Source organism: Escherichia sp. MOD1-EC6475 (assembly GCF_003046645.1).
Lineage (GTDB): Bacteria > Pseudomonadota > Gammaproteobacteria > Enterobacterales > Enterobacteriaceae > Escherichia > Escherichia ruysiae.
Map to the genome: position 1 here is coordinate 57672 of NZ_PZKQ01000023.1, position 49370 is coordinate 107041.

A 49370-nucleotide genomic window follows, 5' to 3' on the forward strand; every position below is an offset into this window, starting at 1 on the left:
AAAAGCACGTAAGCTGAAAATCAAAGACGCCATGAAGCTGCTGATTGAAGAAGAAGCGGCGAAACTGGTTAACCCGGAAGAACTGAAGCAAGACGCTATCGACGCCGTTGAACAGCACGGGATCGTGTTTATCGACGAAATCGACAAAATCTGTAAGCGCGGCGAGTCTTCTGGTCCGGATGTTTCTCGTGAAGGCGTTCAGCGTGACCTGCTGCCGCTGGTAGAAGGTTGCACCGTTTCTACCAAACACGGGATGGTCAAAACTGACCACATTCTGTTTATCGCTTCTGGTGCATTCCAGGTAGCGAAACCGTCTGACCTGATCCCGGAACTGCAAGGTCGTCTGCCGATCCGCGTCGAACTCCAGGCGCTGACCACCAGCGACTTCGAGCGCATTCTGACCGAGCCGAATGCCTCTATCACCGTGCAATACAAAGCACTGATGGCGACTGAAGGCGTGAATATCGAATTTACGGATTCCGGTATTAAGCGTATCGCGGAAGCGGCATGGCAGGTGAACGAATCTACCGAAAACATCGGTGCACGTCGTTTACATACCGTTCTGGAGCGTTTGATGGAAGAGATTTCCTACGACGCCAGCGATTTAAGCGGTCAAACTATCACCATTGACGCAGATTATGTGAGCAAACATCTGGATGCGTTGGTGGCAGATGAAGATCTGAGCCGTTTTATCCTATAATCGCGTTCAATCATTTTCATCATTGTTTGATGGGGCTGAAAGGCCCCATTTTTATTGGCGCGTATTATGACTGAACAACAAATTAGCCGAACTCAGGCGTGGCTGGAAAGTTTACGACCTAAAACCCTCCCCCTCGCCTTTGCTGCAATTATCGTCGGGACAGCACTGGCATGGTGGCAAGGTCACTTCGATCCGCTGGTCGCCCTGCTGGCACTGATTACCGCCGGACTGCTTCAAATTCTCTCTAACCTCGCCAATGATTACGGCGATGCCGTCAAAGGCAGCGACAAACCTGACCGTATCGGGCCGCTACGTGGTATGCAAAAAGGGGTTATTACTCAGCAAGAGATGAAACGGGCGCTCATCATTACCGTCGTGCTCATCTGTCTCTCCGGACTGGCGCTGGTCGCAGTGGCGTGCCATACGCTGGCCGATTTTGTCGGCTTCCTGATTCTGGGCGGGTTGTCGATCATCGCCGCTATCACCTACACCGTGGGCAATCGCCCTTATGGTTATATCGGTCTGGGTGATATTTCCGTACTGGTTTTCTTTGGCTGGTTGAGCGTCATGGGGAGCTGGTATTTGCAGGCGCATACGTTGATTCCGGCGCTGATCCTTCCGGCGACCGCCTGTGGCCTGCTGGCAACAGCGGTTCTAAACATTAACAACCTGCGTGATATCAATAGTGACCGCGAGAATGGCAAAAACACGCTGGTGGTGCGCTTAGGTGCAGTAAACGCTCGTCGTTACCATGCCTGCCTGCTGATGGGCTCACTGGTGTGCCTGGCGCTGTTTAATCTCTTTTCGCTGCACAGCCTGTGGGGCTGGTTGTTCCTGCTGGCAACGCCATTATTGGTGAAACAGGCTCGTTATGTGATGCGTGAAATGGATCCGGTAGCGATGCGACCAATGCTGGAACGCACTGTCAAGGGCGCATTACTGACTAACTTGCTGTTTGTTTTAGGGATATTCCTAAGCCAGTGGGCAGCATAACTGACAAATATCAATTAACAATTGATGATTTTGCCAACAACCCACATAGCGCGATATACTGAAAATTCTCGCAGCAACTGAATGTTAAGCCTATGAAATACGATACTTCCGAGCTTTGTGACATCTATCAAGAAGATGTCAACGTCGTGGAACCGCTGTTCTCCAACTTTGGTGGACGGGCGTCGTTTGGCGGACAAATCATCACGGTAAAATGTTTCGAGGACAACGGGTTGCTGTATGATCTGCTCGAACAGAATGGTCGTGGTCGTGTTCTTGTCGTCGATGGCGGTGGTTCTGTTCGTCGCGCACTGGTCGATGCTGAACTGGCGCGTCTGGCAGTACAAAATGAATGGGAAGGCCTGGTCATTTACGGCGCGGTGCGTCAGGTAGATGACCTGGAAGAGCTGGATATCGGCATCCAGGCGATGGCGGCAATTCCGGTCGGTGCTGCTGGCGAAGGCATTGGCGAAAGCGACGTCCGCGTCAACTTTGGCGGCGTCACCTTCTTCTCCGGCGACCATCTCTACGCCGACAATACCGGGATTATTCTTTCTGAAGATCCGCTGGATATCGAGTGATAAAAAAGGCACCGTAAGGTGCCTTTTTTCTGCGTTACCTGTTGGCCTACACAGTAAATCAATTACGCGAAAGATGAAGCGTAATCAGACCTCTTCCATGCGACCCAGCAGAGCCTGCAGACGTTCCTGCCAGCCGTTCTGCTGTTCTTTCAGATGGTTGTTCTCACGCTCCAGCTCTTCACGCTGATGCTGGGCATTCTGAACTTCCTGCGACAGTGAGTTGTTTTTTTCTTTCAGCTCTTCGATTTCCATCTGCAACAAAGTGATGGTATCAATCGCCTGCTGTACTTTTGCTTCCAGTTTCTCAAACACTTCTAATGACATTGTCATACCTCTCCTGAATTGCAAGGCGTTGATGGATATAAATCCTCGTCCCGATTATCGGTGACGCCTTAATAAATACGTGCGCGTTTTCGTTAGCTCCGATTGTATGAAGCCGCGCCATCTCTGTCCAGCAGCACGCCTTGCAGATTCCAGTTTGCCACACTTTTCATCCTTCTCCTGGTGACATAATCCACACGAATCGAAAATGTTAAAAAATTTGTTGCAAGAATGATTTAACAAACGTGCATCATGTAAGAAAATATGAAAGAAATGGCGCGATAACGCTCATTTTATGACGCGGCACACACATTTTGATTTCGATATTTCTCGTTTTTGCTCGTTAACGATAAATTCACAGGATGCCTACAAGCATCGTGAACGTCAGTGACTTTCACGCTTACAACAAACATTAACTCTTCAGGATCCGATTATGAGTCAAACATCAACCTTGAAAGGCCAGTGCATTGCTGAATTCCTAGGGACCGGGTTGTTGATTTTTTTCGGTGTGGGTTGCGTTGCAGCACTTAAAGTCGCTGGTGCGTCTTTTGGTCAGTGGGAAATCAGTGTCATTTGGGGACTAGGGGTGGCAATGGCCATCTACCTGACTGCAGGGGTTTCCGGCGCGCATCTTAATCCCGCTGTCACTATTGCGTTGTGGCTGTTTGCCTGTTTCGACAAGCGAAAAGTTATTCCTTTTATCGTTTCACAAGTTGCCGGTGCTTTCTGCGCTGCGGCATTAGTTTACGGGCTTTACTACAATTTATTCCTCGACTTCGAACAGACCCATCATATTGTTCGCGGCAGCGTCGAAAGTGTTGATCTGGCGGGCACATTCTCTACTTACCCTAACCCTCATATCAATTTTGTGCAGGCTTTCGCAGTTGAAATGGTGATTACCGCTATTCTGATGGGGCTGATCCTGGCGCTCACGGACGATGGTAACGGTGTACCGCGTGGGCCATTGGCACCGTTGTTGATTGGTCTACTGATTGCGGTCATCGGCGCATCTATGGGTCCATTGACAGGCTTTGCCATGAACCCAGCGCGTGACTTCGGTCCGAAAGTCTTTGCCTGGCTGGCGGGCTGGGGCAAGGTCGCCTTTACCGGCGGCAGAGACATTCCTTACTTCCTTGTGCCGCTTTTTGGCCCTATCGTTGGCGCGATTGTAGGTGCATTTGCCTACCGCAAACTGATTGGCCGCCATTTGCCTTGCGATATCTGTGTTGTGGAAGAAAAGGAGATCACAACTCCTTCAGAACAAAAAGCTTCACTGTAATGTGACTACGGGACAATTAAACATGACTGAAAAAAAATATATCGTTGCGCTCGACCAGGGCACCACCAGCTCCCGCGCAGTCGTGATGGATCACGATGCCAATATCATTAGCGTGTCACAGCGCGAATTTGAGCAAATCTACCCAAAACCAGGCTGGGTAGAACACGACCCAATGGAAATCTGGGCTACCCAAAGCTCTACGCTGGTAGAAGTGCTGGCGAAAGCCGATATCAGTTCCGATCAAATTGCAGCTATTGGGATTACTAACCAGCGAGAAACCACTATCGTCTGGGAAAAAGAAACCGGCAAGCCTATCTATAACGCCATTGTCTGGCAGTGCCGTCGTACCGCTGAGATCTGCGAGCATCTCAAACGCGATGGCATGGAAGAGTACATTCGTAATAACACCGGTCTGGTCATTGACCCGTACTTCTCTGGCACCAAAGTGAAGTGGATCCTCGACCATGTGGAAGGCTCCCGCGAGCGTGCGCGTCGTGGTGAACTGCTGTTTGGTACGGTTGATACCTGGCTTATCTGGAAAATGACTCAAGGTCGCGTTCACGTGACCGATTACACCAACGCGTCTCGCACCATGTTGTTCAACATCCATACTCTGGACTGGGACGACAAAATGCTCGACGCACTGGATATCCCGCGCGAGATGCTGCCAGAAGTGCGTCGCTCTTCGGAAGTATACGGTCAGACCAACATCGGCGGTAAAGGAGGCACGCGTATTCCGATCGCCGGGATCGCGGGTGATCAGCAGGCGGCGCTATTCGGTCAGTTGTGCGTTAAAGAAGGGATGGCGAAGAATACCTATGGTACAGGCTGCTTTATGTTGATGAATACCGGTGAGAAAGCGGTGACATCAGAAAACGGCCTGCTTACGACCATCGCCTGTGGCCCGACTGGCGAAGTGAACTATGCGCTGGAAGGCGCGGTATTTATGGCGGGCGCATCGATTCAGTGGTTGCGCGATGAGATGAAGCTGATTAGCGACGCCGACGATTCCGAATACTTTGCCACCAAAGTGCAAAATACCAACGGCGTATATGTCGTTCCGGCCTTTACCGGTCTGGGCGCGCCGTACTGGGATCCGTATGCGCGCGGGGCGATTTTCGGTCTGACTCGTGGGGTGAATGCTAACCACATCATCCGCGCGACGCTGGAGTCTATTGCTTATCAGACGCGTGACGTACTGGAAGCAATGCAGGCCGACTCCGGTATTCGTCTGCACGCACTGCGCGTGGATGGCGGCGCGGTGGCGAACAATTTCCTGATGCAGTTCCAGTCTGACATCCTCGGCACTCGCGTTGAGCGCCCGGAAGTGCGCGAAGTGACCGCATTGGGTGCAGCGTATCTTGCTGGTCTGGCGGTTGGCTTCTGGCAGAACCTTGACGAGCTGCAAGAGAAAGCGGTGATTGAACGCGAGTTCCGCCCTGGCATCGAAACCACCGAGCGTAATTACCGTTACGCTGGCTGGAAAAAAGCGGTTAAACGCGCGATGGCGTGGGAAGAACACGAGGAGTGATGCCAGACATCTGAACGATTGTCTGATGCTGATCGCCTGATGCGACGCTGACGCGTCTTATCAGGCCTACGAGGCGGATACATATCCGGCATCATGCAGACTCTGAAACCGTGCGGGGGCAACCCCGCACACATCAATAATCCCGCCCTTCCCCTGTGCTACACTTCGCGCCATTCCTTACTGCTTAGAGTTTGCTATGAGACGAGAACTTGCCATCGAATTTTCCCGCGTCACCGAATCTGCGGCGCTGGCTGGCTACAAATGGTTAGGACGCGGCGATAAAAACACCGCTGACGGCGCGGCGGTAAACGCCATGCGTATTATGCTCAACCAGGTCAACATTGACGGCACCATCGTCATTGGTGAAGGCGAAATCGACGAAGCACCGATGCTCTACATTGGTGAAAAAGTCGGTACTGGTCGCGGCGATGCGGTAGATATTGCTGTTGACCCGATTGAAGGCACGCGCATGACGGCGATGGGTCAGGCTAACGCGCTGGCGGTGCTGGCTGTCGGCGATAAGGGCTGCTTCCTTAATGCGCCGGATATGTATATGGAAAAGCTGATCGTCGGACCGGGAGCTAAGGGCACCATTGACCTGAATCTGCCGCTGGCGGATAACCTACGCAATGTTGCAGCGGCACTCGGCAAACCGTTAAGCGAACTGACGGTCACTATTCTGGCGAAACCGCGCCACGACGCAATTATCGCAGAAATGCAGCAACTCGGCGTGCGCGTGTTTGCCATTCCTGATGGCGATGTCGCAGCCTCGATTCTTACCTGTATGCCAGACAGTGAAGTTGACGTGCTGTACGGTATTGGCGGCGCCCCAGAAGGCGTGGTTTCAGCGGCGGTGATCCGCGCATTAGATGGCGATATGAATGGTCGTCTGCTGGCTCGTCATGACGTCAAAGGCGACAACGAAGAGAATCGTCGCATTGGCGAGCAGGAGCTGGCACGCTGCAAAGCGATGGGCATCGAAGCGGGTAAAGTGCTGCGTCTGGGCGATATGGCGCGTAGCGATAACGTCATCTTCTCTGCCACCGGTATCACCAAAGGCGATCTGCTGGAAGGGATTAGCCGCAAAGGCAATATCGCCACCACCGAAACGCTGCTAATCCGTGGCAAATCCCGCACTATTCGCCGTATTCAGTCCATCCATTATCTGGATCGTAAAGACCCAGAAATGCAGGAGCACATTCTCTGATTGATTTGATCGATTGAGCCTTCCAGTCCTTCGGGACTGGAATTTTTTTGTCCGGAGAACGAAGATAAGGCAAGTCAATCAAAACAGGAGAGAAACATGGCTGATTGGGTAACAGGCAAAGTCACTAAAGTGCAGAACTGGACCGACGCCCTGTTTAGTCTCACCGTTCACGCTCCGGTACTTCCATTTACCGCCGGGCAATTCACCAAACTTGGCCTTGAAATTGACGGCGAACGCGTCCAGCGCGCCTACTCTTACGTTAATTCTCCCGACAATCCCGACCTGGAGTTTTACCTGGTCACCGTCCCTGATGGCAAATTAAGCCCGCGACTGGCGGCGCTAAAACCGGGTGACGAAGTGCAGGTGGTTAGCGAAGCGGCTGGCTTTTTTGTACTGGATGAAGTACCAGATTGTGAAACGCTATGGATGCTGGCAACCGGTACAGCGATTGGCCCTTATTTGTCGATTCTGCAATTAGGCAAAGATTTAGATCGCTTCAAAAATCTGGTACTGGTTCACGCCGCGCGTTACGCCGCCGACTTAAGCTATTTGCCACTGATGCAGGAACTGGAAAAACACTACGAAGGAAAACTGCGCATTCAGACGGTTGTCAGTCGGGAAACGGCAGAGTGCTCACTCACCGGGAGAATACCGGCGTTAATTGAAAGCGGTGAACTGGAAAACGCGGTTGGACTGCCAATGAATAAAGAAACCAGCCATGTGATGCTGTGTGGTAATCCGCAGATGGTACGTGATACGCAACAACTGCTGAAAGAGACCCGGCAGATGACGAAGCATTTACGTCGCCGACCGGGTCACATGACAGCGGAGCATTACTGGTAAGCGGTTACTTGTCGATAAACGGCACGATCAAGAGATCCGCACTCAACTTATTGATCATCCCGCGATATGCCGGCATCAAACGGTTGATAAACGAGTGGTGATGACCACAGACAAGGAGGTCACACTGCTCTTTTTGCATAATTTCCAGCAGTGTTTCCGGCATTTCGCCGCGCTCAATGCGCAGTTTCGTTTTCGGCCACTGAATATTTTTCGTCAGCTTATACAGTTTGTTATCCGACTTATCTTTCAACAGTTGAAGAATATCTTCTGTTGCGGGGAAGTAGATACCCGGATACAACTCACTTAAGCCATCATCAATATGAATTAACGTCAGATGAGCGTCATTATGTCTGGCGAGATCCAGGGCTTTGTTCACCAGTAGGGCATCTTCTTCATTCCCGGAAATTGCCACGCCAATGTGTTTATAAGCCATGTTTAACTCCATTAACCAAGTGAACGCAGTGATAACTCAAAAATAATCATCTCGGCCTGGCATGAGAAGGTGAAAGCTGCATCAAGCTCGACTTGCCCCTCCAGATCTTTAATCTTATAGGCCACGCTGGCACCTTCATCCGCAGAGGATGCAGTGGCTGCAAGCTCTTTCAGTTTGGTCATAAAGGACTCTGCTTCTTCGCGAGTAGCAAAAAAGCGCGAAAGTTTGCTGGTACAGTTGTCGTTATCAATCACCGTACCGATATCAATCGCACATCCTTTAGTACTGCATTTATCTACGACATCTTTCATAGGGCACCTCTGTATATTCGCCTCTCTGTCGATTGCCACTTAAGAATAATGCGCCGTTAAGGGAAGAACAAACAAGTAATGATCTTATGGATTACCATTTTTTTTGATATTGATTAAGGTGAGGAAATGAGGGAGATTTTCCGGGTATCGTCATTTGCAATATGGAAATAACGATACCGGATAAAAATAGCAATAAGAGATATATTGCAGATTAATGGCTTGATTTATTCTCAGACTTATACTTTACGTCCAGGGTGTCTTTACCAAATTTATTTTCGCCCTGGGTGCCGACAAATGCGCCAAGATCGATAAGCATCATCACCAGAATCAACGTCGGAATAAACCGCCCCACCGCCCATTGCCAGACGCCCGGTAAAATCGCCCAGTTACCCGCCAGAAGCATCCACGCTACAATCATCAGAAATGCCCATGCGCCAGAACGCCCACGATCGTGCAGTCGTTTCACCGTCACTGCCGCTGTCGGCCATAACAGGCACACAAGGCAAAACGCGGCGGTCTGGATATCGAGTAGTTTTTTAGCCGCCAGTGAGAAAAGCACCAACATGCCAACGATCCAGAGGCCAATCCAAATCCAGAAATCGCGGCGTCCAATACGCCCTTTAAACGAGAATAACCATTGCTGTATGGTCATGTAAGTTCCTTGATGGTTGTCTTTTCCAGGATTCTACCCTTTTGACAAGGGCGACAGATATCGTTTTAATCGAACCCAGTCATAACAAAAGGTACTGCCGATGAAGTCAGGGTGTTCAGTGTTTTTTCTCTTATCTGCCGTGTTATCCGTTAGTGCAACGGTGCACGCACAATCGCCTGGCACGACAACAACAGCGCCCTACCTGCTGGCTGGCGCCCCCACTTTCGATCTCTCCATCAGCCAGTTTCGAGAAGACTTTAACAGCCAGAACCCCAATCTGCCACTGAACGAATTTCGTGCCATCGACAGCAGCCCCGACAAAGCCAACCTGACTCGCGCCGCCAGTAAAATTAACGAGAACTTGTATGCTTCCACGGCGCTTGAGCGCGGCACCTTAAAAATCAAAAGCATTCAAATTACCTGGCTGCCAATCCAGGGGCCAGAGCAAAAAGCCGCTAAAGCGAAAGCCCAGGAATACATGGCAGCAATGATCCGCACACTCACCCCGCTGATGACCAAAACACAAAGTCAGAAAAAGCTGCAGTCACTCCTTACGGCGGGGAAAAACAAACGTTACTACACTGAGACAGAAGGCGCGTTGCGCTATGTTGTTGCGGACAACGGCGAAAAGGGACTGACCTTCGCTGTTGAACCGATTAAGCTGGCGCTATCTGAAACGCTGGAAGGGTTGAATAAATGACAAAAAGCAAAGCCTTTGCGCCGATGAATCTCTATACTGTTTCACAGACCTGCTGCCCTGCGGGGCGGCCATCTTCCTTTATTCGCTTATAAGCGTGGAGAATTAAAATGCGACATCCTTTAGTGATGGGTAACTGGAAACTGAACGGCAGCCGCCACATGGTTCACGAGCTGGTTTCTAACCTGCGTAAAGAGCTGGCAGGTGTTGCTGGCTGTGCGGTTGCAATCGCACCACCGGAAATGTACATCGATATGGCGAAGCGTGAAGCTGAAGGCAGCCACATCATGTTGGGTGCGCAGAACGTGGATCTGAACCTGTCCGGCGCATTCACCGGTGAAACCTCTGCCGCTATGCTGAAAGACATCGGCGCACAGTACATCATCATCGGTCACTCTGAACGTCGTACTTACCACAAAGAGTCTGACGAACTGATCGCGAAAAAATTCGCTGTGCTGAAAGAGCAAGGTCTGACTCCGGTTCTGTGCATCGGTGAAACTGAAGCTGAGAACGAAGCGGGCAAAACTGAAGAAGTTTGCGCACGTCAGATCGACGCAGTACTGAAAACTCAAGGTGCGGCAGCATTCGAAGGTGCGGTTATCGCTTACGAACCAGTATGGGCAATCGGTACTGGCAAATCTGCAACTCCGGCGCAGGCACAGGCTGTTCACAAATTCATCCGTGATCACATCGCTAAAGTTGACGCTGACATCGCTGAACAAGTGATCATCCAGTACGGCGGTTCTGTAAACGCGTCTAACGCTGCAGAACTGTTCGCTCAGCCGGACATCGACGGCGCGCTGGTTGGCGGTGCTTCTCTGAAAGCTGACGCCTTTGCGGTGATCGTTAAAGCTGCAGAAGCGGCTAAACAGGCTTAAGTCTGACAGGTGCCGGATTTCACATCCGGCACTTAACTTTCCTTAACTGCTCGCCTTAACGCAAAATCTCACACTGATGATCCTGAATCTCCTCGGCTGAAGCACGGTTTAGCATCAGCAGATTTCTTTGCGTCGCCAGTAATACAAACGAGTTATCACTCTGTCGTACCATCGCCAGCCCGTAACTTCCCATATGTTCCCGCGCTCCTGGCACTTCTTCCGCCAGCATCATAAACGGACTACGTTGAACCAGTTCGCTTTCCGTTACCCGGCGCGCCAGATATTCATGCCCCTGTAATCCGCCCGGCAGCGGCAACCAGCGACTGCTGATGTTCGCCAGGTTATTATCCAGTTGTTCGCGCACATCAGGACGGATGCAAGAGATATGAATATGAAAATGGTTTTGCGTGCGTCCCGTGCGGGAGTTGATCGCCAAAGAGACCGCGCGATCGGGAACCGGCTTACCGTATTTTTTACTCATAAAATCACGCGCCTGCCAGGCCAGCCAAAAGAAGTTCGGCGTTGAAGGATCGGTCAACAAAGGGCTTTCAGTACCGTTAATACGATATGTTGGCATCAACAGATATTGCAGTGGACCGTTAATGTCTTTTAAAACCACATATCCGGCATTGGGTTTTACTTCCACACATGGCGAAGGATTTTGGTTTTGCTGCTGGTTGGGCAAACATTGCTCAAGGACAATCTTACGTAACACATCCGAATCACCGGTAAATTTCCAGTAGCCGATACCCGCAGCAACGGCGATAACTATCATCACCAAAATGAGAATAACCGTTTTTTTCATCGTTTTTTCCCTGTACCTCAAAGAGATGCAAGGGTAACGCAAAATCGCGACAAATAAAAAACCCGGTCGCGAGATGCCACCGGGTCTGGTTATCGTCAACAAAATTAACGTTTGCTGATTTGGTCAAACGTACCGCCGTTAGAGAAATGCTCTTTTTGCGCTTTCGTCCAGCCGCCGAACTCTTCATCAATGGTGAATAACTTCAGCTTCGGAAAAGCATTTTCATACTTTTTCGCCACGTCAGGATCGCGCGGACGGTAATAGTTTTTGGCTGCAATCTCCTGACCTTCTGGCGAGTAGAGATATTTCAGATAGGCTTCTGCCACCTCTTTGGTGCCTTTTTTCTCCACCACCTTATCGACAACCGACACCGTCGGCTCCGCGAGAATAGACTCACTCGGCGTGACGATTTCGAACTTATCTTTCCCCAGTTCATTCGTTGCCAGCAGTGCTTCGTTTTCCCAGGCTATCAGCACGTCACCAATCCCGCGCTCGACGAAAGTATTTGTTGAACCACGCGCACCGGAGTCCAGCACTTCAACGTTTTTATACAACGATTGCACAAAATCCTGTGCTTTTGCCTGATCGTTATTGTTGTGGTGCAGGGCATATCCCCACGCTGCCAGATAGTTCCAGCGTGCACCGCCGGAGCTTTTCGGGTTAGGCGTGATCACAGAAACACCCGGTTTAACCAGGTCGTTCCAGTCATGGATTTGCTTCGGATTGCCCTTACGTACCAGGAAGACAATGGTGGAAGTATACGGCGCGGAGTTATCCGGCAGACGTTTGATCCACTCTTTATCAATTCGACCACGTTCAGCAATCGCATCTACGTCGTAAGCCAGCGCCAGCGTAACAACGTCAGCTTCTATCCCGTTGATTACCGATGTTGCCTGTTTCCCTGAACCACCGTGCGACTGACGAATCACCACGTTATCGCCGGTTTGCTGTTTCCAGTGGGCGCTGAAGGCTTTGTTGTATTGTTCGTATAACTCGCGCGTTGGATCATACGAAACGTTAAGTAACTGAATATCCTTTGCCATCACGCTGGTCGCTGCCAGCAAAAATGTTAACCCTACGCCCCACTTGTTCATCGCCTGGCTCTCTTACGTTGTGTTGTGATAAGCAAAGCGTGCCAGAAGGTGAACCAAACATTAAAGAATAAAAAAAGATTGGCTATAACTTGCGGGTATATGTTGGGGAGTTAAAAAGGCGGAAGAAATCCGCCTCATATTGCTGACAAAGTGCGCTTTGTTCATGCCGGATGCGGCGTGAACGCCTTATCGGCCTACAAAAACTTGCAAACTCAATAGATTGCAGAATTCATGTAGGCCTGATAAGCGAAGCGCATCAGGCATTTTTGCTTCTGTCATCGGTTGCAGGCGAAAGAAATCTGCCCGAAATCATTAATACAGCTTTTTCGCGCAGTCCAGCCAGTCACCTTTGAACGGACGCTTCATGTTTTCGATAGCGTCGATGATGTCATGGTGAACCAGTTGTTCGTTCTGAATACCTACGCAACGACCGCCGTAACCTGCCAGTAGCAGTTCAATAGCGTAAGCGCCCATACGGGAAGCCAGAATACGGTCGTAAGGCACCGGAGAACCACCACGCTGGATGTGGCCCAGCACGGTTGCGCGGGTTTCACGACCGGTTTCTTTCTCGATGAAATGCGCCAGTTCATCAACATCACACATGTGTTCGGTAATCGCCACAATTGCGTGTTTTTTACCTTTCGCGATACCCGCTTTGATTTCATTTACCAGGTCATCGCGGCTGAATTCAACTTCCGGAACCACAACAAATTCACAACCACCGGCAATGGCCGCAGCCAGCGTCAGATCGCCACAGTAACGACCCATCACTTCCACCACGGAAATACGCTGGTGAGAAGAAGAGGTGTCACGCAGACGGTCGATGGCTTCTACAACGGTGCTCAGCGCAGTGAAGAAACCGATAGTGTAGTCAGTGCCTTTGATGTCGTTGTCGATGGTGCCCGGCAGGCCGATGCACGGGAAGCCCATTTCGGTCAGACGCATTGCACCCATGTAGGAACCGTCACCGCCGATAACCACCAGCGCGTCGATACCACGTTTTTTCAGGTTTTCGATAGCCACGGCGCGGATGTTCTCGTCGCGGAATTCCGGGAAGCGCGCAGAACCGAGGAACGTACCACCACGGTTGATCATGTCAGACACGCTGTAACGGTCTAGCTGTACCATACGGTCTTCATACAGACCCAGATAGCCGTCATAAATGCCCATTACTTCCAGACCTTCTGTCAGCGCAGAACGAACAACCCCGCGAATTGCGGCGTTCATGCCTGGCGCATCACCGCCGCTTGTCAACACACCGATTTTCTTAATCATGACTACCTCTGAACTTTGGAATGCAAAATGAAATCTGTTGCCGGAAGTCTTCTTGCACATCGAAGTGATCCAACGAATGTGCAAATAGTATAACAATCACTTCCTGCTGAATTGATTCAGGTCAGGCCAAATGGCGGTATTTTATACACAAAATGCGGGTCTGGCTCTCTTTTATACTGATTATGAAAGCATAGACCGTTTACCCTCCCTGGGTACGACGGAACAGGGGTCCTGATGAATAATCACATCCGATCCCGGAAAACGCCGTAAAATAGCCTGCTCTACCTGATCCGCCACCATATGCGCCTGAACCAAAGGCAGAGAGTCTTCCATTTCCAAATGAATCTGAATAAAGCGGGTCGGCCCTGACTGCCGCGTACGAAGATCGTGAGCGCCGCTAACTCCCGGCCAGGAAGTCACGATATCAATAATTTCTTGCCGTTCCTCATCGGGCAGCGCGCGATCCAGTAATGACTGTACCGCCTCATACCCCATGCGTAACGCGCTATATAAAATATAGATGCCGATTCCCAATGCAAACAGGGCATCAGCACGGTGCCAGCCATACCAGGACAACCCCAGCGCCAGCAGAATCGCACCGTTCATCATAACATCGGACTGATAATGTAGCATATCTGCCCGCACCGCCTGGCTCTGCGTCCTGCGCACGACCCAACGCTGAAACGAAACAAGGATAATCGTACAAATTAGCGCCACAATAGTCACGAGAACCCCGACGCCTGGGTCTGTCATTGGCGTCGGAGAAACCAAATGCTGAATACCAGTCAAAAACAGGAACAGCGCCGAACCGGAGATAAACATACTTTGCGCCAGCGCCGCGAGGGACTCGGCTTTACCGTGACCAAACGAGTGATTGTCGTCGGCAGGTTGCAGCGAGTAACGTACCACCAGTAAATTCGTCAACGACGCGCCAATATCCACCAACGAATCCACCAGCGCGGCAAGAATACTCACCGAACCGGTATACCACCATGCAAAAATTTTAATCAGCAATAGCAGCGAAGCCATCGCCGTCGCAGCAATCGCCGCCCGGCTGACCAGCCGTCCATAAGATTGATTCATAAATACTCCCGCTATCAACTGACGGTAGTATAACGGAAGCAAATCATCTGCAATGCATCAAGCAACAGGCAAATTGAAGATAAAAAAAACCCCCACATCATGTGGGGGAAGACAGGGATGGTGTCTATGGCAAGGAAAACAGGGTTTACTACTGGGAACGTGAGTTGCTACTACTCAATAGCTTCAACGATGAACTTTTTTGCCATTGCGTCACGTCGCGCAACTGCTCCATTCGTTGTTGATGTTTCTCGTTTAAAACCGCTTGCTGCTCTGGCGTTAACAGGTGATACATTTGGTTGCGGACTTTAGCCATCTCAACCTGGCGAGCGATCTGTTCTTTCGCCATTTTTTCTGCCTGAGCGCGCACAGCGTTTTCATCAAAATTTTCTGCGGTGACAAGGCGATGCATTGTCTCCACTTCGCTAACATTAACAGGAGGCTGTTCATGCCGGGCCTGTTGCATAAGATCTCGCATCTGCTGACGCTGATGTTCGGTTAAACTTATGCCGTCGAACATATGGCTCTGCGTACTGCGCTGCGCAAGTTCTTCGCCCGGATGCCAGTTATCGCCTGAACCGACTTCAGCAGCGTGGCTTAATGAACTGACTGCCAGCGTTGAGGCCATGACGGCAGCGGTAACTATGCGCATCATTTGCTCCCAAAATCTTTCTGTCGCGATTCAACGATAGAGAGTTTACGATTCAGGCTGCAAACATGCGTCAGGGGGTGTAAAACAACGTAAAGTCATGGATTAGCGACGTCTGATGACGTAATTTCTGCCTCGGAGGTATTTAAACAATGAATAAAATCCTGTTAGTTGATGATGACCGAGAGCTGACTTCCCTGTTAAAGGAGCTGCTCGAGATGGAAGGCTTCAACGTAATTGTTGCCCACGATGGGGAGCAGGCGCTTGATCTTCTGGACGACAGCATTGATTTACTTTTGCTTGATGTCATGATGCCGAAGAAAAATGGTATCGACACATTGAAGGCACTTCGCCAGACACACCAGACGCCTGTCATTATGTTAACGGCACGCGGCAGTGAACTTGATCGCGTCCTCGGCCTTGAGTTAGGCGCAGATGACTATCTCCCGAAACCGTTTAATGATCGTGAGCTGGTGGCACGTATTCGCGCGATCCTGCGCCGTTCGCACTGGAGCGAGCAACAGCAAAACAACGACAACGGTTCACCGACACTGGAAGTTGATGCCTTAGTGCTGAATCCAGGCCGTCAGGAAGCCAGCTTCGACGGGCAAACGCTGGAGTTAACCGGCACTGAGTTTACCCTGCTCTATTTGCTGGCACAGCATCTGGGTCAGGTGGTTTCCCGTGAACATTTAAGCCAGGAAGTGCTGGGCAAACGCCTGACGCCTTTCGACCGCGCTATCGATATGCACATCTCCAACCTGCGTCGTAAGCTGCCGGATCGTAAAGATGGTCACCCGTGGTTTAAAACCTTGCGTGGTCGCGGCTATCTGATGGTTTCCGCTTCATGATAGGCAGCTTAACCGCGCGCATCTTCGCCATCTTCTGGCTGACGCTGGCGCTGGTGTTGATGTTGGTTTTGATGTTACCCAAGCTCGATTCACGCCAGATGACCGAGCTTCTGGATAGCGAACAGCGTCAGGGGCTGATGATTGAGCAGCATGTCGAAGCGGAACTGGCGAACGATCCACCCAACGATTTAATGTGGTGGCGGCGTCTGTTCCGGGCCATTGATAAGTGGGCACCACCGGGGCAGCGTTTGTTACTGGTGACCACCGAAGGCCGCGTGATTGGCGCAGAACGCAGCGAAATGCAGATCATTCGTAACTTTATTGGTCAGGCCGATAACGCCGATCATCCGCAGAAGAAAAAGTATGGCCGCGTGGAACTGGTCGGCCCGTTCTCTGTGCGTGATGGCGAAGATAATTACCAACTTTATCTGATTCGTCCGGCCAGCAGTTCTCAATCCGATTTCATTAACTTACTGTTTGACCGCCCGCTATTACTGCTGATTGTCACCATGCTGGTCAGTACGCCGCTGCTGTTGTGGTTGGCCTGGAGTCTGGCAAAACCGGCGCGTAAGCTGAAAAACGCTGCCGATGAAGTCGCCCAGGGAAACTTACGCCAGCATCCGGAACTGGAAGCGGGGCCACAGGAATTTCTTGCCGCAGGTGCCAGTTTTAACCAGATGGTCACCGCGCTGGAGCGCATGATGACCTCTCAGCAGCGCCTGCTTTCTGATATCTCTCACGAGCTGCGCACGCCGCTGACGCGTCTGCAACTGGGTACGGCGTTACTGCGCCGTCGTAGTGGTGAAAGTAAGGAACTGGAGCGAATTGAAACCGAAGCGCAACGTCTGGACAGCATGATCAACGATCTGTTGGTGATGTCCCGTAATCAGCAGAAAAACGCGCTGGTTAGCGAAACCATCAAAGCCAACCAGTTGTGGAGTGAAGTGCTGGATAACGCGGCGTTCGAAGCCGAGCAAATGGGCAAATCGTTTACCGTTAACTTCCCGCCTGGGCCGTGGCCGCTGTACGGCAATCCGAACGCCCTGGAAAGTGCGCTGGAAAACATTGTTCGTAATGCTCTGCGTTATTCCCATACGAAGATTGAAGTGGGCTTTGCGGTAGATAAAGACGGTATCACCATTACGGTGGACGACGATGGTCCTGGCGTTAGCCCGGAAGATCGCGAGCAAATTTTCCGTCCGTTCTATCGCACCGACGAAGCACGCGATCGTGAATCTGGCGGTACGGGTCTGGGGCTGGCGATTGTCGAAACCGCCATTCAGCAGCACCGTGGTTGGGTTAAAGCTGAAGACAGCCCGCTGGGCGGTTTACGGCTGGTAATTTGGCTGCCGCTGTATAAGCGGAGTTAAACTCCGCGCAGGCCGGATAGGCGTTTACGCCGTATCCGGCATTTGAGCAGAATGCCTGATGCGACGCTGGTCGCGTCTTATCAGGCCTACTCTTCGGGGGTTATTTCCCCCACAAACGCCGCGAATTATCTTCAATCTTGCCGCTAAGTCGGCGCTTCTGCATCGTCCGCGTCCAGCTTTTCGACAGCCCGGCAGCGGAGAGTAAACGGTGATACTGCTCGTCATCAAACGGCATATGCCATACGATAGCTATTGCCTCCTGCACGGTGACATCGCTGACGCGAGAAACCAGCTCCAGCGGCGCATCCGCAGATACCAGCCCCGGCGCAATCACGCTATACAGCCAGCCAACTTTACCGGCGTTTTGCATCAACTGTGCCATATCGCTGATGTCAAAATGATAATTGAGTTTGTAGCACGGAGAGCGCGGCTGGGTGACCTGAATTAATGCCTCACCCCAGCGGAAAATATCGCCAATATAAACATTGCTTTCCGTCAGGCCGTCGGTTGAGAGGTTTTCACCAAACGCAGGCGCAACAAACAAATCTGCCTGTTCAGGAAATTCCCGCGCCCAGTAGAGATAATGCTCACGAGGATAATGACACAGCGCCCTGTCCGGCCCACCGTGAACTATTTTCTCTGCCTGCTCGTCACCTTCCAGCCCCAGCTCTGTCAACATCAACTCGCCATCGACCTGGATTTTCGCAATCGCGCTGGGTTTGCTTTCGGGATAAGCCTGTATTTTGCCTGTGTATACATCAACCGGATATCGCATCTGTTCCCTCTCCACCGAGAAATTTCCCCATTAGACCATATTTATTTTATGTCAGGCGCGCAAAATGAGAGCACGGTTCACATGACGACGTCTTAGAAATGTTATCAATGAGATGAATTTGAAACGCCATTTCATTATCAGGAGTGTACAACGTGACCGAGCAAACACAGTTTTCTGGCGTCTGGTGCCCTTCCATTACGCCAATGGATAAAAACGGTAATGTGGATCTTAACGGACTGAAGAAGCACCTGCAGCGGCTAACAGAAGCCAATATTGATGTGATATTGCTGATGGGTAGCATTGGTGAATTTGCCTCTTTCACCCTCGAAGAGAGGCTCATGCTTATCCGCGAAGCGCGTTCCATGAGCACATTAAAAATGGTCGCTAACGTTTCTTCCACCTGCACACACGATGTACTGGTGATGGCGCAAGAAGCGTATCGCACAGGCTATGATGCAGTGATGATCCTCCCGCCTTACTACTACGGTCAGACGGCAAAGCAATTATTAAGCTATTTCCGCCATCTGGGGCGCGAATTACAGGGCAAATGGTTCGCATATAACTTCCCGGCAAGAACCGGTTGTGATTTAACCCCTGACCTGGTCGCCACGCTGGCGAGTGAATTTCCTGACTTTGCCGGAATTAAAGATACCATCGATTGCCAGTCACACACCCGCAGCATGATTCAGGCAACCCTGGCAGTTCGTTCTGATTTTGCAGTGCTTTCGGGCTATGACGAGTATTACATTCCTAATCTGCTGGCAGGCGGCGCGGGAATAATATCCGGCCTGAACAACGTTATGCCGGAGCTGTTTGTCGAAGCCCGTGAAGCCTTCAAACGCAGCGACCTGGCGGCTTTACAAGAGATTCAGCAACAGATTGGCACTTATATGTCCATCTACGCCATTGGTGAGGATTTTGTCACTACTATCAAGACGGTGGTATCGCGTAAGTTTGGCTATTGCACTGGCGTATCACGCAATGCGGGTGGTGAGTTAAGCGAAAGTGAATGTCGAACGATTGATGAAGTCTTTGTCAGATAACGCAAAAGGCCGGATGACTACAAATCATCCGGCCTCTCGATTTATATGGATGGAGATTACTTCACCGTACCCAATATTTCGATTTTCGCCGCTCTGGCTTTAACTTTGCGCGACCAGACAGAAGTCAAAATTGGCACCAGAATCGAGGTCACAATCACTGACGTCGCCACCAGCGAAGTTGCCGCTGGCGCCATTGGTTTAAAGGCGGGGATCATTTCAGCAATCAGTACCGGCGTCGCCACCGCAGCACCGGCAGAACTGGAAGCCGCGATTCCGGCTGTACCATCGCCACCACCAATCAATTTATCGGCAATAATCAACGGAATACCGGTCACGACGATCACCGCCACACCCAGCAAGATCCCCAGCAAACCGGTCTGAGCAATCACGGTTAAATCAATGGTATTGCCCAGCGCAAAGGCAAAGAACGGGATCAGCGTCTGTACGGCTTTGCTGAAAAATTCTCTCAGCTCAGGGTCAAGGTTCCCTAACGCAAAGCCGACGAGGAACGGTAATACCGCACCGACGAAAACATGCGGTTCAAACGATGCAATCCCGGCAGTCCCCAGAATAATCATCGTCATAAGCGGCCCGGATTCCAGCGACATTAATACAAACGCTCCGGCCTCTTCTTTAGTGCCATACTGCTGCATGATCGAAGCGTAAAGTCCGCCGTTGGTCATATCCATCGCCGCCACCAGCGCAAGCGTTGAAAGTCCGGCAAAGAATCCAACTTCAACACCATGTTCAGGAATAATGCGTGAAGCAATTGCCGCAACCACCCACGCCACAGCAATTTTGGTTACCACCAGCGTACCGGATTTACGCAATACCGTTCCCGTCGCACTTAATTTTATCGATGCCCCCATGCAGAAAAACCACACCGCCAGAATCGGCACCGTGCCGGTAATCATTCCATTTGTGAATGAACCAAAGTATTTTCCCGCCCCTGGCGAGAAGGTGTGACACAGTGCGCCAAGGAACAGCGGGACGAGCATCATCCCTCCTGGGATTTTCTCTATCGTGTGTTTTATCTGCATTTTCATCACCTATCGGCATATTTTTATAGGCTGATGCATAAGTCCTTCACGATGCATCAGTGTTGATGGAAATGAAGATAGACATTCAACAGAGCAATAAAAGTGATCAAAACCACATCAATTGAAACGTTGTTTTATTTTTATAGGATCATTGTTTTTATTTTGAAATTGATCACAAAAAAACCACCGCTATGTGCGATGGTTTGTTTTTTATGCTGAAAAACGGCGTAAACGCCTCATTGCAGCAGGCAATATGCGATTATTTTTTCGCCGCAAAACGTGCCGCAGCTTCGTCCCAGTTCACCACGTTCCAGAACTCTTTGATGTAGTCCGGACGGCGGTTCTGGAATTTCAGGTAGTAAGCGTGTTCCCACACATCCAGACCCAGAACAGGGAAGCCGGAAGCGCCAGAAATGGCTTCGCCCATCAGCGGGGAGTCCTGATTAGCAGTAGAAACCACCGCCAGTTTATCGCCTTTCAGCACCAGCCATGCCCAGCCGGAACCAAAGCGGGAAGCTGCCGCTTTCTCAAATTCTGCTTTGAAGTTATCAACGGAACCGAAATCACGTTCGATAGCCGCTTTCAGGTCGCCCTGCAAAGTCGTGCCTTTTTTCAGGCCTTTCCAGAACAGGCTGTGGTTGGCGTGACCACCAGCGTTGTTGCGCAGCACGGTTTTTTTGTCTGCTGGCAGCTGGTCCAGTTTGGTGATCAGCTCTTCAACCGGCAGGTTGGCGAATTCTGGCAGGCTTTCCAGCGCCGCATTGGCGTTGTTGACGTAGGCCTGATGGTGTTTGGTGTGGTGGATTTCCATGGTCTGCTTATCGAAGTGCGGTTCCAGGGCATCGTAAGCATACGGCAGGGATGGCAGGGTATAGCTCATATTCATCTCCAGTATTGTCGGGCGGCCGATTGTTAATGCCGCGTAAGCAGTTGGTTCATTATAGTTAATTAAATGATATTGAAAATGATTATCAATGCCGTACTTTTCATAGGGGAATGGTTTTGCAGGGAAATGTCCGAGATGTGAACCAAATCACCCACTTAATGCCGTGATTGCCAGTAAATCGGCAACGGCGGCAACAGGCGAAAGGTTAATCGACAGCACGATTTTTACACTCATCTCGTCGGAGATGTGACGCGACGAAAAATGATGAGGATAAGAAGATGAGTAACGCGATTACGATGGGGATATTTTGGCATTTGATCGGCGCGGCCAGTGCAGCCTGTTTTTACGCTCCGTTCAAAAAAGTAAAAAAGTGGTCATGGGAAACCATGTGGTCAGTCGGTGGGATTGTTTCGTGGATTATTCTGCCGTGGGCCATCAGCGCCATGCTACTACCTGATTTCTGGGCATATTACAGCTCGTTCAGCCTCTCTACCCTGCTGCCTGTTTTTCTGTTCGGCGCTATGTGGGGGATTGGTAATATCAACTACGGCCTGACCATGCGTTATCTCGGCATGTCGATGGGGATAGGTATCGCCATTGGCATTACGTTGATCGTCGGTACGCTGATGACGCCAATTATCAACGGCAATTTCGATGTGCTGATTAACACCGACGGTGGGCGCATGACGTTGCTCGGCGTACTGGTGGCGCTGATTGGCGTGGGGATTGTGACTCGCGCCGGGCAGTTGAAAGAGCGCAAAATGGGCATTAAAGCCGAAGAGTTCAACCTGAAAAAAGGGCTGGTGCTGGCGGTAATGTGCGGCATTTTTTCTGCCGGGATGTCTTTTGCGATGAACGCCGCAAAACCGATGCATGAAGCGGCTGCCGCGCTGGGCGTTGATCCACTGTATGTCGCTCTGCCAAGCTATGTTGTCATCATGGGTGGCGGTGCGATCATCAACCTCGGTTTCTGTTTTATTCGTCTGGCAAAAGTGAAGGATTTGTCGCTAAAAGCCGACTTTTCGCTGGCAAAACCGCTGATCATTCACAATGTATTACTCTCAGCACTGGGCGGGTTGATGTGGTATCTGCAATTCTTTTTCTATGCCTGGGGCCACGCCCGCATTCCGGCGCAGTATGACTACATCAGTTGGATGCTGCATATGAGCTTCTATGTATTGTGCGGCGGTATCGTCGGGCTGGTGCTGAAAGAGTGGAACAATGCGGGACGCCGTCCGGTTACCGTGTTGAGCCTCGGTTGTGTGGTGATTATTGTCGCTGCCAACATCGTCGGCATGGGCATGGCGAGTTAATCTTTCCGGGAATTGCGATGACGCCACTGGCTGGGCGTCATCCCGGTTTCCCGGGTAAACACCACCGAAAAATAGTTACTGTCTTCAAAGCCACATTCTGTCGAAATATCACTGATTAACAGGCGGCTATGCTGGAGAAGATATTGCGCATGACACACTCTGACCTGCCGCAGATATTGATTGATAGTCATCCCGGTCTGCTGGCGAAATTGCTGGCGCAAGACGCGTTCACTGCAAGACGCCTCATCACAAAATTTATCCAGCGCAAAGGGACTTTTCAGGCTGGCCGCCAGCCGGGTAATCAGCTTATCCAGCAACGTTTCACTGGATGTTGGCGGTAATGAATCACTGGTGTAGCGATGGCGTTGCAAAAGCATCACCAACTGCCCGAACAGTAACTCCGCCATTTCGTTGGCAAACGGCGCGGGCTGACTGCTCTCGTGCTCAAGCTGCCCGATGACCTGCCGCACCTGCGCCATGCCCGCACTACCTAAACGCCAGTGTGGTTGTTCTGCGCTGGCGTTAAATCCCGGAATCGCCCCCTGCCAGTCGAGATTAAGCGTCAGCCGCTCCGGGCAATAAATAACGTTCTGCAAAACCAGATCATTAACGGAAGCGTAGGAGTGTTTATCGTCTGCGTGGATATAAAAGAGATCGCCACGGGTAATACGATGAGGACGATCGTTAAGCACATGCAAACCGTTACCGCGCCAGACGATCACCAGTTCACAAAAATCATGTGTATGCTCGGCAAAGACATCCTGCGGATAACGATCAGCAACCGCGACCGCCTGCTGTTCGCTGGCAAAAAAATCTTTTTTACGAAGGACAAACTGATGAACCACCGTGCCACCTCAGCCAGAAGACGCATTTGATTATTCATAAACTGGCGTGGAAATACGTTGAGAAGATTCGCGTTATTGCAGAAAGCCATCCCGCCGCTGGCGAATATCGCGTGGTGACCAGTTAAACTCACGGCGAAACAGCGTCGAAAAGTGGTTACTGTCGCTGAATCCGCAGCGATATGCGATTTCGGTCACGCTGTCCTCGCTATGACGTAACAGATGACGCGCCTTCACCAACCGTAAACGGTTAAGGTAACGCTGGGGCGTCAAACCGGTTTGCTGTTTTAGCTGACGATGCAACGTGCGTAGTGACAGAGAAAATTGATCCGCCATCATTTCCCAATTCACCTCGTCGGCAAAATGTTCTTCCAGCCAGGCCAACAACAAGTTCAGGCGCGATTCGCGACTTTCCATGCTCTCCTGCAAACTGTTTTTACGCAGCAAGAGCAGTAATTGCATAAACAAGATCTCACCGCTGGCTTTCGAGGGTAAATCATTCGTTCTGTCCTGCTGTTCCAGTTGCGAAACCAGCTGCCGTACCTGCTGCAATATGCTGTGGCTCACGCGCCAATGGGACGGATATTGCCCGTCTTGCTCTTGCGGCAGAAGCTGATGCAGCCCGGCGAGAAACTGAAATCTATCCGGGGAGCGATACAGCACATTGGTCAAATACAGATTGTCCGTATGTTCGTATAAATGCCGATCATGATCGCGCACGAAACAGATTGTTCCACCGGAGATGGTATAAGGCTGCCCATTGAAAATGTGGATACCCGTGCCATGTTCGACAATCACAATCTCATGGAAATCATGGTGATGTTCAGGAAAATCCACCTGAGGAAGCCGGGGTTCTATTGCCACAGACACGTTACCAGACGGAAAAAAATCCACGCAATGTAATACGTCCATATAAGCCTCCTGATGCCGTCAACATGGCGGAATAGTAATCAAGCGGTTTGGTTCTTACCTTAAATTTTCGACAGCAAAACACGTAAAAAATGTCGATTTTTCAAGATAAAGCGTGATTTTTCAGAAAATGCGGCAAACATCACACCACCACATTTCTGAAAATTGTGAACGCCATCACGTTCATCTTTCCCTGGTTGCCAGCGGTCTATTTTCCTGTCAGTAACGAGAAGGTAGCGAAGTCGGGTGCTTCTTAGACTGGGCGTAATGAAACCTAGAAGGATCTCATTATGACCTTTCGCTACTGCGTCGCCGTTGATCTTGGCGCATCCAGTGGGCGCGTAATGCTGGCGCGTTACCACCGTGAATGTCGCAGCCTGACGCTGCGTGAAATCCATCGTTTTACCAATGGGCTGTATTACCAGAGCGGTTATGCCACCTGGGATGTCGATAGTCTGGAAAACGCCATTCGCCTTGGGTTAAACAAGGTGTGCGAGGAAGGGATTCGTATCGATAGCATCGGCATTGATACCTGGGGCGTAGACTATGTTCTGCTGGATCAACACGGTCAGCGCGTCGGTTTACCGATTTCCTATCGTGATAGCCGCACTAACGGACTGATGACATTGGCACAGCAGCAAATTGGCAAACACGATATTTATCAGCGTAGCGGCATCCAGTTCCTGCCCTTCAATACAATCTATCAGCTACGTGCGCTGACGGCGCAACAACCTGAACTTATTCCACAAATCGCTCACGCTCTGCTGATGCCGGATTACTTCAGTTATCGCCTGACCGGCAAGATGAACTGGGAGTACACCAACGCCACCACCACGCAACTGGTCAATATCAATAGCGATGACTGGGATGACTCCCTGCTGGCGTGGAGCGGTGCCAACAAAGCCTGGTTTGGTCACCCGACGCATCCGGGTAATGTCATAGGTCACTGGATTTGCCCGCAGGGTAATGAAATTCCAGTGGTCGCCGTTGCCAGCCATGATACCGCCAGCGCGGTTATCGCCTCGCCGTTAAACGGTTCCCGCGCCGCTTATCTCTCCTCCGGCACCTGGTCATTGATGGGCTTCGAAAGCCAGACGCCATTTACCAATGACACGGCGCTGGCAGCCAACATCACCAATGAAGGCGGTGCGGAAGGTCGCTATCGGGTGCTGAAAAATATCATGGGTTTATGGCTGCTCCAGCGGGTACTTCAGGAGCGACAAATCAACGATCTCCCGACGCTTATCGCCGCGACACAGGCACTCCCGGCCTGTCGCTTCATCATCAATCCCAATGACGATCGCTTTATTAATCCTGAGGCGATGTGCAGCGAAATTCAGGCAGCGTGTCGGGAAACGGCGCAACCAATCCCAGAAAATGATGCTGAACTGGCACGCTGTATTTTCGACAGTCTGGCGCTGCTGTATGCCGACGTACTGCACGAACTGGCGCAGCTACGCGGTGAAGATTTCTCGCAACTGCATATTGTCGGCGGCGGCAGCCAGAACGCGCTGCTCAACCAGTTGTGTGCCGATGCCTGCGGTATTCGGGTGATCGCCGGGCCAGTTGAAGCCTCAACGCTCGGCAATATCGGCATCCAGTTAATGACGCTGGATGAACTCAACAATGTGGATGATTTCCGTCAGGTCGTAGGCGCCACCGCGAATCTGACCACCTTTACCCCTAATCCTGACAGTGAAATTGCCCACTATGTGGCGCGGATTCACTCTACACGACAGACAAAGGAGCTTTGCGCATGACCACTCAACTGGAACAGGCCTGGGAACTGGCGAAACAGCGTTTCGCGGCGGTAGGGATTGATGTCGAGGAGGCGCTGCGCCAACTTGATCGCTTACCCGTTTCAATGCACTGCTGGCAGGGCGATGATGTTTCCGGTTTTGAAAACCCGGAAGGTTCGCTGACTGGAGGGATTCAGGCTACTGGTAATTATCCGGGCAAAGCGCGTAATGCCGAAGAGCTACGTGCCGATCTGGAACAGGCTATGCGGCTGATTCCGGGGCCGAAACGGCTTAACTTACATGCGATTTATCTGGAATCAGACACGCCCGTCTCGCGCGACCAAATCAAACCAGAGCACTTCAAAAACTGGGTTGAATGGGCGAAAGCCAATCACCTCGCTCTGGATTTTAACCCCTCCTGTTTTTCGCATCCGCTAAGTGCCGATGGCTTTACGCTCTCCCATGCCGACGACCGCATTCGCCAGTTCTGGATTGACCACTGCAAGGCCAGCCGTCGCGTTTCGGCCTATTTTGGCGAGCAACTCGGCACGCCATCGGTGATGAACATCTGGATCCCGGATGGCATGAAAGATATCACCGTTGACCGTCTCGCTCCGCGCCAGCGTTTGCTGGCAGCACTGGATGAGGTAATCAGCGAAAAGCTGAACCCGGCACACCATATAGACGCGGTAGAGAGCAAATTGTTTGGTATTGGCGCGGAGAGCTACACGGTTGGCTCCAATGAGTTTTACATGGGATATGCCACCAGCCGCCAGACCGCTTTGTGTCTGGACGCCGGACATTTCCACCCGACTGAAGTGATTTCCGACAAGATTTCCGCCGCCATGCTGTATGTGCCGCAGTTGCTGCTGCACGTCAGCCGCCCGGTTCGCTGGGACAGCGATCACGTGGTGCTGCTGGATGATGAAACCCAGGCAATCGCCAGTGAGATTGTCCGTCATGACCTGTTTGACCGGGTACACATTGGTCTGGATTTCTTCGATGCCTCCATCAATCGTATTGCCGCGTGGGTCATTGGCACGCGCAATATGAAAAAAGCCCTGCTGCGTGCGTTGTTAGAACCGACAGCCGAACTGCGCAAGCAGGAAGCGGCAGGCGATTACACCGCGCGACTGGCGCTACTGGAAGAGCAGAAATCGTTGCCGTGGCAGGCGGTGTGGGAAATGTATTGCCAGCGTCACGATACGCCAGCGGGTAGCGAATGGCTGGAAAGCGTGCGGGCTTATGAGAATACGATTTTGCGTCAGCGCGGGTAAACACCGCCGGATGCGGCGCGAGCGCCTTATCCGCCCTACGGATCGTGCATCCGACAACACTGAATTTACAGGAACACAGAACATGCAAAACATTACCCAGTCCTGGTTTGTCCAGGGAATGATCAAAGCCACCACCGACGCCTGGCTGAAAGGCTGGGACGAGCGCAACGGCGGTAACCTGACGCTGCGCCTGGATGACGCTGACATCGCGCCGTATAACGACAATTTCCACCAACAACCGCGCTATATTCCGCTCAGCCAGCCTATGCCTTTACTGGCAAACACACCGTTCATCGTCACCGGCTCCGGCAAATTCTTCCGCAACGTCCAGCTCGATCCCGCTGCCAATTTAGGCGTCGTAAAGGTCGACAGCGACGGTGCGGGCTACCATATTCTCTGGGGGCTAACCCACGAAGCCGTCCCAACCTCTGAACTTCCGGCGCACTTTCTCTCCCATTGCGAACGTATTAAAGCCACCAACGGTAAAGATCGGGTGATCATGCACTGCCATGCCACCAACCTGATCGCCCTCACCTATGTACTGGAAAACGACACGGCGGTCTTCACTCGCCAACTGTGGGAAGGCAGCACCGAGTGCCTGGTGGTATTCCCGGATGGCGTTGGCATTTTGCCGTGGATGGTGCCCGGCACGGACGAAATCGGCCTGGCCACCGCGCAGGAAATGCAAAAACATTCACTGGTTCTCTGGCCTTTCCACGGCGTCTTCGGCAGTGGTCCGACGCTGGACGAAGCGTTTGGCCTGATCGATACCGCAGAAAAATCGGCGGAAGTGTTGGTGAAAGTGTATTCGATGGGCGGCATGAAACAGACCATCAGCCGTGAACAGCTAATCGCTCTCGGCAAGCGTTTCGGCGTCACCCCGCTGGCAAGCGCACTGGCACTTTAACACCCCGTTTCGCATCTGGCGGCGCGGGTTATGCCGCCGGACAGAAGGATTTGATCTTAAGGAGAATAATCATGAGTTTTATGTTGGCATTACCGAAAATCAGCCTGCATGGCGCTGGGGCAATTGGCGATATGGTAAACCTGGTTGCGAATAAGCAGTGGGGAAAAGCACTGATCGTTACCGATGGGCAACTGGTTAAGTTGGGATTGCTGGACAGTCTGTTCACCGCGCTGGATCAACACGAAATGTCTTACCACCTATTCGATGAGGTCTTTCCAAACCCCACCGAAGAACTGGTGCAAAAAGGCTACGCTGCATTTCAGGACGCCGCATGTAACTACATTATTGCTTTCGGTGGCGGTAGCCCGATTGATACCGCAAAAGCCATAAAAATCCTTACCGCTAATCCAGGCCCTTCTACTGCTTACTCTGGCATTGGCAAAGTAAAAAACCCAGGCGTGCCGCTGGTGGCGATCAACACGACTGCCGGAACCGCCGCTGAGATGACCAGCAATGCGGTGATCATCGACACTGCGCGGCAAGTGAAAGAAGTCATCATCGATTCGAATATTATTCCTGATATCGCCGTGGATGATGCCAGTGTAATGCTGGAGATCCCTGCCTCCGTTACCGCTGCCACCGGTATGGACGCACTAACCCATGCCATAGAAGCCTATGTTTCCGTTGGCGCCCATCCGCTAACTGATGCCAACGCGCTGGAAGCTATCCGCCTGATTTCTCTGTGGCTGCCGAAAGCGGTAGAAGATGGTCATAATCTGGAAGCTCGCGAACAGATGGCTTTCGGGCAATATCTGGCGGGTATGGCTTTTAACAGCGCGGGACTGGGGCTGGTTCACGCACTGGCGCATCAGCCCGGTGCTACCCACAACCTGCCACACGGGGTGTGTAATGCCATCTTGTTGCCAGTAATCGAAAACTTTAACCGCCCGAATGCCATCGCACGCTTTGCCCGTATCGCCCAGGCGATGGGGGTCGATACGCGCGGGATGAGTGATGAAGCGGCAAGTCTGGAAGCAATTAATGCCATTCGAGCCTTGAGCCATCGCGTAGGCATACCTGCGGGATTTAGTCAGCTTGGCATCAGCAAAGAGGATATCGAAGGCTGGTTAGATAAAGCCCTGGCCGACCCATGCGCACCATGTAACCCACGTACTGCAAGTCGCGACGAAGTACGTGAGCTTTATCTGGAGGCGTTATGATCCGCAAAGCATTTGTTATGCAGGTAAACCCCGGCGCCCATGAAGAGTATCAGCGTCGGCACAACCCGATCTGGCCGGAACTGGAAGCGGTATTGAAATCTCACGGTGCGCATAACTACGCCATCTATCTCGATAAAGCGCGAAATTTGCTGTTTGCCACAGTAGAAATTGAATCTGAAGAACGCTGGAATGCGGTTGCCAGCACTGACGTTTGCCAACGTTGGTGGAAATATATGACCGACGTTATGCCTGCTAATCCGGATAACAGCCCGGTCAGCAGCGAGCTACAAGAAGTGTTTTACCTGCCGTAATCCACTGCGGTGTCGGATACCCCTCCGACACCGCAATGACAGCTGATTAATATAGATTTTGCTAACGCAATTTATCCAACATCTCCCAGGCCAATTAAAAACGCCAGTTCATACCAGTGACAAACGTAAAACTCTCATTACGATCGAACATTGGGCTGCCGGTAATCTCGTCCGGCAGCCCGCTGTATCCGGCGCTCGCCATCAATACGCGAGATTAAACGCCTGACAGCACACGGCGGGCAGCTTCTGCCAGAAACGCACTTCTGTTGGCATAGTCTGGGTTATTGCGCACGTAGGTATCAATCTTGTTCAGTAACCTTTTCGGCATCGTAATATTAATGCGTTCTGCCCGACCTTCGAACTGGTTCATATTGATATCCACCAGCAGCCATTGCCCGCCAATAAAGTCCTGCGCCCGCTGAGCCAGATGTTTTTCCACAGAGCCAGGAAGTGGTAACTCTTCATTCATTTCGCACAAGGTTTCAAAGTGCGCAGTCAGTGCACTTCGCGCATCCTGGAAAGCGTTGTCCAGCGTAGCACCAGCAAAATAACAGCCTGGAACATCAGGGAAAAAGCCGCTTGCGCTGCCGTCGGGATCGCTATGGATATAGGCGGGATAAAACATATTGCCTCCTGAAATTTTAAAACGTTAAACCAGCCTGACGCCCAATTTGTGCCAGCGTACCGGGCTTAATATCTTTTTTAGGATGCGGAACCGTCACCAGACCCGGATGAACAGGGTGGCGGAACTGATGATGACTACCACGGGTTCGAATATGCTCCCAGCCATGCTGTTTCAGAATGGCAATCACGTCTGCACTTTTCACATCCCTGTCCTTCCATGATTATACACACGACACACATACAATTAGCGATAGCAATCACGATAGCGCGTTTTATATAGGCCGTCAGGTGGATAAAGTTGACTCAGGAATGTCGCTCGGAAGAAGAATAACGGTGTGCAGTAATTTGTAGAAAAGATGCGAGGAGGCTCGCAATTTACATATAACTCATAGTATTAGGTGTTAAAAAACCTTGTATTAGATTATCCATGCGATATCGAAGCTAGTCTTGCTATAGATCCAGCTCGTATTCATAGAACATTTAAAGCAACTAATGAAAAATAACATACATTGTTTTATTTTCTTGATAAATATCAAGCTTGTTTCACCATTGCATTTACAATATGCACACATCATTTTTTGTGTGTTATACATTAACTATGACCAATAGCAAAACGTTAACATATAAATATTTCCTATATTTTTTATAAAACGTATTTTTATTAATTATATAAAAGGAGTTATTATGTCTATGGAATTTATAGATAAACTGAATTCATTATCCTCAAAAATAAAACAACAAGCCGGAGTCATTGAAACGGAGGAAGCCACCAAAAATGCTTTCGTAATGCCTTTTATTAACAATGTGTTAGGTTATGATGTTTTTGATCCTACTGAAGTTATCCCAGAGTTTGTATGCGATATTGGAACGAAGAAAGGCGAAAAGATTGACTATGCGATCTTAAAAAATAGTGAGGTTCAAATTCTCATTGAATGCAAAAAAATTGGCGATCCTCTAAATATAAATCATGCTTCACAGCTTTTTCGTTACTTTCATGTAACAAATGCAAGAATATCTATTCTAACCAATGGACAAGTTTATAAATTTTTTACTGACTTAGAAGCTCCTAATAAAATGGATGAAAAACCATTTCTTGAGATAGATCTACTGGACTTAGATGAAACAGTTGTTCCCGAGATAAAGAAGCTTACTAAATCAGCATTTGATTTGGAATCAATAATTAATGCTGCAGGTGAATTAAAATATGTTAGTTTAATTAAAAAAGTTCTCCATGCACAAATGAACAATCCTGAAGAGGATTTTGTAAAGTTCTTCGCAGCAAGAATTTATGAAGGTATGTTAACACAAAAAGTAAAAGATACATTTGCCAAATTGACAAAGAAAGCTGCCAGTCAATATATTAACGCTCAAATAAACGAAAGATTGAAATCAGCAATAGGTGGTGGCTCATTATCTATAATTAATTCGTCATCACAAAATGAAGAAGTAGAAAGTATTAATAAAGAAGAAACCGACATTGCCACTACCATGGAAGAACTTGAAGGATTTCATATTGTTAAAGCTATAGTTCGCGTAGTACTTGATGCTCCAAGAATAGTTCACAGAGATACAAAAAGCTATTTTGGTATACTTGTAGATGACAATAATAGAAAACCACTCTGCAGATTGCATTTCAATCGAAACCAAAAGTATATTGGCCTATTTGACTTAGAGAAAAACGAAACCCGCCATCCTATTGAATCTCTCGATGATATTTATTCTTTTAGCGATGAGTTAAAAGCAACTGCCGCTTTATACAACTAAAAAATAAGCAGGCAACAATTAATGTTGCCTGCCTAAAATATCAGAACAGCCCCAACGGTTTATCCGAATAGCTCACCAGCAGGCACTTGGTTTGCTGGTAATGCTCAAGCATCATTTTGTGGGTTTCGCGACCGATACCTGATTGTTTGTAGCCACCAAACGCTGCGTGTGCCGGGTAGGCGTGATAACAGTTGGTCCACACGCGCCCTGCCTGAATGCCACGCCCCATCTTATAGGCCAGATTACCGTTACGGCTCCAGACGCCAGCGCCCAGGCCATATTGCGTGTCGTTCGCCAGCTCCAGCGCCTCGTCCATCGTTTTGAAGGTGGTTACCGCCAGCACCGGGCCAAAAATCTCCTCCTGGAACACACGCATATTGTTCTGACCAAACAGAATCGTCGGTTCGAGGTAATAACCGTCTTTCAGTTCCCCTTCCAGCAGCTTACGCCGCCCGCCGGTGAGTACGTCTGCGCCCTCTTTTTTACCGATATCAATGTAATTGAGGATGGTTTCCAGTTGCCCGTGAGAAACCTGCGCACCCATTTGCGTCACGCTGTCGAGCGGGTTACCGCTACGAATGCTTTCAACTCGGCGGATAGCACGTTCCATAAAGCGTTCGTAGATAGACTCCTGCACTAAAGCACGGCTCGGACAGGTACAGACTTCGCCCTGGTTGAAGGCGAACAGTGCAAAGCCCTCCAGCGCCTTATCGAAGAAAGCATCTTCTTCATCCATCACATCAGCAAAGAAGATATTTGGCGACTTACCGCCCAACTCCAGCGTCACCGGAATAATGTTCTGCGTGGCGTACTGCATAATCTGCTGGCCGACTTCCGTTGAGCCGGTAAACGCCACTTTGGCGATGCGTTTTGAGGTCGCCAGATATTCACCGATTTCGCCGCCCGCACCGTTGACCACGTTCACCACACCTGGCGGCAGTAAATCACCGACGATTTCCATTAGCAGCAGTACTGAAAGCGGGGTAAGTCGTGCGGGTTTCAGCACCACACAGTTGCCCGCCGCCAGCGCGGGAGCCATTTTCCAGCTCGCCATCAGCAGCGGGAAGTTCCACGGGATAATTTGCCCCACCACGCCTAACGGTTCGTGGAAGTGATAAGCCACAGTTTCGCTATCGACTTCACTAATACCACCTTCCTGCGCCCGAATACACGAAGCGAAATAGCGGAAATGGTCAATCGCCAGCGGCACATCGGCAGCACTGGTTTCACGAATGGGCTTGCCGTTATCCCAGGTTTCTGCCGTCGCCAACAGTTCGAGATTTTGTTCCATTCGATCGGCAATCTTAAACAGAATCGCCGCGCGATCCTGCACCGAGGTATGCGCCCATTTGTCTTTCACTTTATGCGCGGCATCCAGCGCCAGATCGATGTCGCGTTTGCCCGAAGACGCCACTTCGCACAGTAGCTGCCCGGTCACCGGCGTCAGGTTCTGGTAATACTCGCCATCGGCGGGTGCTACCCATTCGCCGCCGATAAAGTTGTCATAGCGGGCTTTTAACTTGAGGGGGAAACCATACTCGCCGGGCTTAATCTGTGCTGAAGGGGGATTGTTGGTCATGGTAGTCTCCTTGCGGTGTGAGGTATAACAAGGGTAGACGTGACTGGCGAAATCTTCGCCAGCCAGTGATAGCTTTACGACGGCAATCACGAATTTACGGGCAAGGATTACAGAGATAGTTGAAAAAGCGGCTGACAATTTGCCAGCCGTTGTGGGGATGATGATTACATCGCAGCGCGATAAATCGCCACAATTTCTTCGTGAGTTGCCTGAATCGGGTTAGTAAATCCGCAGGCATCTTTCAGAGCATTGGTCGCCAGTACCGCGAAATCTTCTTCTTTCACGTTCAGATCGCGCAGACCTGCCGGAATATCGACTTTCTTCGCCAGTTCACGGATAGCGTTAATGCAGGCTTCTGCACCTTCCGCGTCGTTTTTACCTGTCACGTTCACACCCATTGCAGCAGCGCAGTCACGCAGACGTGCAGCGGCTACTTTGCTGTTGAATACCTGAACGTGCGGCAGCAGAACGGCGTTACATACACCGTGCGGCAGATTGTAGAAACCGCCTAACTGGTGCGCCATCGCATGAACATAACCCAAAGACGCATTGTTGAACGCCATACCGGCGAGGAACTGGGCATAAGCCATCGCTTCACGCGCTTTCGCATTGCTGCCATCTTCTACGGCTAACGGCAGGTTTTCGGCAATCATGGTCACGGCTTTCAGTGCGCAAGCGTCGGTGATCGGCGTTGCGGCAATAGACACATACGCTTCGATAGCGTGTGTTAAGGCATCCATACCCGTTGCGGCGGTCAGTGACTTCGGCATACCGATCATCAGAGAGGAGTCATTGACAGAAAGCAGCGGAGTCACGTGTTTATCCACAATCGCCATTTTGATGTGGCGCGCTTCGTCAGTGATAATGCAGAAACGGGTCATTTCAGACGCAGTACCCGCCGTGGTGTTAATGGCGATCATCGGCAACTGCGGTTTTGCCGAGCGGTCAACGCCTTCGTAATCGCGAATATCACCGCCGTTGGCAGCCACCAGCGCAATGCCTTTCGCACAGTCGTGCGGAGAACCACCACCTAAGGAAATTACGCTATCGCAATTATTTTCTTTCAGCAGTTTGAGGCCTGCGGCGACGTTTTCCGTAGTTGGGTTAGGCTGGGTGCCATCATAAATAACGCTAAAAATATTGCGTTCTTCCAGTGCTTTTTGCACATCGCCCGCCATACCTAATTTCGTTAAAATATTGTCAGTGACAATTAAGGTACGGGTAAATCCATAATCTGCCATCATATTCATTGCATCAGTCAATGAATCGGCGCCGATGACATTCACAGAAGGAATAAAGAACGTTGAAGCTGCCATAACACACTCCTGGAAGAGTAAAAAGGGCTGGCAGATTACAAAGTATTTTCATTCGGAAATATGATCGACATTACCGTTTATTAAAATATTTTTAATAAAAAGCACGTTACATTCATCAAATAACGTGCTTCCTTAATATTAATAAGAATTTTGTATTAATTCATATTTATTATGAATTAATCATTTCCTTATCTTTCGGGAAATAATAATGCATCGCGCAATAAATGATCATTTCCACGACGCCGCGTAAAGCCAATGCGGTCAAAATATTCCAGAATTTGAATTGCCAGCTTTCGGCCTACACCTAAGCGATCGCGGAAATCCGCCGCGCAGGTTGAACCACATTCCTGATCGAGATCGCGGATCATATTGGCAAATTCGACAATCCGATCATTACGGTAATAACGATCTTTGACGATCGCCGTAATTATCCCCTGCTGCGCCGCCTGGCGTAGCGTCAGGCGCATTGCCTGCTCGTCGGTTCCCGTCTCTTTTGCCAGGTCACGCACCCACCACGGCTCGTCGCCAAATAGCGGCTCTGCTTTTTGCCAGATGGCCTGCTGCTCTTCGCTGAAGCCCGCTTTGTGATCTGGCAGATGCAGCCAGCCGTGGTGGCTGTGGATATCGCCGCTTTCGCGCATCTTTTCAATCAGCAACAGTACCAGAGCTTCATCTTCCATCGGCAACGCCATGCGCCGCAGGCGCTCGCGCCCCGGTCCAGGTTCATCGCGATGTTGCTCATGATAAACCGCTAATGTGTCGAGGATTTTTCGCTGCCAGCGGGCGGCAACCGGCGCATTCAACAAGCTATAACCAGCCTGAATATAGCCTGGCTGTTGCAGCAGTTCGCGCATCCCTTCGCCGTTGAGCTGTCTCGCCCAGGCGAAATCGGCAAGATTCACCGCTCCGCGTTCCAGATGAACGGTCAGTGCGTCGGCATCGCTTTGTGTACGTGCCAGTGAAGCCAGCCATTGCAGATATTCCGGCTTACGTTTACCGCGACGTGGCGGGTTGAGCATCACCACGCGCGCCCCCGCCAGCGTGTTGCGAGCCGAGATATCGCGCAGCACTAAGCGATCGTTATCCGCCAGCCACAGCGGCGTGTCGAACACCAGCTCGGCAAGGTTATCTTCGAGCAGCGAAACGCGCCCCGTAACGTGGCTGGCAGCGTGGTGAATATGTAGCGGCTGCCACTGGGTCAACGGTACATGAGTTTGTAGCTCGACAATCACCCGCGTGAACGGCTCCGGCGGCGCATCGGCAAGCAGCCAGTCGCCACGGTTAATCTGCTCTTTTTCCGCATCACCCGCGATGTTAAGCGCGATACGTTGCCCGGCATGGGCGGTTTCTGTTGGTTGATTTTGCGCATGGAGAGCACGCACGCGCATCGGCTTATTTACACCGGTCAGCCATAGTGAATCACCCACCTTCACTTCCCCGCTTAACGCCGTACCAGTGACCACCAGCCCGGCACCTTTTACGGTAAAAGCGCGGTCGATAGCGAGGCGGAAACTATGTTGGCTGGCGTGTTCACGTTCAGGCAACTGAAGCAGATGTTCACGCAGGGCATCAATTCCCCGACCTTCGGTTGCTGCGGTGACAAACAGTTTTGCCTCAGCAAAACCATATTCCCGCAGCACCTGCTTTACCTGACGTTCAACCTCATCAACACGCGCTTCGTCCACGCGATCGGCTTTAGTCAGCGCCACTGTCAGCATCGGGTTACCGGTAAGCTGCAAAATCGCCAGATGCTCACGGGTCTGCGCCATCACACCGTCATCGCAAGCCACCACCAGCAGCGCGTGATCGATACCACCCACGCCCGCCAGCATATTGGAAAGAAACTTTTCATGACCGGGAACGTCGATAAAACCAGGCACGCGCCCATCTGGCTGCGGCCAGTAGGCATAGCCGAGATCGATGGTCATACCGCGCTTTTTTTCTTCCGGCAGACGGTCGGCATTTACGCCAGTAATCGCCTGCAATAAGGTTGTTTTGCCGTGGTCAACGTGTCCGGCAGTCGCAATAATCATTTCAACAACATCTCCATAAACCGTTGCTCATCTTCAAGGCAGCGTAGATCCAGCCACAATCGCCCGTCGTAGATACGTCCAATCACCGGAACCGGCAATTCACGCCAGCGGGCGGCTAATGCTTCAAGGTGGCTGCCACGTCCGTCATGGGGTGTAAACGTTAATGCCGCGCTCGGCAGGCGATCAACCGGCAGCGAACCACTGCCAATCTGTGACAGGCATGGCATAACCTGCACAGCGAAGTCCGCGCCATAATGTGCGGCAAGGGGAGCCTGTAAACGTTGCGCCTGGATTTGAATAACCTCTGCGCTGCGGGTAAGCAGACGCAGGGTCGGTAATCTTTCGCTCAGTGCTTCGGGGTGCAAATAAAGACGCAGCGTCGCTTCCAGCGCCGCGAGGGTCATTTTATCCGCGCGTAATGCACGCTTCAGCGGGTGGCTTTGCAGGCGGGCGATCATCTCTTTTTTACCAACGATAATCCCTGCCTGCGGCCCGCCTAACAACTTGTCGCCGGAGAAGCTCACCAGACTGACGCCCGCCGCAATCAACTCCTGCGGCATTGGCTCTTTCGGCAAACCGTACTGGCTAAGATCGACCAGCGAGCCACTGCCTAAATCAGTCACCACGGGAATATCCAGTTCTTTGCCAAGCGCCACCAGTTCAGCTTCGTCTATCGCTTTGGTAAATCCCTGAATGCTGTAGTTACTGGTATGTACTTTCATCAACAGCGCGGTATTTTCATTTACTGCCTGACGATAATCACTGGCGTGGGTACGGTTGGTCGTCCCCACTTCGTGCAGGGTGCAGCCTGCCTGACGCATTACGTCAGGAATACGAAACGCGCCGCCAATCTCCACCAGTTCGCCACGAGACACCACCACCTCTTTACCGCTGGCAGTGGCTGCCAACATCAGCAGCACCGCCGCCGCATTGTTATTGACGATACAGGCATCTTCTGCGCCGGTAATGCGGCACAGCAGTTGCGCCAGTGCGCGATCGCGATGCCCGCGTCCGGCGTCGTCCAGATCGTACTCCAGCGTCACCGGCGAACGCATAGCCTGCGCAACGGCTTCCACCGCTGCTTCCGCCTGTAAAGCTCGCCCAAGGTTGGTATGCAGCACGGTTCCCGTCAGGTTGATCACCGGACGCAGCGCGCTCTGTGCCTCTTTCGCCAGACGAGCATTAACCTCTTGCGCCCAGTTTTCACACCATGCAGGCAGCAACTGGCTGTCGCGAATCATTTCCCGCGCTTCGTCGAGCATCTGACGCAGCAGCTCCACGACACGGGTATGGCCATAAGTATCACGCAAAGAAAGGAAGGAGCTATCGCGCAATAAGCGATCAATAGCCGGAAGTTGACTATAGAGGGAACGCGTTTCGGTTGTCATAGGAAACCTGGCTGATCAAGGCCCTCTCACACGGAGAAGGGCGTTTAACATAACCACGGATTGTAACGTGAGATGGGTCAGGAGGACATATCGCGCATCAAGCCTTTGGTGGTTCGGTGCGGGCAAAACTTTCGCGGCTAAACAAGTTTTCGACCAGTTTGACTAAGTGTGGGCGGTCGACACACCAGCCCGGCGCAACGCGGCGGAAATTGAGATATCCAACGGCACAGGCAATGGCGATAGTCGCCAGATTGACCGTATCGGTTTTGAGCGTGCCATCGACCAGATATCCTTCCAGTACATCCAGACTACGGTTGATTTTCTCCCGCTGGCGTAGCAATTCATCTTCAGACTGCTGCGCCGCAGGACGCGCCTGTTCGCGCACCGACACCAGCCCGGCATCCATAATGCCATCTGCCAGCGCCTCAATTTTACGCACTCGCAACGACTCCAGCGGATCGCGTGGCAACATCGCCGGAGCGACATTCATTAATTCAATATATTCGGCAATGATTGGCGAATCAAACCAGCATTCGCCCTCTTCGGTCACCAGCACCGGCACTTTCCCTAACGGGTTAAATTGCGCCACGCCGTTGTCCGCGTTATAGGGCAGTTCATTAATAAATTCGAAAGTTATGCCCTTTTCTAACAACAGAATAGAAAGTTTGCGTACAAACGGGCTGGTGTAGCTACCGACGAGTTTCATGCCATGTCCTTTGTGCGAGGAAAAATATCAGTATGGCTCAGGCTCGCGCAAAACACAGGTGATACAAGTCTCAATGATCCAAATAAAGATAATGCATCCAACTGGTCATTCTCAGCAGCACTTTCCGCATCACCGAAACATGGCTGAAATGGTCGGAGTAAACGGCTACCTGGGCGTAGATGCCGTCGGGTAAGGCATCGATATCAGCGTTAGGGTCGAGTTCAATGGTTCCCAGCACACCATCCGTTCCGGGCACGACCGTTAACGATTGCAGCACCCCCTGCGCCTGATACGAACCGCCAGGCACCACCGGCAAGATACTGGTCAGTTTGCCGTGGAATACCTGCCCCGGCAGCGCGTTAAATACGACTTCCGCATCATCACCGGGTTTCAGACGTAACAGCGAGTTTTGCCGGAACTGGGCGACGATTTGCCGTTTTTGCTCTGGAATGAAGACCATCACCGGACGTAACGGCAACGCTGCCGCGTAAGTGCCAGGACGAATGAGTACCTGAGTAACGTAGCCATTGCTCGGCGCGCGAATAATAGTTTGCTCAAGGTTATATTTCGCTTCGGTCAGTTGCGCCCTTAAGCTCACAATCTGTGATTGCTCGCCGTTGACCATGCTGTCGAGCTGGCTCTGGATCTGCGCCTGCTCCGCCACCGAACCTTTCACCAGCGCATCCTGCGCGAGAAAATTTTGCCGCGCGTCGTCGATGTCACGTTCCGAGAACGGATTGACCGTCGCCCGACTACCTTTCAGGTAACGTTGATAATTTTTAAACAGACGGTCGCGCTCCGCTGAAACTTGAGTGGTGTTGGCCTGCGCTTCAGTGAGCTGCGCGCGCAGCGTTTTGATATTATGCGTCGCCGTCATCAAATCAGCCTGAAGTCTGTCTACTCGCGCCTGATAACGTACCGGGTCGAGCTTAAAAAGCACCTCGCCCTTCTGAATAAGCTGATTATTTTTGTCGGTGACTTCAGTCACGATCCCCGTCACCTGTGGCGTGATAGGGATCGCTATCACTGCCTTTTGCGCAGTAAAAGTGTAAGGATGGTTGTAGTTCATCAATAAAATCAAACCACTCACCAGAAACACGCCACCCAGCGCCGCCGTCGCCAGCGTCCACTGATTCACCGGAATGCGGAAGATTTTAAAGACCGCCCACGCCAGCGCCACGTAAGTTAAAACAATTAACAGATCCATAATCAGATCTCCGGGAACGTGGAATAGTCAGTCTTTTCCTCTGCGGCGAGTTGATGCTCCAGCCGGGAAATTCGGTCAGAAAGTGCGGCGATTTCCGGGTCAGTCGCTTTCTCTTGCGACGCAGTATGTGACTGCATTCCCCAGCCGCGCTCTGGCTGGTAAAGCGTTGCCCAGATCCACAAGAACGGCCAGATTACATGCAGGGTAAACAGACTTACCCAACCCGCCGTATGAATGGCGTCGGCGTGGGGATGGTTGCGCTTTTTGGCAATCAGATAGGGGATGTCATGTATCGCGATGATTCCATAAAAAATCACCAGAAAGACGAAGATCAGCACTCCCAACGCGAAGTAGTTTAGAAACATATCTGCCTCGGATTCACGCTTATCAGTGTTGTTTTTTGGCTGGCAGCCGGAAGGGAGTCAGGCTGATACTTTGACATTAATCCGCGTTTGCCAATCTCGCCATCACACCGAAGGATAATTTTAAAAGGCGATAAGTTGCTCAGTTACAAAACGGTCTTAAGGCAAAGTCAGAACATGCTGCAGATCACACCAGGTGAATTACCGAAGAAAATATCTTGTGATTCAGATCACAATAACTCAACAAACAGCTAAAATTAAAATGTGACATTATTCACATTTTAATGCCATTTTTAGCGAAAATCGCCGCCTTGTTGCTTTTTTACACAAGTATTTTGTGATGAGCGTCACGTCAATTACCTCTCTACCCCCTATATTTATGTGACCGATATCACACAAAAGGCCGTCGACTGGACAGTTAACCGATTCAGTGCCAGATTTCGCAGTATCTACAAGGTCCGGCTACCTCTGCCGCCACATTAACAAAAAACCTCGGGCTTCCAGCCTGCGCGACAGCAAACATAAGAAGGGGTGTTTTTATGTCATCCGATATTAAGATCAAAGTGCAAAGCTTTGGTCGTTTCCTCAGCAACATGGTGATGCCAAATATCGGCGCGTTTATCGCGTGGGGTATCATCACCGCGTTATTTATTCCAACAGGGTGGTTACCGAACGAAACGCTGGCGAAGCTGGTCGGGCCGATGATCACTTATCTCCTGCCGCTGCTGATCGGTTATACCGGTGGTAAGCTGGTAGGTGGCGAACGTGGCGGCGTGGTTGGTGCTATCACTACCATGGGCGTTATCGTCGGCGCAGACATGCCGATGTTCCTCGGTTCTATGATTGCAGGTCCGCTGGGCGGCTGGTGTATTAAGCACTTCGACCGCTGGGTAGACGGTAAAATCAAATCCGGTTTTGAGATGCTGGTGAATAACTTCTCCGCTGGCATCATCGGGATGATCCTCGCCATTCTGGCATTCCTCGGCATTGGTCCAATTGTTGAAGCCCTGTCCAAAATGCTGGCTGCGGGCGTTAACTTCATGGTTGTCCATGACATGCTGCCGCTGGCGTCTATCTTTGTTGAACCGGCGAAAATCCTGTTCCTCAACAACGCCATTAACCACGGTATCTTCTCGCCGCTGGGTATTCAGCAGTCCCATGAACTGGGTAAATCCATCTTCTTCCTGATTGAAGCTAACCCAGGTCCAGGTATGGGCGTGCTGCTGGCGTACATGTTCTTTGGTCGTGGTAGTGCTAAACAGTCTGCGGGCGGTGCGGCAATCATCCACTTCCTGGGTGGTATCCACGAAATCTACTTCCCGTATGTGCTGATGAATCCGCGTCTGATCCTGGCCGTTATCCTCGGCGGTATGACTGGCGTGTTCACGCTGACTATCCTGGGCGGTGGTCTGGTTTCTCCGGCATCTCCGGGTTCTATCCTCGCGGTACTGGCGATGACGCCAAAAGGTGCTTACTTCGCTAACATCGCAGGTGTGTGTGCGGCGATGGCAGTCTCCTTCGTTGTCTCTGCTATTTTGCTGAAAACCAGCAAAGTGAAAGAAGAAGACGATATTGAAGCGGCTGCGCGTCGTGTTCAGGAGATGAAAGCTGAATCAAAAGGCGCTACTCCACTGTCTGCTGGCGATGTGACTAACGACCTGAGCCACGTGCGTAAAATCATCGTTGCCTGTGACGCCGGTATGGGTTCCAGTGCGATGGGTGCGGGCGTACTGCGTAAGAAAATTCAGGATGCAGGTCTGTCGCAGATTTCTGTTACTAACAGCGCGATCAACAACCTGCCGCCGGATGTGGACCTGGTCATCACTCACCGTGACCTGACCGAACGTGCTATGCGTCAGGTTCCGCAGGCACAGCATATTTCGCTGACCAACTTCCTCGACAGCGGCCTGTACACCAGCCTGACCGAACGTCTGGTTGCTGCCCAGCGCCATACTGAAAACGAAGTGAAAGTGAAAGACAGCCTGAAAGACAGCTTTGACGATTCTAACGCCAACCTGTTTAAGCTCGGCGCGGAGAACATCTTCCTCGGTCGCAAAGCGGCAACCAAAGAAGAAGCGATTCGCTTTGCCGGTGAACAACTGGTGAAAGGCGGCTATGTTGAGCCGGAATACGTACAGGCGATGCTAGATCGTGAAAAACTGACCCCGACCTATCTGGGTGAGTCTATCGCGGTGCCACACGGTACGGTTGAAGCGAAAGATCGCGTACTGAAAACAGGCGTCGTGTTCTGTCAGTACCCGGAAGGCGTGCGCTTCGGTGAAGAAGAAGATGACATCGCCCGTCTGGTGATTGGTATTGCTGCCCGTAATAACGAGCACATTCAGGTTATCACCAGCCTGACCAACGCACTGGATGATGAGTCCGTCATCGAGCGTCTGGCACACACCACTAGCGTGGATGAAGTGCTGGAACTGCTGGCAGGTCGTAAGTAATCCAGGCCCACCCTCTCCACATGGAGAAGGTGGGCTAATTGCCTGATGCGCTTTGCTTATCAGGCCTACAAAACAAAGCGCAGTTTGTTAAATTTGCACGCTCTTGTAGGCCGGATAAGGCGTTTACGCCGCATCCGGCGCTGCCCCTCTCCTCACGGAGAGGGTTTGGGTGAGGGAAAAGCCTCACCCCAGCCCTCTCGGGTAAAAACATTGATGAAGGTTAATACTATGAAAGCATTACATTTTGGCGCAGGTAATATCGGTCGTGGCTTTATCGGTAAACTGCTGGCAGACGCGGGTATCCAACTGACGTTTGCCGATGTCAATCAGGTGGTACTTGATGCCCTGAATGCCCGTCATAGCTATCAGGTTCACGTTGTCGGCGAAACCGAGCAGGTTGATACCGTTTCCGGCGTTAATGCCGTCAGCAGCATTGGCGACGACGTGATTGATTTAATCGCCCAGGTTGATTTAGTCACCACCGCCGTTGGCCCGGTCGTGCTGGAACGCATTGCTCCGGCAATCGCCAAAGGGCTGGTGAAACGTAAAGAGCAAGGTAATGAATCCCCGCTGAACATTATCGCCTGTGAAAACATGGTACGTGGCACAACACAACTGAAAGGTCATGTGATGAACGCCCTGCCGGAAGATGCCAAAGCGTGGGTAGAAGAACACGTTGGCTTTGTGGATTCCGCCGTTGACCGTATCGTGCCGCCTTCTGCTTCGGCAACTAACGATCCGCTGGAAGTGACGGTAGAAACCTTCAGCGAATGGATTGTCGATAAAACCCAGTTCAAAGGCACACTGCCAAATATTCCTGGTATGGAGTTAACCGACAACCTGATGGCGTTTGTCGAACGTAAGCTCTTCACCCTGAATACGGGTCATGCTATAACCGCGTACCTTGGAAAACTGGCGGGTCATCAGACCATTCGTGACGCGATTCTCGACGAGAAAATCCGTGCGGTGGTAAAAGGGGCGATGGAAGAAAGCGGCGCAGTACTGATTAAGCGTTACGGCTTTGACGCGGACAAGCACGCGGCGTACATCCAGAAAATCCTCGGTCGTTTTGAAAACCCGTATCTGAAAGATGATGTTGAGCGCGTAGGCCGTCAACCACTGCGTAAACTGAGTGCTGGCGACCGTCTGATCAAGCCGCTGCTGGGTACGCTGGAATATGGCTTGCCGCACAAAAATCTGATTGAAGGTATTGCCGCTGCAATGCATTTCCGCAGTGAAGATGATCCGCAGGCACAAGAACTGGCGGCGCTGATTGCCGACAAAGGCCCGCAGGCTGCGCTGGCGCACATTTCCGGGCTTGATGCCAACAGCGAGGTTGTCACCGAGGCGGTAACCGCTTATAACGCAATGCAATAATGGTGAACCAGGCGCAGGACTCCCTGCGCCCGAATAACAGATTGTCAGATATGCAGGCAACAATGGAACAAACCCAGGCCTTTGAAAACCGTGTGCTTGAGCGTCTGAATGCTGGCAAAACCGTGCGAAGCTTTCTGATTACCGCCGTCGATCTCCTGACCGAGGCGGTGAATCTTCTGGTGCTTCAGGTATTCCGCAAAGACGATTACGCGGTGAAGTATGCTGTAGAACCATTACTCGACGGCGATGGTCCGCTGGGCGACTTGTCCGTGCGCTTAAAGCTGATTTATGGGCTTGGCGTAATTAGTCGCCATGAATACGAAGATGCGGAACTGTTGATGGCACTGCGGGAAGAGCTGAACCACGACGGCAACGAGTACGCATTTACCGATGATGAAATTCTTGGGCCATTTGGCGAACTGCATTGCGTGGCGGCACTGCCTCCGCCGCCACAGTTTGAACCAATAGACTCCAGTTTGTATGCGATGCAAGTTCAACGCTATCAACAGGCTGTGCGATCAACAATGGTCCTTTCACTGACAGAGCTGATTTCCAAAATCAGCTTAAAAAAAGCCTTTCAAAAGTAAGTACTTTCGCTTACTTCTCCTCTACCGGATTCGGCCGATAAAGTCGGCGATAATATTCCAGACGTTGTAGATATAACGGCACGCTTTCCTCAGGTATACCGGATGGAATCGCGTTACGGGGGGGAAGTTTATTCAGATACTCCCGGAACGCCTGGCTTGATGCCATGAAATCTACGGCTTTATCAATAAGAAGCGGAACGTTTTCACCTAATTTGCCCATAATAATATCTCCGTATTACCCCGCGCCGGGAATGCGCGACCGCCGATTTTAGTTTAGATCCCGATAAAAATGACATTAAGGAAAACGTGCGAAATCCACAACGCTTGCCCTCACCTTCTGATTATATTACTTATTAATCAATGCATTATATGATTTTTGAACCCCAGACTTGTTACCCAACAAAACTATTACAATGCCATCAGTTGTGAACAAAGCACCTGGTCGCGCATACTAGGGGCTATAAATTTATCTTTATCAGAAGCCATCCCATGAAAGAAGTCGAAAAAAACGAAATTAAACGTCTTAGCGATCGCCTGGACGCCATCCGCCACCAGCAGGCCGAACTGTCGCTGGTTGAAGCCGCAGACAAGTATGCCGAGCTGGAAAAAGAGAAAGCTACGCTGGAAGCTGAAATTGCCCGCCTGCGTGAAGTTCATAGCCAGAAACTCAGCAAAGAAGCACAAAAGCTGATGAAGATGCCGTTTCAGCGTGCGATTACCAAAAAAGAACAAGCCGATATGGGTAAGCTGAAGAAGAGTGTCCGTGGGTTAGTCGTAGTGCATCCGATGACTGCACTGGGTCGTGAAATGGGTCTGCAAGAGATGACCGGGTTCTCAAAGACAGCGTTTTAACCCTCTTACCTGTCTATCTCCTTCACATCCCGCGTTGCAGATAAATGCGGGATGTAACAATTATCTTCCTCTTTTTCCTCTGTTTCCTCGTAGAGTCAGTTTTTTACCAGTGGCACTCAATCTGAAAATGCGTTCAGTAAAAGGTTTAGTTCTACGCCTGAAAATGGACGATATCATTCATAAAATAAAACTTTTGCCGGTATTTTTTCCATCCACATTCTAAAAATCCACCCCAAACATTGATTGTGTGAATATTAAATTAAAGCTATTTTTCTTCTTTAAATGCAGTGTTTGACATCTGACAACCCTCCTCATTAAAATCCGCCTCCTTAATACAATTAAACAATTTTAAAACTTAATAAATAATTTTTAGAATGAATGTATTCGCAATATTCATAAAGCCAGCCGTATAAATCACAAAAGCATTAACCACAAATGGACACATCCCTTAGTTCAAATTGCTAGCAGGGATGATATGTAAGGATAACTTTGTATGAATGTGAATAATTTTCTTATAAGCGTCATGGCGGCTTCGACAATGCTGGTATTGTCAGGTTGTGATTACGTCGAAAAAACGAAAGTAGTTGATGAGCTAACAAAACAACAGGAAGAACAAAAGGCCAGAATCGATCAACTCGAAAAACAATTAGAACAGCAAGACAAAAAAACAAGCACCATTGAAAAACAAAATATTAGCGTAATAAACAGTACAAAAACGCTGGCTCAGGTAGTGAAAGAGATTAAACGTCAGCAAGACTACTTTGTCTTTACTGAATTTAACCCAGCGCAAACAAAATATTTTATTTTGAATAATGGGTCTGTGGGTATTGCCGGTCGGGTGTTATCTGTTGAAGCAATAGAAAATGGCAGTGTTATTCATATGTCACTGGCCAATTTATTAAGTGTGCCCGTATCAAATATTGGTTTTCATGCCACCTGGGGCGGTGAAAGACCTACTGTTCAAAAAGAATATGCCAAATGGCAACAACTGCTTTTTAGCACCACCATGAACTCCACGCTGAAATTATTACCGGGTCAATGGCAAGACATTAACTTGACGTTAAAAGGGGTGTCTCCCAACAACCTGAAATACCTGAAGTTGGCTATTAATATGCAGAATATCAACTTCGACAACCTTCCACCTGCTGATAACCGGCAGAAAAAAAGCAAAAAATAAATGCAGTCATTGCACTTATATCAAGGAATAGAGAGCAACAACAATGAACAAAATTTTTAAAGTTATCTGGAACCCTGCAACGGGGAGTTACAGCGTCGCCAGCGAAACGGCAAAAAGCCGTGGGAAGAAGAGCGGGCGCAGCAAGCTGTTAATTTCTGCATTAGTTGCCGGTGGACTGATGTCGTCGTTCGGGGCAGGTGCAGGTGCACTTGATGGTGGTGCGAGCATTGAAACTCCCCAAGAAGGCGATAGCTGGATTGCTATCGGAAAGAATGCAAAAGCTACCTCAAAGACAGAGGGAGGAGTCGCAGTTGCAATAGGAACCGGAGCGACAGCCAGTGGAGAAGGAAGTACCGCATTCGGTTACGAGAGTCAGTCGTTGGGTGAGATATCAATAGCTATAGGGCACATGTCTATAGCCACTGGGGACAGATCCACAGCATTCGGTAGCGGCGCAGAGTCAAAAGCAGAGTATTCCCTTGCATTGGGTGGGATGACTTATACCGGTGGTACATACTCTACTGCAATAGGTAGAGGCTCAAGAGTAGAAGATGGTGCTGATTATGCAGCCAGCCTTGGTTACCAGGCATTAGCCGCAGGAAAGTATAGTCTGGCATTCGGCTCAGATACAAAAGCCAATGCCATTGATAGCCTGGCATTTGGAAGACTGGCTTTAGCGAATGCCGATGGTGCCATTGCAATGGGTGCCGCAAGCGAAGCCAATGGATTATATAGTTTGGCATTGGGTTCAAGCAGCATAGCTAACGCGGACAATACCGTTGCGCTTGGATATGGAGCCAATGCAACCAAAGCTGGAGCAATGGCTTTCGGTCAGGCAGGAAAAGCAGACGGTTTAAATTCTATTGCGCTGGGTAATAAAAGTCAGTCAAGCGGCGAAAACAGTATTGCGCTTGGACAAGAAAGCGTTGCCGGTACTGAAAAAAGTATTGCAATTGGTAGCCTGTCCAGTGTAACGGGTGTCAACTCCGTTGCTCTGGGCACGGGTTCCACAGCGGTGGAAGATAATACTGTTTCAGTAGGTAACGACACACTACAGCGTAAAATTGTCCACATGGCAAAAGGCGATATTAGCAGTACCAGTACTGATGCCATCAACGGTTCACAGCTTTATGATATCAGTAAGTCAGTCGCAGACCGTCTGGGCGGCGGCGCCTCCGTGAGTACTGCAGGGATTGTTAACGCCCCTAACTACAAACTGCAAAGCGGTACTTTTAATAATGTTGGCGAAGCGTTAAAAAGTCTTGACGATAATACATTGCAATGGGACTCGCTTAAAAAAGTCTACAGTGCAAAACACGGTTCCGATGCCACCAGCAAAATCACCAACGTTACGGCGGGTGAGCTGAACGCATCCAGTACCGATGCGGTTAACGGTTCTCAGTTAAAAACCACTAACGACAACGTGGCAACCAACACCACTAATATCAGCAACCTGACCGGCGATGTTGCTAACAACACCACCAATATCACTAATCTGACGAATGACGTTGCCGCCAATACCACCAGTATCACCAACCTGGCTGATACAGTGACTAACCTTGGTGCGGATGCGCTGGCATGGGATGACGCCTCAGGTGCATTCACCGCCAAACACGGCACCGATGACACCAACAAAATCACTAACGTTAAAGACGGTGATTTGACTGTTGACAGTAAAGATGCCGTTAACGGCTCTCAGTTGAAAACCACTAACGACAACGTGGCAACCAACACCACTAATATCAGCACCCTGACCGGCGATGTTGCTAACAACACCACCAATATCACTAATCTGACGAATGACGTTGCCGCCAACACCACCAGTATCACCAACCTGGCGGATACGGTAACTAACCTTGGCGCGGATGCGCTGGCATGGGATGACGCCTCAGGTGCATTCACCGCCAAACACGGCACCGATGACACCAGCAAAATCACCAACGTTAAAGACGGTGATTTGACTGTTGACAGTAAAGATGCTGTTAACGGCTCTCAGTTAAAAACCACTAACGACAACGTGGCAACCAACACCACTAACATCAGCACCCTGACCGGCGATGTTGCTAACAACACCACTAACATCACTAATCTGACGAATGACGTTGCCGCCAATACCACCAGTATCACCAACCTGGC

Annotated in this window: 49 protein-coding genes and 1 pseudogene (1 of these 50 only partly in view); 25 read left to right on the plus strand and 25 right to left on the minus strand. The window is 50.7% G+C overall.

Annotated elements, in window-relative coordinates; genetic code table 11:
- The 3 genes from hslU to rraA all read left to right on the plus strand — a co-directional run.
- Nucleotides 1-700, plus strand: the 3' portion of a protein-coding gene (hslU, locus tag A7589_RS07760) for an ATP-dependent protease ATPase subunit HslU (protein ID WP_001293348.1). The gene continues 632 nt to the left of window position 1, outside the view; the window shows 700 of its 1332 coding nt (coding positions 633-1332); its start codon lies off the left edge, out of view; its stop codon occupies nt 698-700.
- Nucleotides 701-766: 66 nt separating this feature from the next.
- On the plus strand, nt 767-1693 hold the full coding sequence (menA, locus tag A7589_RS07765) for a 1,4-dihydroxy-2-naphthoate polyprenyltransferase (protein WP_010353974.1): 927 nt from the start codon (nt 767-769) through the stop codon (nt 1691-1693).
- Between the two features lie 92 nt (nt 1694-1785).
- Nucleotides 1786-2271 carry a ribonuclease E activity regulator RraA gene (rraA, locus tag A7589_RS07770; RefSeq protein WP_000872908.1) on the plus strand — a complete coding sequence of 162 codons (486 nt, stop codon included), beginning with the start codon at nt 1786-1788 and terminating at the stop codon, nt 2269-2271.
- Nucleotides 2272-2355: 84 nt separating this feature from the next.
- Here rraA and zapB read toward each other — a convergent pair whose 3' ends face one another.
- On the minus strand, nt 2356-2601 hold the full coding sequence (gene zapB, locus A7589_RS07775; protein WP_001296623.1) for a septal ring assembly protein ZapB: 246 nt from the start codon (nt 2599-2601) through the stop codon (nt 2356-2358).
- A gap of 424 nt (nt 2602-3025) precedes the next feature.
- On the opposite strand from zapB, the gene glpF reads away from it, so the two are divergent.
- The 4 genes from glpF (at nt 3026) to fpr (ending at nt 7452) form a co-directional block, all read left to right on the plus strand.
- The gene (gene glpF / locus A7589_RS07780; protein WP_000084276.1) at nt 3026-3871 is read left to right on the plus strand and encodes a glycerol uptake facilitator protein GlpF; all 846 of its coding nucleotides are present in this window, start codon (nt 3026-3028) and stop codon (nt 3869-3871) included.
- Nucleotides 3872-3893: 22 nt separating this feature from the next.
- Nucleotides 3894-5402 (plus strand): glycerol kinase GlpK, encoded by a 1509-nt coding sequence (gene glpK / locus A7589_RS07785; protein ID WP_000136801.1) that lies wholly within the window; start codon nt 3894-3896, stop codon nt 5400-5402.
- Between the two features lie 196 nt (nt 5403-5598).
- The gene (gene glpX / locus A7589_RS07790; RefSeq protein WP_001250634.1) at nt 5599-6609 is read left to right on the plus strand and encodes a class II fructose-bisphosphatase; all 1011 of its coding nucleotides are present in this window, start codon (nt 5599-5601) and stop codon (nt 6607-6609) included.
- 96 nt (nt 6610-6705) lie between these two features.
- Nucleotides 6706-7452 carry a ferredoxin--NADP(+) reductase gene (gene fpr / locus A7589_RS07795; protein WP_000796317.1) on the plus strand — a complete coding sequence of 249 codons (747 nt, stop codon included), beginning with the start codon at nt 6706-6708 and terminating at the stop codon, nt 7450-7452.
- Nucleotides 7453-7456: 4 nt separating this feature from the next.
- Here the strand turns inward: fpr and uspD are convergent, their stop codons facing one another.
- The 3 genes from uspD to A7589_RS07810 form a co-directional block, all read right to left on the minus strand.
- On the minus strand, nt 7457-7885 hold the full coding sequence (gene uspD, locus A7589_RS07800) for a universal stress protein UspD (RefSeq protein WP_000323549.1): 429 nt from the start codon (nt 7883-7885) through the stop codon (nt 7457-7459).
- Between the two features lie 11 nt (nt 7886-7896).
- Nucleotides 7897-8196 (minus strand): DUF406 domain-containing protein, encoded by a 300-nt coding sequence (locus tag A7589_RS07805; RefSeq protein WP_000655995.1) that lies wholly within the window; start codon nt 8194-8196, stop codon nt 7897-7899.
- A 211-nt stretch (nt 8197-8407) separates the two neighbouring features.
- The gene (locus tag A7589_RS07810) at nt 8408-8848 is read right to left on the minus strand and encodes a DUF805 domain-containing protein (protein ID WP_000155270.1); all 441 of its coding nucleotides are present in this window, start codon (nt 8846-8848) and stop codon (nt 8408-8410) included.
- A 100-nt stretch (nt 8849-8948) separates the two neighbouring features.
- On the opposite strand from A7589_RS07810, the gene A7589_RS07815 reads away from it, so the two are divergent.
- Both A7589_RS07815 and tpiA read left to right on the plus strand, forming a co-directional pair.
- Nucleotides 8949-9548 carry a YiiQ family protein gene (locus A7589_RS07815; RefSeq protein WP_000834909.1) on the plus strand — a complete coding sequence of 200 codons (600 nt, stop codon included), beginning with the start codon at nt 8949-8951 and terminating at the stop codon, nt 9546-9548.
- A 107-nt stretch (nt 9549-9655) separates the two neighbouring features.
- Entirely contained in the window at nt 9656-10423 is a 768-nt protein-coding gene (gene tpiA / locus A7589_RS07820) for a triose-phosphate isomerase (protein ID WP_001216323.1), read from the plus strand.
- Nucleotides 10424-10478: 55 nt separating this feature from the next.
- Here tpiA and cdh read toward each other — a convergent pair whose 3' ends face one another.
- From cdh to cpxP, 5 genes are all read right to left on the minus strand, one after another.
- Entirely contained in the window at nt 10479-11228 is a 750-nt protein-coding gene (gene cdh / locus A7589_RS07825) for a CDP-diacylglycerol diphosphatase (protein ID WP_010349502.1), read from the minus strand.
- A 104-nt stretch (nt 11229-11332) separates the two neighbouring features.
- Entirely contained in the window at nt 11333-12322 is a 990-nt protein-coding gene (gene sbp / locus A7589_RS07830; RefSeq protein ID WP_001045694.1) for a sulfate/thiosulfate ABC transporter substrate-binding protein Sbp, read from the minus strand.
- Between the two features lie 312 nt (nt 12323-12634).
- Complete coding sequence (pfkA, locus tag A7589_RS07835; protein ID WP_001355350.1) at nt 12635-13597, minus strand: 6-phosphofructokinase; 963 nt, start codon at nt 13595-13597, stop codon at nt 12635-12637.
- Nucleotides 13598-13777: 180 nt separating this feature from the next.
- Nucleotides 13778-14680: a CDF family cation-efflux transporter FieF gene (gene fieF, locus A7589_RS07840; RefSeq protein ID WP_001076752.1), complete on the minus strand. Its 903-nt coding sequence runs from the start codon at nt 14678-14680 to the stop codon at nt 13778-13780.
- Nucleotides 14681-14828: 148 nt separating this feature from the next.
- Entirely contained in the window at nt 14829-15329 is a 501-nt protein-coding gene (cpxP, locus tag A7589_RS07845) for a cell-envelope stress modulator CpxP (protein ID WP_016158830.1), read from the minus strand.
- A 149-nt stretch (nt 15330-15478) separates the two neighbouring features.
- On the opposite strand from cpxP, the gene cpxR reads away from it, so the two are divergent.
- Entirely contained in the window at nt 15479-16177 is a 699-nt protein-coding gene (gene cpxR, locus A7589_RS07850) for an envelope stress response regulator transcription factor CpxR (protein ID WP_001033722.1), read from the plus strand.
- Complete coding sequence (cpxA, locus tag A7589_RS07855; protein ID WP_000580416.1) at nt 16174-17547, plus strand: envelope stress sensor histidine kinase CpxA; 1374 nt, start codon at nt 16174-16176, stop codon at nt 17545-17547. The genes cpxR and cpxA overlap by 4 nt, the downstream gene beginning before the upstream one ends.
- 100 nt (nt 17548-17647) lie before the next feature.
- Here the strand turns inward: cpxA and yiiM are convergent, their stop codons facing one another.
- On the minus strand, nt 17648-18322 hold the full coding sequence (gene yiiM, locus A7589_RS07860) for a 6-hydroxyaminopurine reductase (protein ID WP_001270283.1): 675 nt from the start codon (nt 18320-18322) through the stop codon (nt 17648-17650).
- Nucleotides 18323-18474: 152 nt separating this feature from the next.
- On the opposite strand from yiiM, the gene A7589_RS07865 reads away from it, so the two are divergent.
- Nucleotides 18475-19365: a dihydrodipicolinate synthase family protein gene (locus tag A7589_RS07865; protein WP_000139750.1), complete on the plus strand. Its 891-nt coding sequence runs from the start codon at nt 18475-18477 to the stop codon at nt 19363-19365.
- 56 nt (nt 19366-19421) lie between these two features.
- On the opposite strand, the gene kdgT is transcribed toward A7589_RS07865, so the two are convergent.
- Nucleotides 19422-20405 carry a 2-keto-3-deoxygluconate transporter gene (gene kdgT / locus A7589_RS07870; RefSeq protein WP_024191187.1) on the minus strand — a complete coding sequence of 328 codons (984 nt, stop codon included), beginning with the start codon at nt 20403-20405 and terminating at the stop codon, nt 19422-19424.
- 259 nt (nt 20406-20664) lie between these two features.
- Complete coding sequence (gene sodA / locus A7589_RS07875; RefSeq protein ID WP_010350891.1) at nt 20665-21285, minus strand: superoxide dismutase [Mn]; 621 nt, start codon at nt 21283-21285, stop codon at nt 20665-20667.
- Between the two features lie 284 nt (nt 21286-21569).
- Here sodA and rhaT point away from each other — a divergent pair, with 284 nt between their 5' ends.
- The gene (gene rhaT, locus A7589_RS07880) at nt 21570-22604 is read left to right on the plus strand and encodes an L-rhamnose/proton symporter RhaT (RefSeq protein ID WP_000063528.1); all 1035 of its coding nucleotides are present in this window, start codon (nt 21570-21572) and stop codon (nt 22602-22604) included.
- Here the strand turns inward: rhaT and rhaR are convergent.
- Nucleotides 22601-23449, minus strand: a complete 849-nt coding sequence (gene rhaR, locus A7589_RS07885; RefSeq protein ID WP_000233564.1) for an HTH-type transcriptional activator RhaR — start codon at nt 23447-23449, stop codon at nt 22601-22603. The genes rhaT and rhaR overlap by 4 nt on opposite strands.
- 72 nt (nt 23450-23521) lie before the next feature.
- The gene (gene rhaS / locus A7589_RS07890) at nt 23522-24358 is read right to left on the minus strand and encodes an HTH-type transcriptional activator RhaS (RefSeq protein ID WP_000382765.1); all 837 of its coding nucleotides are present in this window, start codon (nt 24356-24358) and stop codon (nt 23522-23524) included.
- Between the two features lie 287 nt (nt 24359-24645).
- Here rhaS and rhaB point away from each other — a divergent pair, with 287 nt between their 5' ends.
- From rhaB to rhaM, 5 genes are all read left to right on the plus strand, one after another.
- Nucleotides 24646-26115 carry a rhamnulokinase gene (gene rhaB, locus A7589_RS07900; protein WP_000144222.1) on the plus strand — a complete coding sequence of 490 codons (1470 nt, stop codon included), beginning with the start codon at nt 24646-24648 and terminating at the stop codon, nt 26113-26115.
- Nucleotides 26112-27371: an L-rhamnose isomerase gene (rhaA, locus tag A7589_RS07905; protein ID WP_010355326.1), complete on the plus strand. Its 1260-nt coding sequence runs from the start codon at nt 26112-26114 to the stop codon at nt 27369-27371. The genes rhaB and rhaA overlap by 4 nt, the downstream gene beginning before the upstream one ends.
- 82 nt (nt 27372-27453) lie before the next feature.
- A complete protein-coding gene (gene rhaD, locus A7589_RS07910) occupies nt 27454-28278 on the plus strand; it encodes a rhamnulose-1-phosphate aldolase (protein WP_105282449.1) in 825 nt (274 codons plus the stop codon).
- A gap of 71 nt (nt 28279-28349) precedes the next feature.
- Nucleotides 28350-29498, plus strand: a complete 1149-nt coding sequence (fucO, locus tag A7589_RS07915; protein ID WP_000009274.1) for a lactaldehyde reductase — start codon at nt 28350-28352, stop codon at nt 29496-29498.
- Nucleotides 29495-29809 (plus strand): L-rhamnose mutarotase, encoded by a 315-nt coding sequence (gene rhaM, locus A7589_RS07920; protein ID WP_000619517.1) that lies wholly within the window; start codon nt 29495-29497, stop codon nt 29807-29809. The genes fucO and rhaM overlap by 4 nt, the downstream gene beginning before the upstream one ends.
- Nucleotides 29810-29903: 94 nt before the next feature.
- On the opposite strand, the pseudogene A7589_RS07925 reads toward rhaM, so the two are convergent.
- From A7589_RS07925 to A7589_RS07935, 3 genes and pseudogenes are all read right to left on the minus strand, one after another.
- Nucleotides 29904-30017, minus strand: a pseudogene (locus A7589_RS07925) (MipA/OmpV family protein); the annotation flags it as partial.
- A gap of 6 nt (nt 30018-30023) precedes the next feature.
- Complete coding sequence (locus A7589_RS07930) at nt 30024-30434, minus strand: type II toxin-antitoxin system HicB family antitoxin (protein ID WP_000499741.1); 411 nt, start codon at nt 30432-30434, stop codon at nt 30024-30026.
- Nucleotides 30435-30450: 16 nt separating this feature from the next.
- Nucleotides 30451-30636 carry a type II toxin-antitoxin system HicA family toxin gene (locus A7589_RS07935; RefSeq protein WP_000833473.1) on the minus strand — a complete coding sequence of 62 codons (186 nt, stop codon included), beginning with the start codon at nt 30634-30636 and terminating at the stop codon, nt 30451-30453.
- Between the two features lie 481 nt (nt 30637-31117).
- Here A7589_RS07935 and A7589_RS07945 point away from each other — a divergent pair, with 481 nt between their 5' ends.
- Nucleotides 31118-32197 (plus strand): type I restriction endonuclease, encoded by a 1080-nt coding sequence (locus A7589_RS07945; protein ID WP_180561332.1) that lies wholly within the window; start codon nt 31118-31120, stop codon nt 32195-32197.
- 40 nt (nt 32198-32237) lie between these two features.
- Here A7589_RS07945 and aldB read toward each other — a convergent pair whose 3' ends face one another.
- The 7 genes from aldB to A7589_RS07980 form a co-directional block, all read right to left on the minus strand.
- Nucleotides 32238-33776, minus strand: coding sequence for an aldehyde dehydrogenase AldB (gene aldB / locus A7589_RS07950; RefSeq protein ID WP_000183976.1), 1539 nt, complete (start codon nt 33774-33776; stop codon nt 32238-32240).
- Nucleotides 33777-33940: 164 nt separating this feature from the next.
- Complete coding sequence (gene yiaY, locus A7589_RS07955) at nt 33941-35092, minus strand: L-threonine dehydrogenase (protein WP_000741515.1); 1152 nt, start codon at nt 35090-35092, stop codon at nt 33941-33943.
- A 188-nt stretch (nt 35093-35280) separates the two neighbouring features.
- Nucleotides 35281-37125 (minus strand): selenocysteine-specific translation elongation factor, encoded by a 1845-nt coding sequence (gene selB, locus A7589_RS07960; RefSeq protein ID WP_000582476.1) that lies wholly within the window; start codon nt 37123-37125, stop codon nt 35281-35283.
- Nucleotides 37122-38513, minus strand: a complete 1392-nt coding sequence (gene selA / locus A7589_RS07965; protein WP_000206232.1) for an L-seryl-tRNA(Sec) selenium transferase — start codon at nt 38511-38513, stop codon at nt 37122-37124. The genes selB and selA overlap by 4 nt, the downstream gene beginning before the upstream one ends.
- 97 nt (nt 38514-38610) lie before the next feature.
- Entirely contained in the window at nt 38611-39219 is a 609-nt protein-coding gene (locus tag A7589_RS07970; RefSeq protein ID WP_000779792.1) for a glutathione S-transferase, read from the minus strand.
- Between the two features lie 70 nt (nt 39220-39289).
- Nucleotides 39290-40426 carry an HlyD family secretion protein gene (locus A7589_RS07975; protein ID WP_000364948.1) on the minus strand — a complete coding sequence of 379 codons (1137 nt, stop codon included), beginning with the start codon at nt 40424-40426 and terminating at the stop codon, nt 39290-39292.
- Between the two features lie 2 nt (nt 40427-40428).
- The gene (locus tag A7589_RS07980) at nt 40429-40791 is read right to left on the minus strand and encodes a DUF3302 domain-containing protein (RefSeq protein ID WP_000479616.1); all 363 of its coding nucleotides are present in this window, start codon (nt 40789-40791) and stop codon (nt 40429-40431) included.
- Nucleotides 40792-41327: 536 nt separating this feature from the next.
- Between A7589_RS07980 and mtlA the strand changes: the two genes are divergently transcribed.
- The 3 genes from mtlA to mtlR all read left to right on the plus strand — a co-directional run bounded on the left by mtlA (nt 41328) and on the right by mtlR (nt 45205).
- Entirely contained in the window at nt 41328-43241 is a 1914-nt protein-coding gene (mtlA, locus tag A7589_RS07985) for a PTS mannitol transporter subunit IICBA (RefSeq protein WP_000093246.1), read from the plus strand.
- A 228-nt stretch (nt 43242-43469) separates the two neighbouring features.
- Entirely contained in the window at nt 43470-44618 is a 1149-nt protein-coding gene (gene mtlD / locus A7589_RS07990; RefSeq protein ID WP_108188794.1) for a mannitol-1-phosphate 5-dehydrogenase, read from the plus strand.
- Nucleotides 44618-45205 carry a mannitol operon repressor MtlR gene (gene mtlR / locus A7589_RS07995; protein ID WP_000247990.1) on the plus strand — a complete coding sequence of 196 codons (588 nt, stop codon included), beginning with the start codon at nt 44618-44620 and terminating at the stop codon, nt 45203-45205. Before mtlD ends, mtlR begins: the two co-directional genes overlap by 1 nt.
- Before the next feature lie 10 nt (nt 45206-45215).
- Here mtlR and yibT read toward each other — a convergent pair whose 3' ends face one another.
- A complete protein-coding gene (gene yibT, locus A7589_RS08000) occupies nt 45216-45425 on the minus strand; it encodes a protein YibT (RefSeq protein WP_000517102.1) in 210 nt (69 codons plus the stop codon).
- A gap of 269 nt (nt 45426-45694) precedes the next feature.
- Here yibT and A7589_RS08005 point away from each other — a divergent pair, with 269 nt between their 5' ends.
- The 3 genes from A7589_RS08005 to A7589_RS08025 form a co-directional block, all read left to right on the plus strand.
- Nucleotides 45695-46057: a YibL family ribosome-associated protein gene (locus A7589_RS08005; RefSeq protein WP_000665684.1), complete on the plus strand. Its 363-nt coding sequence runs from the start codon at nt 45695-45697 to the stop codon at nt 46055-46057.
- Between the two features lie 493 nt (nt 46058-46550).
- Nucleotides 46551-47234: a DUF3251 domain-containing protein gene (locus A7589_RS08010; RefSeq protein WP_001102196.1), complete on the plus strand. Its 684-nt coding sequence runs from the start codon at nt 46551-46553 to the stop codon at nt 47232-47234.
- Between the two features lie 43 nt (nt 47235-47277).
- Nucleotides 47278-49370 (plus strand): ESPR-type extended signal peptide-containing protein (locus A7589_RS08025; protein ID WP_286174493.1); only part of this gene is annotated, 2093 nt, incomplete at its 3' end.

What these genes read in the sequence shown, in the direction of transcription:
- menA (WP_010353974.1), top strand. Translation starts at nt 767, where the DNA reads ATGACTGAACAACAAATTAGCCGAACTCAGGCGTGGCTGGAAAGTTTA.
- rraA (WP_000872908.1), top strand. Translation starts at nt 1,786, where the DNA reads ATGAAATACGATACTTCCGAGCTTTGTGACATCTATCAAGAAGATGTC.
- zapB (WP_001296623.1), bottom strand. Translation starts at nt 2,601, where the DNA reads ATGACAATGTCATTAGAAGTGTTTGAGAAACTGGAAGCAAAAGTACAG.
- glpF (WP_000084276.1), top strand. Translation starts at nt 3,026, where the DNA reads ATGAGTCAAACATCAACCTTGAAAGGCCAGTGCATTGCTGAATTCCTA.
- glpK (WP_000136801.1), top strand. Translation starts at nt 3,894, where the DNA reads ATGACTGAAAAAAAATATATCGTTGCGCTCGACCAGGGCACCACCAGC.
- glpX (WP_001250634.1), top strand. Translation starts at nt 5,599, where the DNA reads ATGAGACGAGAACTTGCCATCGAATTTTCCCGCGTCACCGAATCTGCG.
- fpr (WP_000796317.1), top strand. Translation starts at nt 6,706, where the DNA reads ATGGCTGATTGGGTAACAGGCAAAGTCACTAAAGTGCAGAACTGGACC.
- uspD (WP_000323549.1), bottom strand. Translation starts at nt 7,885, where the DNA reads ATGGCTTATAAACACATTGGCGTGGCAATTTCCGGGAATGAAGAAGAT.
- A7589_RS07805 (WP_000655995.1), bottom strand. Translation starts at nt 8,196, where the DNA reads ATGAAAGATGTCGTAGATAAATGCAGTACTAAAGGATGTGCGATTGAT.
- A7589_RS07810 (WP_000155270.1), bottom strand. Translation starts at nt 8,848, where the DNA reads ATGACCATACAGCAATGGTTATTCTCGTTTAAAGGGCGTATTGGACGC.
- A7589_RS07815 (WP_000834909.1), top strand. Translation starts at nt 8,949, where the DNA reads ATGAAGTCAGGGTGTTCAGTGTTTTTTCTCTTATCTGCCGTGTTATCC.
- tpiA (WP_001216323.1), top strand. Translation starts at nt 9,656, where the DNA reads ATGCGACATCCTTTAGTGATGGGTAACTGGAAACTGAACGGCAGCCGC.
- cdh (WP_010349502.1), bottom strand. Translation starts at nt 11,228, where the DNA reads ATGAAAAAAACGGTTATTCTCATTTTGGTGATGATAGTTATCGCCGTT.
- sbp (WP_001045694.1), bottom strand. Translation starts at nt 12,322, where the DNA reads ATGAACAAGTGGGGCGTAGGGTTAACATTTTTGCTGGCAGCGACCAGC.
- pfkA (WP_001355350.1), bottom strand. Translation starts at nt 13,597, where the DNA reads ATGATTAAGAAAATCGGTGTGTTGACAAGCGGCGGTGATGCGCCAGGC.
- fieF (WP_001076752.1), bottom strand. Translation starts at nt 14,680, where the DNA reads ATGAATCAATCTTATGGACGGCTGGTCAGCCGGGCGGCGATTGCTGCG.
- cpxP (WP_016158830.1), bottom strand. Translation starts at nt 15,329, where the DNA reads ATGCGCATAGTTACCGCTGCCGTCATGGCCTCAACGCTGGCAGTCAGT.
- cpxR (WP_001033722.1), top strand. Translation starts at nt 15,479, where the DNA reads ATGAATAAAATCCTGTTAGTTGATGATGACCGAGAGCTGACTTCCCTG.
- cpxA (WP_000580416.1), top strand. Translation starts at nt 16,174, where the DNA reads ATGATAGGCAGCTTAACCGCGCGCATCTTCGCCATCTTCTGGCTGACG.
- yiiM (WP_001270283.1), bottom strand. Translation starts at nt 18,322, where the DNA reads ATGCGATATCCGGTTGATGTATACACAGGCAAAATACAGGCTTATCCC.
- kdgT (WP_024191187.1), bottom strand. Translation starts at nt 20,405, where the DNA reads ATGCAGATAAAACACACGATAGAGAAAATCCCAGGAGGGATGATGCTC.
- sodA (WP_010350891.1), bottom strand. Translation starts at nt 21,285, where the DNA reads ATGAGCTATACCCTGCCATCCCTGCCGTATGCTTACGATGCCCTGGAA.
- rhaT (WP_000063528.1), top strand. Translation starts at nt 21,570, where the DNA reads ATGAGTAACGCGATTACGATGGGGATATTTTGGCATTTGATCGGCGCG.
- rhaS (WP_000382765.1), bottom strand. Translation starts at nt 24,358, where the DNA reads ATGGACGTATTACATTGCGTGGATTTTTTTCCGTCTGGTAACGTGTCT.
- rhaB (WP_000144222.1), top strand. Translation starts at nt 24,646, where the DNA reads ATGACCTTTCGCTACTGCGTCGCCGTTGATCTTGGCGCATCCAGTGGG.
- rhaA (WP_010355326.1), top strand. Translation starts at nt 26,112, where the DNA reads ATGACCACTCAACTGGAACAGGCCTGGGAACTGGCGAAACAGCGTTTC.
- rhaD (WP_105282449.1), top strand. Translation starts at nt 27,454, where the DNA reads ATGCAAAACATTACCCAGTCCTGGTTTGTCCAGGGAATGATCAAAGCC.
- fucO (WP_000009274.1), top strand. Translation starts at nt 28,350, where the DNA reads ATGAGTTTTATGTTGGCATTACCGAAAATCAGCCTGCATGGCGCTGGG.
- rhaM (WP_000619517.1), top strand. Translation starts at nt 29,495, where the DNA reads ATGATCCGCAAAGCATTTGTTATGCAGGTAAACCCCGGCGCCCATGAA.
- A7589_RS07930 (WP_000499741.1), bottom strand. Translation starts at nt 30,434, where the DNA reads ATGTTTTATCCCGCCTATATCCATAGCGATCCCGACGGCAGCGCAAGC.
- A7589_RS07945 (WP_180561332.1), top strand. Translation starts at nt 31,118, where the DNA reads ATGTCTATGGAATTTATAGATAAACTGAATTCATTATCCTCAAAAATA.
- aldB (WP_000183976.1), bottom strand. Translation starts at nt 33,776, where the DNA reads ATGACCAACAATCCCCCTTCAGCACAGATTAAGCCCGGCGAGTATGGT.
- yiaY (WP_000741515.1), bottom strand. Translation starts at nt 35,092, where the DNA reads ATGGCAGCTTCAACGTTCTTTATTCCTTCTGTGAATGTCATCGGCGCC.
- selB (WP_000582476.1), bottom strand. Translation starts at nt 37,125, where the DNA reads ATGATTATTGCGACTGCCGGACACGTTGACCACGGCAAAACAACCTTA.
- selA (WP_000206232.1), bottom strand. Translation starts at nt 38,513, where the DNA reads ATGACAACCGAAACGCGTTCCCTCTATAGTCAACTTCCGGCTATTGAT.
- A7589_RS07970 (WP_000779792.1), bottom strand. Translation starts at nt 39,219, where the DNA reads ATGAAACTCGTCGGTAGCTACACCAGCCCGTTTGTACGCAAACTTTCT.
- A7589_RS07975 (WP_000364948.1), bottom strand. Translation starts at nt 40,426, where the DNA reads ATGGATCTGTTAATTGTTTTAACTTACGTGGCGCTGGCGTGGGCGGTC.
- A7589_RS07980 (WP_000479616.1), bottom strand. Translation starts at nt 40,791, where the DNA reads ATGTTTCTAAACTACTTCGCGTTGGGAGTGCTGATCTTCGTCTTTCTG.
- mtlA (WP_000093246.1), top strand. Translation starts at nt 41,328, where the DNA reads ATGTCATCCGATATTAAGATCAAAGTGCAAAGCTTTGGTCGTTTCCTC.
- mtlD (WP_108188794.1), top strand. Translation starts at nt 43,470, where the DNA reads ATGAAAGCATTACATTTTGGCGCAGGTAATATCGGTCGTGGCTTTATC.
- mtlR (WP_000247990.1), top strand. Translation starts at nt 44,618, where the DNA reads ATGGTGAACCAGGCGCAGGACTCCCTGCGCCCGAATAACAGATTGTCA.
- yibT (WP_000517102.1), bottom strand. Translation starts at nt 45,425, where the DNA reads ATGGGCAAATTAGGTGAAAACGTTCCGCTTCTTATTGATAAAGCCGTA.
- A7589_RS08005 (WP_000665684.1), top strand. Translation starts at nt 45,695, where the DNA reads ATGAAAGAAGTCGAAAAAAACGAAATTAAACGTCTTAGCGATCGCCTG.
- A7589_RS08010 (WP_001102196.1), top strand. Translation starts at nt 46,551, where the DNA reads ATGAATGTGAATAATTTTCTTATAAGCGTCATGGCGGCTTCGACAATG.